A 57,003-nucleotide genomic window follows, 5' to 3' on the forward strand; every position below is an offset into this window, starting at 1 on the left:
CCGTCGGCTCGGTCTGGAGCCACGACCCGGCGCCCTCCAGGAGCTGGGCCTGGTGGTCGACACCCAGCGACGCGAGCCCGTGACGGCGTTCTGGGAGTCCGCGCTGGGATATGTGCGCGACGGCCAGGACGCTCTGGCCGACCCGCTGCGTCGCCACCCCGCACTGCGGCTCCAGCAGATGGACACCCCACGACCGCTGCGCAACCGGCTGCACCTGGACTCCGTCGCAGCCCAACCGGTCGCCGCCGGCACGGTGGACCGTCTCGCCTCGGCAGGTGCGGACGCGGCGCACCACGGCTACTACGCGACCGTCGCGGACGCCGAGGGCAACGAGGTCGACCTCCTGCCCCTGCCCGCCGACTCCGACCGCTGGGACGCGCCGGACACCGACGACTGGCGGCTCGTCTTCTCCGCCGTCGCCGTCTACCCCACCGACACGCTCGAGCAGGCGACCCGTCTGGTGACGATCGCCGCCGAGATCGCCGACCGGGCCGGGCTCCCGCTGCTGCTCGACGTGCGCGACCCCGGACCGGCGGGACACCGCGCCAGCGGTGCCACGGAGACGGTCGTGGTCCTCGACACGGGCAAGGACCGCTGGGAGATGGACGAGGGCTACGTCCCGCTCTGCCAGCGGGTCCAGCGCGAGGCGCGGTCGCTCGGGCTCACGGCCGCGCCCGATCGGGCGAGGTTCGTCCAGGTCGGCATCGATGCCGCCGACGTGCCGGCGACACGTGCCTTCTGGCAGGAGGTCCTGGGTTACGACGCCGACCCCCGCAGCGGCGTCACCGACATCATCGACCCGCGGCGCCTCGGCCCCGTCCTCTTCTTCCAGCCCCTGGATCCCGAGGAGACCGAGCGTCGCTCCCAGCGCAACCGTCTCCACCTCGACCTGGTCGTGCCTCACGACGTGGCCGACGCCACGGTGAGGACGGCCCGGCACGCCGGCGGCACCGTCCTGCGCGACGACAGCCCGACCCGGTGGACCCTGGCCGATCCCGAGGGCAACGAGATCGACATCCTGGCCGGCGCGGCGAGGGAGCAGGACCTGGTCTGAGCTGCGCACCGGCACAATGGACCGGTGCCCACCCCGCTCGACGCCTCCCGCAGTCCGCGCACCCTGCTCCCGGCAGCGGGGGTGTCCGTCTCGGCGCTGCTGCTCTTCGGGCTGCACCTCCCGTGGGCCGGCTACGCGCTGCTCGTCGCGAGCCTGGCCGCGGCCTTCGTCCTCCACCGCCCGCTCTTCCGTGACCTGCTGCTCATCGGCCTGGGCATCGGCATCGTCTCGACGACCTCGGTCGAGGCGGACATCAGCTGGGACCGCTTCTTCCTCCTGGGCGCGGTCCTGACCGCCGCGGTCGTCGCACCGGTCCTCGTCGACCGATTCGTCTATCGGCGGCAGGCGATCACCTTCCCGTGGATCACCCGACGCCGGTGGACGCGGTTGCAGTGGGCCTACGTCGTGGCCGTCCCCGTGCTCGGCTACCTCATCCTGCCGGCCTACTTCATCCACTCCGGCAGCTACCAGAACTGGCCGCCCATCCAGACCCCCAGCGAGTTCGGCCGGTTCTTCGTCGGGGTCAACGCCGTAGGTCTCTGGGACGAGCTCTTCTTCATGTGCATCTGCTTCGCCCTGCTACGTCGGCACTTCCCGCTGTGGACGGCCAACGTCCTGCAGGCGACGATCTTCGTGTCCTTCCTGTGGGAGCTCGGCTACCGCTCCTGGGGTCCCCTGCTGACGATCCCCTTCGCCCTGCTGCAGGGCTACATCTTCACCCGCACCAAGTCGCTGACGTATGTCGTCATCATCCACCTGCTCTTCGACGCGGTGGTGTTCCTCGCGATCGTGCACGCGCACGACCGCAGCATCTTCCCGTTCTTCATCTACTGAGCCGACCCCTCAGCCGTCGATCGCCAGCGCGAGCGGCAGCACCGCCTCGGCCCCCGCCCGGCGCAGCGCCCGCGCCGCCACCGTGATCGTCCAGCGCGAGTCCACCACGTCGTCGACGAGGAGCACCGGCCCGCGGGCACCCTGCAGTGCGGTGGCCAGCTCGGGGCCGACGACCACGCGGTCCCACACGTTGGCGAGGCGGAAGGCGCTGTTGCCCCCGGGCTCGCCCACCGGGCCCCCGTGGGCCAGGTCGAGGGCACCCAGCAGGGGGAGCCTCCCGATCTGGCTGATCTGCTCGGCCAGCGAGCCCACGACCGCCGGCCGGCGACGCGAGGGCATGGCCACGACCCCCACCGGTCTGCTGGTCCACCCCCAGCCCGCGAGCACCTGCACGACCGCTCGGACGACGTCGTCCGGCACCGGCTGCCCGGGTGCCATCTCCTGGTCCGGGTCGTCGGGGTCGGCGACCCTCGAGGTCCCCGCGTCGAGCACGGCTCGCAGCCGCTGGCCCCATCCCAGGTCCGAGAGCCGGGCCAGCGCCCGACCTGGGCCGGCCTGCTCCTCCGGGGCGATCTTGCCCTTGACGTCGACGCCGAGCCGCGGCATACCGGTCGGCCACTGACCTCGCGGCTCGACGAGCACCCCGACGGCTCCCAGTCGTTCGCGCGCAGCCCCGACGGCCTCCGTCGGTACCTCCTCGGGGAACCACGGCCCCGCGCACCGGTCGCAGCGCCCGCAGGGTTCGGCACTGCGGTCGTCGAGGCACTCCTGCAGGAACTCCATCCGGCACCGGTCGCCCTGCTGGTAGGCGACCATGAGCTCGGCCTCGCGCACCCGCGCCTCCGCGACCCTGGTGTACCGCTCACGGTCGTAGACCCAGGGCTCGCCGGTCGCCGACCATCCCCCACGGACCTTCTCCACCGCACCGTCGACGTCCAGCACCTTGAGCAGCAGCTCCAGACGGGTGCGCCGCACGTCGACGATCGTCTCCAGCGCGGGCGTCGACAAGGGACGGTCGCTGTCCCCCAACGCGGTGAGCACGGCGTCGGCCTGGTCCTGACGGGGCATCGACACGGTCGCGAAGTAGTTCCAGATGTCGCGGTCCTCCGACCCTGGGAGGAGCAGCACGTCGGCACGGTCCGTGGCGCGCCCGGCACGACCGACCTGCTGGTAGTAGGCCACCGGCGAGCTGGGCGCCCCGAGATGCACCACGAAGCCGAGGTCCGGCTTGTCGAACCCCATGCCCAGGGCGCTCGTCGCGACCAGGGCCTTGACCCGGTTCTCCCGCAGGGCCCCCTCCAGCCGTTCACGGTCCTCGGTGTCGGTGCGGCCGGTGTAGGCAGCCACCTCGTGCCCGGCGGCGGCGAGCGCCTCGGCGACGTCCTCGGCGGCGGACACGGTGAGGCAGTAGATGATGCCGCTGCCGGGCAGGCTCTCGAGATGGGCCAGCAACCACCCCAGCCGCTGCTCCGGGGTGAGCCTGGGCAGCACCCCCAGGCGCAGGGAGGACCGCGCGAGCGGCCCCCGGATGGTCCGCACCTCGCGACCACCCACCCCGAGCTGCTCGACCACGTCGCCGACCACCCGCTCGTTGGCCGTCGCCGTGGTCGCGAGGACGGGCGTGTCCGGGGCCAGCGCGTCGAGCAGCGTGCGGATCCGGCGGTAGTCGGGGCGGAAGTCGTGACCCCAGTCGCTGATGCAGTGGGCCTCGTCGACGACGAGCAGCCCGCAGCGGGCGGCGAGGTCGGGCAGCTGCTCCTCCCGGAAGCGCGGGTTGTTGAGCCGCTCCGGGCTCACCAGCAGCACGTCCACCTCGTCGGCGGCGAGCGCCGCCCGCACCTCGTCCCACTCGGTGGCGTTGGCCGAGTTCATCGTCACCGCGCGCACCCCGGCCCTCCCCGCGGCGGCGATCTGGTCACGCATCAGCGCCAGCAGCGGGGACACGATGACGGTCGGCCCGGCCCCCTCCGCCCGCCGCAGCGCGGTCGCCACGAAGTAGACCGCCGACTTGCCCCAGCCCGTCCGCTGCACCACGAGCACCCGCGCCCGCTCGCGCACCAGCGCCTCGACCGCCTCCAGCTGCCCGTCCCGGAACTGCGCGTCGTCCCGGCCCACGAGTCGCCGCAGAGCCTCCTGCGCCGCCGTCGCCAGCTCCTGCCCGCTCACCTGATGCATACCCCGACCGTAGCCGCGACCACCCACACCCCCACGCGCGCACCGGCGGGCCGGAGCGGGGCCCTCGACGACCTTCCCGAGCCAGCTCGTCCCGCACCCCCCGCCGGAGGCCCCTGGACCACTAAGGTGACGTGCGTGAACTGGGACCCGGTGACCGCTGTCCTCTTCGACCTCGACGGGGTGCTGACCCCGACCGCCGACGTGCACATGCGCGCGTGGGAGACGATGTTCACCCGCGTCCTGGACCAGCAGCCCACGCCCCAGGAGCCCTACACTGACCAGGACTACTACGCCTACATCGACGGCAAACCGCGCTACGACGGCGTGCAGTCCTTCCTCGACGCCCGCGGGATCGACCTCCCCTACGGCCAGCCCTCCGACCCACCCGAGCTGGCGAGCGTCTGCGGCCTGGGCAACCGCAAGAACGAGATCTTCAACGAGGTGCTCGCCGAGCGGGGCATCCGGGCCTACCCGGGGTCGCTGCGTCTGCTCGACGCCCTGGAGGAGCGCGGCATCGCGATGGCCGTCGTCTCCTCCTCCAAGAACGCCCCCTCGGTGCTCGCCGCGGCGGGCATCGCCGAGCGCTTCCCGGTCGTCGTCGACGGTTCGGTCGCCACCCGCGAGCGGTTGCCCGGCAAGCCGAACCCCGACACCTTCCTGTATGCCGCGTCCGAGCTCGGCCACGAACCCGCCACCTGCGTGGTGGTCGAGGACGCCGTGTCCGGGGTGCAGGCCGGCGCGGCCGGCGGGTTCGCCCGGGTCATCGGGGTCGACCGGGGTGCCGGTCGCTCGGTGCTGCGCGACGCCGGCGCCGACGAGGTCGTGTCCGACCTCGCCGACCTCGTCTGACCAGCCGCCCGCACGTCCGAGAGGAGACGCCCGATGGCGACCATGTCGCACCACCGTCCGCCGGCCCCCATCGACCCGCTCGACCGCACCCGCTTTCCCGCCGACCCGTGGCAGCTGCGGGAGACCGCCTACGAGGACGGGGACCTGGGGGTCACCGAGACCCTCTTCGCCACCTCCAACGGCTACCTCGGCCTGCGCGGCAACGTCGAGGAGGGTCGGGACACCCACGCGCACGGCACCTTCGTCAACGGCTTCCACGAGACCTGGCCGATCCGGCACGCCGAGGAGGCCTTCGGTCTGGCCCGGGTCGGGCAGACCATCGTCAACGTGCCGGACCCCAAGACGATCAAGCTCTACGTCGACGACGAGCCGCTGCTGCTGTCCACGGCCGACCTGGACCACTACGAGCGCACCCTCGACTTCCGCGCGGGCCTGCTGCGCCGCTCGGTCGTCTGGCGCACCAGCGCCGGCAAGCGGGTGAAGATCACCTCCACGCGCATGACCGGCGTGGTGGAGCGCCATCTCGCCGTCATGACCTTCGAGGTCGAGATGCTCGACGGGCACGCGGCGCTCGACATCTCCAGCCAGATCCTCAACCGCCAGGACGGCTCGGACGAGTACCACGTCACGAGCGCGGCCATGGGTGAGGGCGTGGACCCCCGCCAGGCGGAGGCCTTCGAGCACCGGGTGCTCGACCCGGTCCTGGCCGAGGTGCGTGACCGACGCCTCCTGCTGGGCTACCGCTGCCACAACTCGGGGATGACGATCGCCACCCTGGCGCAGCACGTCGTCGAGACCGACAACACCTGGACGGAGAAGCTCAGCGTCGGCGACGACCTCGCCAAGCACGTCGTCCGCGTGGAGGCCCGGGAGGGCCGGCCGGTGCGGATCGAGAAGCTGGTGAGCGTGCACACCTCCCGGGGGGTGCCGCCGGAGGAGCTCGCCGACCGGTGCTCGCGGACCCTCGACCGGGCCGCCGACCGGGGCGTGGCGGTGCTGCAGCAGGAGCAGGCGCAGGTGTGGGCCCGCTTCTGGGACGAGTCCGACGTCGAGCTGCCCGACCAGCCCGCGCTGCAGCAGGCCGTCCGGTGGAACCTCTTCCAGCTCGGCCAGGCCTCGATCCGCGCCGGGTCGCACGGCATCCCCGCCAAGGGCCTCACCGGCTCCGGCTACGGCGGGCACTACTTCTGGGACACCGAGTGCTACGTCCTGCCCTTCCTCGTCTACACCCACCCCCAGGCGGCGCGCAACGCCCTGCGCTTCCGGCACGGCATGCTCGAGGCCGCCCGGCGGCGGGCGGCGGAGATGGCCCAGTACGGCGCCCTCTTCCCCTGGCGCACCATCAACGGGGAGGAGGCATCCGCCTACTTCGCGGCCGGGACGGCGCAGTACCACATCAACGCCGACGTGGCCTACGCGCTGATGAAGTACGCGCGGGCCACCGGCGACGACCAGTTCCTCCTCGACCAGGGTGTCGACATGCTCGTCGAGACCGCGCGTCTGTGGGCGGACCTGGGGTTCTGGCAGACCAACGGCACCCGGCAGTTCCACATCCACGCGGTGACCGGCCCGGACGAGTACACGACGATCGTCAACGACAACCTGTTCACCAACGTCATGGCGCAGCTCAACCTGCGCGCGGCGGTGGAGGCGGTCCGCCGCCTGCGCGTCGCCGACCCGGCCCAGTTCGCCCGCGCCGTCGCCCGGCTGGACCTGGGCGAGCACGAGGTCGACTCGTGGCAGCGGGCGGCGGACGGCATGCACATCCCCTTCGACGAGGCGACCGGCGTCCACCCCCAGGACAGCCACTTCCTCGAGCGGGAGGTGTGGGACCTCGACGCGACCCCCGCGGACAAGCGGCCGCTGCTGCTGAACTACCACCCGCTGGTGATCTACCGCTACCAGGTGCTCAAGCAGGCCGACGTCGTCCTCGCGCTCTACCTCGCCGGGGACGCCTTCACCGCCGCGGAGAAGCTCACGGACTTCGCCTACTACGACCCGATCACCACGGGTGACTCGACGCTCTCCGCCGTCGTGCAGTCCATCGTCGCGGCCGAGGTCGGCTACCACGACCTCGCGCTGCGCTACTTCTACGCCGCCCTGTTCGTCGACCTGGACGACCGCCACGGCAACGCCAGCGACGGGGTCCACGTCGCCTCCACGGGAGGCGTCTGGAGCGCGCTGGTCGCCGGGTTCGGCGGGATGCGCGACCACGGCGGCCTCCTGTCGCTGGACCCGCGGCTGCCGACCTCCTGGTCCGGCCTGACATGGCGTATGCGGTGGCACGGCACGCGGCTGCGGATCACCGTCGAGCAGGAGCAGGTCCGCCTGGCGGTCGAGGTCGGCGGGCCGGTCAGGCTCGAGGTCCGCGGCAAGGAGGTGGAGGTCGGCGACCAGGAGCTCACGGTCGTGCTCGACGGCCACGGGTCGCGCCGGGACGGCGCGCCCACCTCGGAGGCGGCGTCCGGCGGCAGCATCCCGACCGACCGGCGCAGGGGTATGCCGGGACGCCCCAGCGGCGTGGTCCCGCACAGCTGGCCCGAGGAGCAGTGGGAGTCCACCGGCGCGGTGCCGCGCGCGGGAGCCGGGTCAGAAGCCGAGCCGCCTCGCCGCGGCGCGCAGTGAGTCGGCGCCGGCGCGCAGCCCGCCGAGCTCGTCCTCGGACAGGGTCGGCGCGAGCGGACGCCCCGCGCCGCCGGCGCCCACGACCGTCGGGATCGACAGGCAGACGTCGTCCAGCCCGAGCGTCCCGGACAGCAGGGTCGAGACCGGCAGGACCTGCCGCTCGTCGCGCAGCACCGACTCGATGATCCGGCTGGCGGAGGCGCCGATCGCGTAGTTGGTCGCCCCCTTGCCGGCGATGATCTCGTAGGCCGCGTGCACCACGTCGTGCGCCATCTGCTCGCGCTGCTCCTCGGTGGTCAGCTCGGTGACGGGCACCGCACCGACCGTCGCGCTGCTCCACAGCGGGATCTCGGAGTCCCCGTGCTCGCCGACGATGTAGGCGTGGACGCTCTGGACCGCGACCCCGCAGGCGTGCGCCACCAGACCCCGCAGCCGGGCGGAGTCCAGGACCGTGCCCGAGCCGAACAACCGCGCAGGAGGGAGGTCGGTGACCTTCTGCGCCACGTAGGTGATGACGTCCACGGGGTTGGTCACCATCAGGAAGGTCGCCTGCGGCGCCACCTGCACGAGCCGCGGCATGAGGTCGACCATGAGCCGGGTCGTGGACGCCGCGAGGTCCAGGCGGCTCTGACCCGCCTGCTGCTTGGCCCCTGCCGTGACGGCGACGACATCGGCATCGGCGCACACGGCGATGTCGTCGGAGCCGTCGACGTGCGCGGCCGGCATGAACTGCAGTCCCTGCCGCAGGTCGAGGGTCTCGGCCCTGACCTTCCCTGCGTCGATGTCGTGGAGGACGACGTGCCGGGCCACGCCCCGCAGGAGCAGTGCGTAGGCGAGCGTCGTGCCGACCGACCCCGCTCCGACGATGGCGACCTTGGGTCCCGAGATGGTGTCCGTCACCCGCTCATCATGGCAGCCCCCCGGCGCGGCCCTCACGACGAGGGATTGGCCCTCCCGCCCGGCGTGTGGTCGACTGGACGGCATGAGCGAGCCCACAGACCTCCCCTTCCAGGACGACGAGCACCGCCCGGAATCCATCTACGAGGGCGAGCGTCCGGGCGAGAACGGCGCGGGACGCGGTCACGGCGCCGAGGCGGGCGAGGCCGGTCGCAGCGGCCAGGACGTCGACCAGTCGCTGACCCCGGGCACCACGCGACTGGGCCGGCTCGGCGAGCCGGAGGAGACGGAGACGGACGTGCTCGCGGCCCGGGTGACCGGCCCGGAGGACCACGACGGGATGACCCAGCTGTGGCGCGCCACCATGGGCCTAGGCCACTGGTGGTTCGTCGCCGTCGGCGAGACGGGTGCCGAGTCCCCCGCGGCCGCCCAGATCGACGGGCAGATGATGCTGCTGACCTTCACCAGCGCCGAGCGCGCCCGGCACTTCGCGGTGCAGAACGAGATGGTCGGCCCGGACGAGGACCTGCGCGCGATCGCCCTCACTCCGCGCGAGCTCGTCGACTCCTCCTCGACCTATGCGGACGCCGGCATCGCCGGTCTGATGTTCGACCCCCACCTGTCGGGCTACTTCATCCCCACCGACCAGCTCCCCGTCGTGTGGGACGCCGTGAACACCACCACCGACGCCCCGGACGACCAGACCTCCTGACCGCTCCGCCCCCGTGGCCGCCGTGCGCTGACCGGGCCTCAGTGGCCGGGGATCACCAGCTCCTGGCCGGCGGCGATCGAGGTGGTGCTGAGGCTGTTGGCGCGCTGGATGGCCGTCACGGCCCGGCTCAGCGGCAGCTCGGGCAGCTGCTCGCTCGCGATCTGGCTCAGGGTCTCTCCCCGCTCGACGGTCACGGAGGTGCTGGCACCCGCCGGTCCCAGCAGACCGACCATCGACCAGATGACCGCCGCGAGGACGAGCCCGGTGGTGGCCGTGACGGCCAGCCGACCACGGCGGGTCAGGTGCAGCCGGCCCGCGCGCAGACGCCGCCGTGCCGCCCTGGACGGGCGTCGGTCGTCCTCACCGACCAGCCGCAGGTGGGTGGGCCGGCGGGGCGCCACGCCGGCGGGGCCGGACCCGGGCAGCGGGCTCAGGATGTCGTGTGCGATGGCGGTGCTCATGATGTTCACCTTCCTCGGGGCGGTGCCATGCGGACAGGTGTCCGATAGCACGTCTGTCCTATTGATAGCACACCTGTCGGGCGACGTCGACACGCCGACCGAACACATGTTTGTCTGCGCCTGTCGGCGGGCGTACGCTGATCTCATGTCAGGAACTCAAGCACCCACCACTGACATACCCTCTGACCAGCGATGATGCGCGCGGCAGGTGTGCCGCGACGGTCAGCAGGGTGGGCCCGGACGAGGGATGGAGACCATGGCCACGATTCACGAGATGCCGGACCGCGACGGCGGCGCCGAGCTGACGAACCGTCAGCGACGCGTCCTCGACGTCATCCGCGACGCGGTGGACCAGCGGGGGTATCCGCCAAGCCTGCGTGAGATCGGCGACGCCGTGGGCCTGACCTCACCGAGCTCCGTGGCCCACCAGCTCAAGACCCTGGAGCGCAAGGGGTTCCTGCGCCGCGACCCGCACCGCCCCCGCGCGATCGAGGTGGTCACCCCCGGCCAGGAGGGCACCGGCTACCGCCGCAGCGAGCAAGACGCCGCGCTCGGCCCGGTCTCCAGCGAGACGATCGACGAGACCGGGATCAACGACGCCCGCCCGCAGCCCTCCTACGTCCCCATGGTCGGGCGCATCGCGGCCGGTGGTCCGATCCTGGCCGAGGAGGCGGTCGAGGACGTCTTCCCGCTCCCCCGCCAGATCGTCGGGGACGGCGAGCTGTTCCTGCTCAAGGTGGTGGGTGACTCGATGATCGACGCCGCCATCTGCGACGGGGACTGGGTCGTCGTCCGTCGGCAGCCGACCGCGGTCAACGGCGAGATCGTCGCCGCCATGCTGGACAACGAGGCGACCGTCAAGACCTACCGCCACCGGGACGGCAAGACCTGGCTCATCCCCCACAACCCCGCCTACGAGCCGATCGACGGCGACCACGCCGTCGTCCTGGGCAAGGTGACGGCGGTGCTCCGCCGGGTCTGACCCGGCTCCCCCAGACCGCGGCACCGCCCCTCGTCCCCTCCATCCTCGTCGGGGGGTGGTGCCGCATCCTCACCCCGACGGGGCAGGGCCCTCGTCGATGGCGTAGTAGTCGTAGAGCTGCTCCTCCTCGTCCTCGGTCAGGTGCCCGTCGCAGGGGATGTCCGGGGCGTCCTTGATCATCTCGACGGGGTAGGGCACCTCGATGTGCCCGTCCCTGATGACGGCGTTCGACACGGGGCAGAGGATCTTGCGCCCCCCGAACCACCCGGTCCGCACCGACACCCACGCCGGCTCGCCGGTCCCGTTGTCCAGGTAGACCTGGTCGAGCCCACCCACCTTGTGGCCGTCCTGGTCGACGACCTCTGCGTCATACATCTCACCCAGCTGCTCGTAGGTGACCACTGGTGACCTCCTCGTCGCGGCCCGGTTGGCCGATGACCCCAGCCTAGCCACCGAGGTCGGCGACGAGCGCGGGCAGCACGTCCCCCACCAGCGCGTCGAGCCGGAGGGTGGTCTCGGCGTCGCCCCGCGTGGAGCCGCGGGTGACGACGGCGACGGGTATGCCGTCGCGCGCGGCCCGGCGCACGAACCGGTAGCCGCTCATCACCTGCAGCGAGGAGCCGAGCACGAGGAGCGCGCTCGCGCCCTCGACCAGGCTGAACGCCCGCTCGACGACGTCCTTGGCGACGGAGCCACCGAAGAAGACCACGTCCGGCTTGAGGCGGTCCCCTCCGCACACGAGGCATCGCGGCGTGCGGAAGCCGCTGACCAGCGCCTCGGGGAGGGCGACGTCGCCGTCCGGCCGCACCTGCGCGGGGCCGTCGAGACCGGTCAGGAGGTCGGGGTTGGCGTCGACCAGCCACTGCTGCACGAGGTCCCGCGAGGTCTGCTCGCCGCAGTCGAGGCAGGTGACCGCCGCCAGGGTGCCGTGCAGCTCCAGCACGCGTCGGCTGCCGGCCCGCTGGTGGAGTCCGTCGACGTTCTGGGTGATGACGTGGCGCAGCAGCCCCAGGCGCTCCAGGTCGGCGACCGCGCGGTGGGCGGCGTTCGGCTCCGCCGCCGCGAACCTCCCCCACCCGGCGAAGGCGCGCGCCCAGTACCGCTGCCGACCCTCGGCGGACGTGACGAACTCGCCGTGCTGCATGGGCTGCACCCGCCGTGTCCCGTCGGGACCGCGGTAGTCCGGGATGCCGCTGGCCGTCGACATCCCGGCGCCGGTGAGGACCACGACGTCCCCGTCCGCGAGCAGCTCCCGCAGCTCCCCGAACGCGAGCGGGTCGACCGGCGTGGGGGGTGGCAGCGTCCGGGCCAGGTCGAGCGGGCCCACCACGCTCACGACGACCCGACCCACGGTGCGGCCCGTCCGGACACGGGCACAGGGCGGCCGCGGGGGGCGGCTGGTGCGGGTGCGGGACGCGTCGACATGGTGGGTCCATCCTGCCAGCCGCACGTCCGCACGGCTCGCGGGAACCTACCGCCGGCCCAGGGCGGTGACCCGCCCCGAGCCCCGCAACGCGGTCACCACCTCGGAGGGGCCGGCGACCTGAGGATGCGGAGGACGCGACGGTGCGTCCAGGCGCACCGACCCCGGGCTGTGGCGCCGCAGGGAGGCGTCGGCGACGAGGTAGCCGTGCCGCTCGAGCACCATCTGCTCGCCGGCGCTGAAGGCGTCGAGGTCGGTCCGCACCTGGTGGATCGCGCCGAGCGCCTCGGGCGCGCGCCCCTGCGGCCACCTCGCCCCGAGGGCTCGCCCGGACGCCCCCACCAGGTCGCCGGGCGACTCCAGGGACCAGGTGGCCCCGGCCAGCGTGCCCCGCGCGAAGCCCGCGTGCAGCCACCGCAGGCGCGCGGTCTGCCCGCCGCTGGAGGCGATGGACAGCAGACGCCACAGGCGGGAGAGCAACGAGCCCGGGGGGCGGCCACGGAAGACCGCGCCGCCGTCGCTGACCAGCACGCTGTCGTGGTCGGACCAGACCGGCTCGAGGGCCAGGTTGTCGTAGACCCCGCCGTCCACCAGCTGGATCCGCCTCCGGATCGCCGCCCGGACGTCCTCGGGCTCGTCCGGGTCGGGCGCACCGCCCACGAGGCCGAGCTCGTCGCCGTCGAGCTCCAGCGGCGCGAAGAACGGGGGGTAGGCGCAGGAGGCCGCGACCGCGTCGACGATGCGCAACCCCGGCGGCGGGGCGCAGTGGCCGAGCCGGTGGTCCCCCATCCGTCCGCGTGGCCCGACCGAGAAGGGATCGGCGAAGACCCAGGACACGCCGTAGCCGATCTCGGTGGCGCCGGTGAGCACGACGGGACCACGGCTGCGCGCGTGCTCCCGCAGGTCCGTACCCCACCACGGGACGGCCTCCTCCAGCCCGTCGGCGAGCACCCCCACGCTCGCGTCCGGTCGACCCCAGCCCCGGGGCCGGACCCGCGACAGCAGCGCGGGGGTGCGCAGGTTGCGCCGGGTGAGGTCGAGCAGCGGCGCGACGACCAGCTCCTCCAGACCGCCGACCCGGCCGGGCCCTCGCCGGGGGTCGGGCCACTCCAGGTCCGGGTGCGTGAGCAGGTTGGCCAGCACAGCACCTCCGGACACCGCACTGATGGTGCGCAACGACCCCAGGACGCCGAGCTCGTCGAGGCGTCGGACGGCGCCGAGATGGAACAACGACGCCCGGAAGCCCCCACCGGAGAGACACAGGGCGCTCCCGTGCCGGGGTCGCAGGGCCGACGGCCCGTGGTGGGCGGTGGCCCGGGCGGCTTCGAGCTGGGCGAGGGTCGGGTCACCCGGTGGGGGCGACGGGGGCACGTGGTGGTGCGCGGCAGGCACGTGCCCAGCACACCGCCGGCGGATGACCGGAGCATGAACGTGGCCGGTGGTGTCGGCGTCGCTCTGGTGACGGGCCCCCGACGACTACGATGCAGGGCATGTTCGACGCCGCAGGGCTGCGTGTGATGCGCGCCATCGCCGAGGAGGGGTCCTTCACGGCGGCTGCGACGTCCCTCGGGTACACCCAGCCGGCCGTGTCGCAGATGGTCCGCCGGCTCGAGCAGCGGGCCGGCACCGCCCTGGTGGAGCGGATCGGACGCAGCGTGCGGCTCACCGAGGCCGGGCGCCTGCTGGCCCGCCGTGCCGTCGAGATCCTGGACCGGATCGACGAGGCCGAGGCCGAGGTCGTGGCCATCGCCGGCCTCAAGGCCGGGCGCGTCCGGCTCATGGCCTTTCCCTCCTCGTCCGCGACCCTCGTGCCGCGGGCGCTGGCCCGGCTGCGCACCAGCCACCCCGCGGTGACGGTGCAGTTCAGCGAGGCCGAGCCCCCCGAGTCCCTCGCCGCCGTCCGGGCCGGGGCGGTGGACCTCGCGGTGGCGTTCGCCTACGAGGGCACCGACGCCGGCCGCGGCGAGGACGACCTGACCGGGCTGGTGGTCATGGACGTCCTGGACGACCCGGTCATGCTGGTCCTCCCCCAGGACCACGAGCTCGCCGACCAGGACGAGGTAGACCTCGGCGACCTGTCCGCCGAGCGCTGGATCGCCGGGTGCCCGCGGTGCCGCGGCCACCTGCTCACCCTGGCCGACGGCGCCGGGTTCAGCCCGGACGTGACCTTCGAGACCGAGGACTACGTCGCGGTCCTGGGGCTGGTGGCCGCCGGGCTCGGGGTCGCGCTCGTGCCCCAGCTCATCCTCAGCACCGTCTCGCACCCCGACGTGGTCGTCCGGCCGGTGTCGCCGCCCTCGCGCCGCACCGTGCAGGTCGTGACGACCCCGGACCTGCAACGCGTGCCGGCCGTCGCGGCCACGCTCGAGGCGCTCTGCCACAGCGCCCGGGAGCTGGGCGGGTCCCCGTGCGCGCACGTGACCCCCACCCCCTGACCCCACTCGTCCGTCAGCGGGGACCAGGTCGCGATCGTCCGCGCCAGCCGCCCCTCGTCGGCTCCCGGCTCTCGGCTCTCGGCTCTCGGCTCTCGGCTCTCGGCTCTCGGCTCTCGGCTCACCCTCCCTCCCGGGCGTGCGGGACGAGCCGACCGCGCGCGTCGCGGACGACGGCGACGTCTCCGTGCAGGTCCGTCCTCAGCACCACGGCCCCGACCTCGGAGAGCAGGCTCAGCGCGCTGGGGGCCGGGTGCCCGAAGTCGTTGTCCTCCCCTACCCCGATGAGTGCGATCTCCGGACGCGCCTCGCGCACCAGCCCCTCGTCCTGCGCCGCCGAGCCGTGGTGGGCCACCTTGAGCACGTCGTAGTCCCGACCCTCGGTGACCCGAGCGACCAGCCGGGCACTCTCCGGCTCCAGGTCACCGGTCATGAGCACCCGCGCCCCGGACACCTCGACGTCGAGGACGATGCTGGCGTTGTTGGCCGCCGAGTCTCCCGCGGGCGGCCGTGGCGTGGGCCAGAGCACGGTGACGACGGTGTCGCCCCAGGTCCACCGGTCACCCGGCTGCGCCACCCTGAGGGGTATGCCCGCCGCGCTCACCTGATCCGCGACGGACGCCGCCGACTGGGCCGGCTCCTGGACCGGCGTGACCAGCACCTCATCCACGTCGGCCGCACCGAGCACCGCCGGGAGACCGCCGACATGGTCGCTGTGGAAGTGCGTCAGCACGAGCAGCTCGACCCGGCGCACGCCCAGCGACCGCAGGCAGTCCGCCATCGCCGACGGGTCGGGGCCGGTGTCGACCACGACGGCCCGGCCGGCACCACTGGGGACCACGAAGGCGTCGCCCTGCCCGACGTCGCAGCCCACCACGACCCAGCCGGGAGGTGGCCACTCCTGGAGACCGGGCAGCGGAGCCACCCACCCCAGCACCGCGCAGCCCGCGGCGACGGCCACCCAGGGACGACGGCTCAGCTGGTGCGACCACCAGCCCCAGCTGAGAAGGACAGCCAGGGTCACCGCGGCCAGCGCCCAGGCCCCGACCACGCCGTCCCACCACTCCAGCGTCCCGCCGGGCAGGCGCGAGCACACCCGGGCGATGCGGCCGATGGCCCAGGCGGGTGCCGCCGCGAGCCAGGCCACCGCTGTCGCCAGCCGTATGGAGAGCGGGGCCAGCAGCGCGGCGACGACGCCGAGGATCGTGGTCGGCGGGACCAGCGGCGCCGCCGCGAGGTTGGCCAGCACGGCGACCGTGGTGACGGTTCCCTGGAGCAGCACGATGACGGGGGCACAGATCACCTGGGCGGCGAGCGGCACCGCAGCCGCCCGCGCCGGCAGCGCCGCCCAGCGCGGCACCCTGGCGGCCATCGCGAGCCCCCACGGACGCGCCCACAGGACCAGGCCGAGCGTGGCGAGCGTGGACAGGGCGAAGCCGTAGGAGCGGGCCAGCCAGGGGTCGAGGTAGAGGAGGAAGATGACGGCCGCACCGAGGGTCGGCAGGCTCGCCCGTCGCCGACCCCCCGTGAGGGCCATCAGCCCGACCGCGCCCATGACCCCCGCCCGCAGGACCGAGGGCTCCGGGCGGCAGAGCAGGATGAACCCGAGCAGCGCGGCGAGCACCACCGGCAGCCGCCACCGGCGCGGCAGGCCCAGCCGGGCGGCGAGCAGGACGACCCCACCCGCCACGATCGCGACGTTGCTCCCGCTGACCGCAGACAGGTGGGTCATCCCGGTGTCGCGCATGGCCTGCGTGAGGTCCGGGGGCGTCAGCGAGGTGTCGCCGATCACCAGCCCCGGCACGAGACCCCGGGCGTCCGCCGGCAGCGGGTCCACGGACCGGCGGAACCGGTCCCGGACGTGGTCCACGCCGCGCAGCAGCGCGGTCGGCCGGTCCAGGGTCGTGGGCGGTCCGCGAGGGACGAGGACCGCGACGGCCCGGTCGCCGGGTTCCGCCGGGGACCATCGGCCGAACGCCTCCACCCTGCTGCGCCACGCGGCCTCCTCCCAACCCTGCCCGGCGGGGGCGAAGAGGAGCACCGGGGTCCGCGGCCGGGCCGTCTGGCCACGGGCCGAGGCCCGCACGACGCGGGCCTCGAGGACGACGAGGGGTTCTCGCTCGTCCGCGCGCGCCAGCACCCGGGGCTCGGTGGTCACCACCAGCTCGACGCTGGTCACGGCCCGCTCCTGCGCCCAGCCGGCGACCGGACCGGCACGGGCGACAGCGAGGTGCAGCGCGGCGGCCCCGCACACCAGGCCCACGGCCGCCGCCGCGAGCGCCAGCACCGGCAGCACCGGGCGGCCCCGCCGTCCGGACCGGGAGGCACCGCCAGCCCACCCCGCGGAGCGCCCACCGCGGTGGGCGTACGGCGGGCCATCGACAGCGCCGCGGAGGGGACCGCGGATGCGGGGCAGGACCAGGAGGGCCACCGCCACGGTCAGGGCGCCGCCGGCGACCACCGCCGACAGCGCACCGGGCCCGGGCAGCACGCCCACCAGCACCGCCCAGGCCGTCACGGCAGGCAGGAGGAGACGCGCGTCGTGGGGCACCTCCCTCTTCTCACCCGCTGTCCGATCCGGCCCTGCCGGTCCCGCCGCCGCTGCCGTCCCTGCCGGGCCCGCCGGCGGAGCCGACCGCGCCGCCGCCCGGGCCGGTGGGCCCACCACGTCCGCCGGGACGCCCCGGCGACTCACGGTCCGACCGTGACCAGCGGCGCCAGCTGCTCCAGGGTCCGGTCGCCGATGCCGCTCACCTCCAGCAGCTCCTCGACGGCGGTGAACCCGGCATGTTCCTCCCGCCAGGCCAGGATGCGGCCGGCGGTCACCGGGCCGATGCCGGGGAGCTCCTCGAGCTCGGCCTGGGTGGCCCGGTTGAGGTCGACCAGCGCCGGGACGGCCTCAGGGCCGGTGGCCCCGCCCCCGACGACCGCCCCCGTCGTCAGGCCCCCGGGCCCTCCACCGGCGAGCCATCCCGGAGGCGGTTCCTCGCCGGGCGCACCCACCCACACCTGCTCGCCGTCGACCACGACCCGGGCCATGTTGACCGACCCGGGGTCGGCGTCGGCGGTGAGGCCGCCCGCCGCGTCGACGGCGTCGACGACCCTGGCCCCCGGCAGCAGCTCGACGACCCCCGGCGCGGCGACGTGCCCGACCACGTGGACCAGGACGGGTCCCTCCGCGGTGGGTGCCGGGGTGCCCCCGGGCCCGGACACCTGCTCAGCGGCATCCGGATCACCCGCCCCCGGCTCACCACCCGCCTCACCTTCCGCCGCTTCACCGGCCCCCGCCCGCAGGCCGGGGACACCGCCTGCCCCGCCGGGTGCCGTCGTCGACGGTCCACCACCCCCGACGAAGCCCGGTGCCGCCGGCTCCACCTGTCCCTGTGCGGGGGCCTCCGGGAGCGCCGTGGCCTGCTGCGCGACCCACCACCACCGCCCCCCGAGCACCGCGAGCACGACCACGGCGACGAGGAGCAGACCACCCACGGACCGGGCACCCACCCCGATGCTGGCGCCGCGCCCCGCTCCCGGCACCGGCACGAGCCGCACCTCACCTCCGGGCGCGTCGGGGCCGGGCAGCCCGTCCTCCGCGTGCCCGCCGCTCACGGAAGCCTCGCCGACCTCGCCGCCCCCTCCGCGCTCCCACTCGTCCGCATGCCCGTCCGCATGCTCTTCCGCCTCCCCCGCGCCGCCGTGATCCACGTCGTCGCCGACGTCGACCGCCGCCCGCCTCCTGCGGTGCCTGCCCTGGTGCAGGGCCTCCATGTCCCCCGAGTCCATGGTCGGCACGCTAGGAGCGCCACGCCCCACGCGGGAGGGGGGTGGGGCGATCTGTGGACGGCCCGGCCCCGGCGGCGCAGGGTGTGGACGACGCCCGGTGCACGGGGCAGGCCCGGCCCGACCTGTCGCCCGAGGCCGGAGGGCATCCCGACCTGTCGCCCGAGGCCGGAGGGCGGCCCGGCCTGCACCGCGGCGACCGGAGGGGCTCAGCCGGCGTCGGCCACCACGACCCCGAGGGTGCCCGGGCCGGTGTGCACCCCCAGGCTGGGGTCCAGGGGCAGCACGAGCGGGTCGAGACTTAGCCGCTCCCCCAGCCGGCCCGCCAGCCCGGCAGCGGCCTCCTCCGCGTCCAGCTCGTGCACGGCCAGCCGCGGTCGCCCGCCCTCGGCGCGCACCCGCTCGACGGCGTCGGCCACCCACGCCTCCAGCCGGGCGAGCGCCTTGCCCCGGGTCCGCACCCGCTCCGCCAGCACCACCTCGCCGTCGGCCAGGGTCAGCAGCGGCTTGATGGCCAGCGCCGACCCGAGCACGGCCTGCGACCGGCCGAGCCGGCCACCGCGACGCAGGTGCTCGAGGGTGTCGACGTAGAACCAGGCGCGCGCCCCCGCCAGCCGCCGGTGCACCAGCGCCTCGACCTCCGCCAGGGTCCCGCCGTCCGCCGCCAGCGCCGCCGCGTCCTGCGCGGCCCAGCCCAGCGTCATACCCACCGTGCGGGAGTCGAGCACCCGCACGTCGACCTCGTCGGCGACCTCCGCCGCGGCCAGCCGGGCGGCCTCGACGGTCCCGCTGACCCCGCCCGACAGGTGCACGGACACGACGGCCCGGCAGCCGGTACGACCCACCAGCTCGCGGTAGGCCTCCACGAACTCCCCGGGCGACACCCGGCTGGTGGAGACGCTGACCCGGTGCGTGCTCGGGCGCAGGGCCTCGACCACCTCCGCGTGCCCGACCTCGCGCGTGTCACCGCGGCGCCCGGCCACCATGACGTGCAGCGGGACCACCGACAGCGCCCGCACGGCCCCGGGGGGCAGGCAGCTGGCGCTGTCGGTGACGAGGGCGACGTCCATGGCGGCCGGTCGGCTCAGACGACGATGTTGACCAGGCTCGGGGCCCGCACGACGACCTTGCGCACGGGCGCCCCGTCGAGGAAGCGCTGCACCTTCTCGCTACCCAGCGCCAACGCCTCGAGGTCGGCCGCGGAGATGTCCGCCGCGACGTCGATCCGGTCGCGCACCTTGCCCTTGACCTGCACCACCGCCGTCACCGAGTCCTCCACCAGCAGGGCCGGGTCGGCCTGGGGGAACGGCGCGTAGGTGAGGTCGTCGTGACCGAGCCGCTCCCACAGCTCGGCGGCCAGGTGCGGGGCGACCGGGGCCACCATCTGCACCAGCGGCTCCACGGCGGCCCGCGGCACGGTGTCCCGCTTGGTCAGCAGGTTGTTGAGCTCGATCATCCGGGCGATCGCCGTGTTGGTGCGCAGCGCCGCGTAGTCCGAGCCCACCGCGTCGATCGTCCGGTGCAGCGCCTTGGCGAGGTCCGGGCTCGGCGTCTCGTCGGTCACCGTCACCTCACCGGTGTCCTCGTCGACCACGTTGCGCCACAGGCGCTGCAGGAAGCGCTGGCTGCCGACGACGGCCCGGGTCTCCCAGGGACGGTACTGCTCCAGCGGCCCCATGCTCATCTCGTAGACCCGGAAGGTGTCGGCGCCGAACTGCTCGACCATCTCGTCCGGGGTGACGACGTTCTTCAGCGACTTGCCCATCTTGCCGTACTCCTGGGTGACCGGCTGGCCCTGCCAGGTGAACGTCGAGGGCCCGCCGTCGGAGGAGGTGTGCTCCTCGACCTCCGCCGCGGGCACCGGGAAGCCGCGGGCGTCGCGGTAGACGTAGGCCTCGATCATGCCCTGGTTGATGAGCCGCCGGAACGGCTCCTCGCTGCTCACGTGGCCCAGGTCGAAGAGCACCTTGTGCCAGAAGCGGGCGTAGAGCAGGTGCAGCACCGCGTGCTCCACCCCGCCGACGTAGAGGTCGACCCCGCCCGGGTCGACAGCGCCCTCGGGGGCCTCGGGGACGGTCTCCTCCCGGGGTCCGATCCAGTAGCCCTCCACCGCCGGGTCGACCGGCGCGGCGGCGTTCTCCGGGTCCAGGTAGCGCAGGTAGTACCAGCACGACCCGGCCCAGTTGGGCATGGTGTTGGTCTCGCGGCGCACCGGCACCGGCCCCCGCCCGTCGCCGAGGTCCATCGTCGTGTGCACCCAGTCGGTGGCACGCGCCAGCGGCGCCTCCGGCTCGGAGTCGGCGTCGTCGGCCTCGAAGGTGCGCGGGGCGTAGTCGGGGACGTCCGGCAGGGTCACCGGCAGCTGGTCGTCGGGCACCGCGTGGGCCACCCCGTCCTCGTCCCAGACCACCGGGAACGGCTCACCCCAGTAGCGCTGCCGGCTGAACAGCCAGTCCCGCAGCCGGTAGGTCACGGTCGCGCGACCGCGGCCGGTCTGCTCCAGCCAGGCGATGATGCGCTCCTTGGCGTCCTCCACCCCCAGCCCGTCGAGGCTGACCTCGTCGTTGGCCGAGTTGATCGCCGGGCCCTCCCCCGTGAAGGCCTGGTCCTCCGGGTGGTCCGGTGTCGGCTGCACGGTGCGCACCACCGGCAGGTCGTAGGCCAGCGCGAAGTCCCAGTCGCGCTCGTCCTGCCCCGGCACCGCCATGATCGCGCCGGTCCCGTAGCCCATGAGCACGTAGTCGGCGACGAAGACCGGCACCGGCGCGCCGGTGACGGGGTTCGTCGCCCAGGCGCCGCTGAAGACGCCGGACTTCGCCTTGCCCTCGGTCTGCCGCTCGACGTCGCTCTTGGCCGCGGCCTGGCGCTGGTATGCCGTGACCGCCTCGCGCGGGGTCGGCGCGCCACCGGTCCACGCGTCCTTGGTGGCGGCCGGCCACGCGTCGGGCACGATCCGCCCGACGAGCGGGTGCTCGGGCGCCACCACCATGAAGGTCGCCCCGAAGAGGGTGTCGGGCCGGGTGGTGAAGACCTCCAGGGACGCCTCCCCACCGGTCGTGGTCGGGACCGGGAAGGCCACCTGGGCACCGGTCGAGCGACCGATCCAGTGGCGCTGCATGAGCCGCACCCGCTCCGGCCAGTCCAACCGGTCCAGGTCGTCGGTGAGGCGGTCGGCGTAGGAGGTGATGCGCATCATCCACTGCGACAGGTTGCGCTTGAAGACGGGCAGGTCGCCGCGCTCGGACCGGCCGTCGGCGGTGACCTCCTCGTTGGCCAGCACCGTGCCCAGGCCGGGGCACCAGTTGACCGGCGCCGCCGAGACGTAGGCCAGCCGGTAGCCGTCCAGCACCCGGGCCTGCTCGGCCCTCGAGAGCTCCCCCCAGGGACGACCGCCCGGGACCTCGCGGCTCCCGTCGGCGAACTCCTCGACGAGCTCGCTGATCGGCCGGGCGCGACCCGGCGCCGACTGCCCCGACCCGGGGCGGGGGTCCGCCTGGGGGTCGTACCACGCGTCGTGGATCTGCTGGAAGATCCACTGCGTCCAGCGCACGTAGTCCGGGTCGATGGTGGCGAAGGTGCGCCGCGGCTCGTGCGAGAGCCCGATCATCCGCATCTGCCGCCGGTAGGTCGACATCGCCTCCTCGGTCGTCACCCGGGGGTGCTGACCGGTCTGGACGGCGTAGTGCTCCGCGGGCAGCCCGAAGGCGTCGAACCCCATGGCGTAGAGCACGTTGGCGCCGGTCGTGCGCAGGAAGCGGGCGTGGACGTCGGTCGCGACGTAGCCCAGCGGGTGACCGACGTGCATCCCGGCCCCCGAGGGGTAGGGGAACATGTCCATGACCACGCGGTGCTCACGCCCGTCGGCGAGCCTCGGGTCCTCCGGCGCCGCCCAGGGGCCGGCCGGGTTGGCCGAGGCGAAGGTGTCGTCCCGCTCCCACCGGTCCTGCCAGCGGCGTTCGATGCGGCCGGCCAGCTCGGCGGTGTAGCGGTGCTCGGGGGTGCGCTCGCTCATCGTCTGCTCTCGTCTCGTTCTCGCTGCGTGGTCGTCGTCGTGCCCGGTGCATACGAAAGCCCCTCACGCAGGAGGGGCTGGCCGCGCTCGCAGGTCGGTCGTCTGCTCAGCGCGGCCCGGTAAGGAGGAGCTCGCAGCGGGTCGCCATGGTGCCGTCATGGTAGCGCAGCGGGCGCCCGCCCCGTCGGGGTGGACGCCCGCTGCCGTGCTCGGGGCGAGCGTCGCTCAGCCCCCGAGCGCGTTGAAGCGCTTGGCCATGGCCGACTTCTTGTTGGCGGCCTGGTTCTGGTGGATGACGCCCTTGGTGACCGCCTTGTCCAGCTTGCGGGAGGCGGCGTGCAGGGCGTCCGAGGCCTTGCTCGTGTCACCGCTGTCGGCGGCCTCGCGGAACTTGCGCATGAAGGTGCGCAGCTCGGACTTGTGGGCGCGGTTGCGCTCCGTGCGGGCCGCGTTCGTCTTGACGCGCTTGATCTGGCTCTTGATGTTTGCCACTGAGAACTTCCTGGTCAGTCGTTGGTCAGATGTCGTGAGGGCGACGCCCGCGCGGGGCGAACTGGCGTGGGGATACCTGGCGATGCCCGGTGCGCGGGATGGTGCGGATGGTCCTGCGAGCGCGCACGACCGAGCGCGCACGCAACAGCCAAGGCTAGCAGCGCGACGGCTCCTGACCCAAGTCGCGCCGATCAGCCGTTGCGCTGCCGACAGACCTCCAGCACCGCGCGCTCCACGGCATACTCCGGGCTGCGGACGCTCGCCTCCGTCCGGATGCCGCCCTTGACGTCGACATCAGCCTGAGCGACGGCCTGGATGGCGCGGCCCAGACGCTCGCCGTCCCAGCCCTGGCTGACGCGTCGCGCGGCGTCCACCTGCCACGGGGCCATGCCCAGGTCGCGGGCGAGCTGGGCCGACCCGCCGCGACCGGCGGAGGCCACCTTGCCCACCTGCCGCAGCTGCATGGCCAGCACCGCCACGATGGGCACCGGGTCCAGGCCCCCGAGCATCACGTGCCGGAGCAGGGCCATCGCGGTCGCCTCGTCGCCCTGCAGGGCCGCCTCGGCGACCCGGAAACCGGTCGTCTCGACCTTCTCGCCGTAGTAGGTCGTCACGTCGTCGACCTCGACCAGGCCCTCGACGTCCCGGACGAGCTGCTCGCACGCCGAGGCGAGCTCGCGCAGGTCCTTGCCGACCGCGAGCACGAGGGCACCCACCGCCTCCGGCGCGATCTTGCGCCGGGCGTCCCGGAACTCGCCGGTGACGAAGTCGTGCTTGTCGCGGTCGGTCTTGACGGCCTTGGCCTCGATGACCCTGGCACCCCCCTTGCGCATCGTGTCCAGCACCCGCTTGCCGCGGTTGCCCGACTTGTGCCGCACCACGAGGGTCACCGCGTCGGAGGGCTGCTCGAGGTAGCTGGTCAGGTCCTCGACCAGCGCGTCGTCGGCCTCGTCCAGGTCGTGGACGACGATGACGCTCCAGCCGCCGAACAGGCTGGGGCTGGCATGGACCAGCAGCTCGCCGGCCTGGTAGCTCGAGGGGTGCACGCGGATGAGGTCCACCTCCGGCTCGGACGCCCGCACCGCGGCGAGGACCGAGTCGACCCCGCGCTCGGCCCGGAGGTCCTCCGGGCCGGTGATGAGCGCCAGGGACGGCGGCGCGCTCATCGCTGCCCCTCCGCGGCGACCGGCTCCCAGGGCCCGAGCTCCAGCCAACCCCGCTCCACGCGGGCGGGACGCACGCGCCGCACGGCGGCCACCGGCAGCGGACCGTAGAGGTGGGGGAAGTGCTCGGACCCGGGCTCGGCAGGATCCGCCGGCTCGACGCGGACCTCCACCTCGTGCCGGGCGAGCACCGCCGGGTCGATCTCGAGCACCAGCAGCGGCTCGCTCGCCCCGGAGTAGAGGGCACGGGCGACACCGGGCAGCTGATCGGGCCGGCTCGCGTGGATGAAGCCGACCTCCGCCAGCCCGGCGCCACGGGTGGACCGGTCATAGCTCCCGGTGCCCAGCGCCCGCTCCCACTCGGCCTCCTCGGCGAGGTGCCACAGCGCCCCGAGGGCCTCTCCCGGCTGCTCCTGCTCGCTCATGGGCGCCACTCTGCCACGCGGGTCGGACAGAGCCGGCACACGTCGGTCAGGCCTCGACCGGGGGCAGCGGGGCGCGGGCCCAGACCTGCCCGCCGGCCGTGACCACGAGCACCTCCGCGACGTCCTCGCGCAGGATCGCGGCGTTGAGCTCGCAGTCGAGCGGGTCGCGGGTGCCCAGGAAGCTGCCCGAGCCCGTCCGCCCACCGGACCGGTCGAGGAGCACGACGTCGTAGACCACCCCGGGATCGGCCCCGTCGACGACCCAGACCGTCTCGGTGCCCCAGGTGTGGGCGACGACCCCGAGGTCGACCTGGACGCCTGGTGCCACGTCCTCGACCTGGGCCCGCTCGAGCGCGCCCAGCGTGCCCGGGTCCCCCTCCGGGGTGCCGGGGCGCAGGCGGCGCACGACGTCCTGGCCCACGGCCCCGGTGGCCACGAGCCCGGCGGCCGCCAGCCCGAAGAGGGCACGGCGACCCGGCCTCGGCCCGCTGTCCCCGCCCCTGCGCGCCTCCGCCAGGTCCTGCCCGGCAGGCGGGACCTCCTCCGAGGCGATCTGCTCCTGCGCCCTGCGCAGCACCGCCGGGGACGGGGGCGGGACCATCGAGGCCTCGTCCCAGCCGTCCAGCTGCTGCAGGGCCTCCAGGGTCGACCGCAGCTGGGCGATCTCCGCGTCCACGGTGGGGTCCGCCGCGCGCAGGACCGCGAGCCGCTGCCGCTGGACGTCGTCCAGCGTCCCGTCGGCCGCGGCCAGCACCAGCTCCTCCCGGTCGCCCTCAGGCGTCGTCATGGTCGGCCTCCTCGGTGAGGATCCCGCGCAGGGCGCGCAGGGCGTAGTACATCCGGCTGCGCAGCGTCCCGACGCCGACCCCGGTGAGGTGGGAGAGCTCGTCGTAGGACAGCCCGCGCACCTGCACCTCCACGACGACCTGGCGGTGCTCGGGGCTGAGCCGGGCCAGCCCGGCCAGCAGGGTGACGCGGTCGGCCACCTGGGCGTCCACCCCCGGCTGCGGCGCCGGCTCGGGCGGCACCGCACGCACCTCCACGGGCCGCCGCGACCGGGCCCGGGCGCTGTCGATGATGACGCGTCGGGCGATGGCGACGAGCCAGGTGCGCTCCGACCCCCGCTCGGCGCGGAAGGTGTCCCGGGCGCGCCAGGCCCGCACCAGGGTCTCCTGCACGCAGTCCTCGGCCGCGTGCCGGTCACCGAGGGCGTTGACCGCGAGGCCGAGCAGCAGCGACCCGTGCTCGTCGAAGGCGCGAGCGACGTCGAAGTCCCGTCGGCTCAGCGGTCTCGCCTCCCGTGGCGCAGCGCGGTCCAGCACAGCGAGGCCGGCCGTGGTCATGGTCCACTCCCTCCTGCTGGTCGTCGGAGGGGTATACGTCGGCGGGGTCCGCGACGTTCGACCAGTCTCGCAGAACGATCTGGAGTCGCGATGAACGCGTGGAGGTGTGGCGACGTATACCCCTGCACACCGGCCCTGAAGCGGGGCCGACCACGATGGGAGTCAGCATGAGCACGACGAACACCGCCCGTCCGACCCGCCGCGGCCTGACCGCCACCGCGAGCGGCCTCGGGGCCCTCGCCCTCGTGGCCGCCGGCACCCTCCCGGCCGCCGCCGAGACCGAGGTCGAGATGCCCGACACGTTCACCTCCGCCTTCTCGGTGACCGCCACGCCGGAGAACGTGGTGGACGGCGACGGCAACCCCGCTCCGGGTGAGGAGGGCGCCATGGGGATGTTCACCTTCATGATCAACTCCGACGAGGAGATCATCTGCTACGACATCGAGCTCACCGGCGTCACCGGCGAGTACGACAGCCCCGCCAAGACGGCGACCCACGTCCACCGGGCCAACGCTGGCGAGGGCGGCCCCCCGCGCCTGGCCTTCCCCAACCCGACCGGTGACGGGGACGTGCGCACCAGCGCGGGCTGCCTGCAGGGCCCCTTCACCACCGGGCTGGAGGGCGATGACGGCAACGACACCGCCGAGGGCTTCTCGCTCGCCGAGATCGAGGCCAACCCGGCCGGCTTCTCCGCCGACACCCACACCTCCGAGTTCCTGCCGGGCGCCGTGCGCGGGCAGCTGCAGGAGATCCCGGTCGGCGGCGCGGAGACCGGCGGCGAGGCCCCCGGCACCGGCGACCCGCTGCTCATCGGTCTGGGTGCCGGCGTCATGGCGCTCGGTCTCGGTGGTGCGATGCTGGCGGCCCGCGGACGTCGCCAGCACTGAGCGACACCCCTGCGGCTAGGCCGACCTGGTCGCCTCCCCGGCCTCCTCCAGCTCCAGACCGAGCTGGGTGAGCCGGGCGGTGACCAGGTCGGGCGCCAGGCCGAGGTGGTCGGCCAGCTCGGTGAGGCCCACGCCCGACTCGACGCCGTCGCGCAGCTCCTCGTCCTGCTCGTCGGTCCAGGCGTGGCCACCGGTCACGGCGGTGCGGGGCGAGCGCGCCACCGGCACCGCCCCGGCTGCCTCCACGAGCGGGGCCCCGCCGAGGCCCCGCGCCCCGGGCTCGGCGACCGGCACCGGGTCGGGCGCGGTCTCGTCCAGCCGCCGCAGGGCCCCCAGCACGAGCGCGGTGTCGGTGGTGGGCCAGAAGGGGGGCAGGGAGCGCTGGAGGAAGCCGGCATACCTCGCGCTGATCATCCGCGAGTCGAGGAAGGCGACGACACCGCGGTCGTCCCCCCGGCGGATGAGCCGCCCCGCGCCCTGGGCGAGGCGCAGCGCGGCGTGCGTGGCCGAGACCGCCATGAAGCCGTTGCCGCCCATCCGGCCGATCGCCTCGGTGCGGGCCGAGGTCAGCGGGTCGTCGGGTCGCGGGAAGGGGATGCGGTCGACGAGGACGAGCTGGCAGGCCGAGCCGGGGACGTCCACCCCCTGCCACAGCGAGAGCGTGCCGAACAGGCACGCGGCGGGGTCGGAGGCGAACTCGCGCACCAGGGTCGGGAGCTGGTCGTCCCCCTGGCAGCGGATGGTGATGCCCGTGTCGGACAGCCGGCTGCGCATCTCCTCGGCCGCCGCCTCCGCGGCCCGCCTCGAGCTGAACAGCCCCAGCGTGCGCCCCCCGGCCGCCCGGACGAGCTGCTCCATCTCGTCGAAGACCGCCGGTCCGGCCCCGTCGCGCCCCGGCGGAGGCAGGTGCGCGGCGACGTAGGCGATGGCCTGGGCGGGGTAGTCGAAGGGCGAGCCGACGTCCAGGCCCTCCCAGGCCGGGGCGCCCGGGCCGCGCAGCCCGATGGTGCCCGCCACGGCGTCGAAGGTGCCGCCCAGCTCCAGCGTCGCCGAGGTGAGGACGACGGTGCGCTCCTGGAAGATCTTGTCGCGCACCATCATCGCCACGCTCATCGGGGCGACCCGCAGCACCCCGCCGCGCCGCTGGTCGTGGGTGATCCACACGACGTCCAGCTCGGCCTCGCCGAGGACCCGCTCGCTCGTGTCGAAGACGTCCTGGACCGCGGCCATCGCCACCTGCGTCGACCCGTCGGCCTCGGCGCCCTTCTCCGGCCGGATCTCGCTCAGGGTGGCGCGGGCGGCGTCCCGGACGAGCTGCAGCGCGGTCACCAGGCGGTCCGGCAGCGCCGCGAGCTTGCCCTCGGGCAGGTCGGCCAGCGCGGCCTCCAGCAGCTCGGTCGTCTCGGCCAGGCGCTCGGCGGCCTCGCCCTTGCCCGCCCGCCGCGCCGCCACCGAGACCGTCGAGGCCGTCAGCTCGTCGGTGATGGTGGAGGTGACCCGGTCGGTGAGCTCGTGGGCCTCGTCGACGACGAGCAGGTCGTGCTCGGGCAGCATGAACCGCCCCTCGAAGGCGTCGATCGCCATGAAGCTGTGGTTGGTGACGATGACGTCGACCTCACCCGCGGCCTCGCGGGAGCGCTCGACGAAGCAGTCGGCCACGACGGGGCACCGGCTCCCCAGGCACTCGTGCGAGGTGACCGAGACCTGCCGCCAGGCCCGGTTGCTCACACCGGGCACGAGCTCGTCACGGTCCCCGGACTCGGTGAGCTCGGCCCACTCCCTCAGCCGGCTCACCTCGTCACCGAGGCGGGAGCGCTCGCGGTCCACCTGGCCCATCGCCAGCAGGGCGTCCTCGTCGTCGTCCGGGAATCCACCGACGAGCTTGTGCTGGCACAAGTAGTTGGACCGGCCCTTGACCAGCGCGAACGTCGGCCGACGACCCAGCAGCGGCGCCAGGGCCTGCGAGATGCGCGGCAGGTCGCGGTCGACGATCTGGGCCTGCAGCGCGAGGGTGGCGGTGGCGACGACCGCGGGCTTGCCGGTCCGGACGGCGTGCGCGATCGCCGGCACGAGATAGGCCAGAGACTTGCCGGTGCCCGTCCCGGCCTGGACGAGCAGGTGCTCCTCGCGCTCGACGGCCCGCTCGACCGCCTGCGCCATCTGCAGCTGGCCGGGGCGCTCGGTGCCCCCGACCCCACCGACGGCTGCCGCGACGAGGGCGTCGAGCTCGGGGGTGGTGGGCATGGCCCCAGGGTATGCCGTGGCCCCGCCCCGTGCAGACGCCGTCCACAGCCGGCTGCACGCCCCGGTCGGTGCCCCCGCCCTGCTCAGGCCTCGACGACCAGGACGCGCTCGCCGCCGGTGTAGACGTTGAGGCTGCGGCCCCGGTTGAAGCCGACGAGCGTGAGGCCGACCTCCTCGGCCAGCTCCACCGCCAGGGAGGACGGTGCGGAGACCGCGGACAGGACCGGTATGCCGGCCAGCGCCGCCTTCTGCACGAGCTCGAAGGACGCGCGGCCGGAGACCTGCAGGACCGCGCCGGGCAGCGGCATACCCCGCTCCCGCAGCGCCCAGCCCACCACCTTGTCGACGGCGTTGTGCCGCCCGACGTCCTCGCGCAGGCACACCAGGTCGAGCCCCGGGCCCTCCGCGCCCGGCACGAAGAGCCCGGCCGCGTGGACCCCGCCGGTGCGGTCGAAGACGGCCTGGCTCTCGCGGAGCCGGTCGGGCAGGGCCAGCAGGTCGGCCAGCCGGAGGCGCGCCCGGTCCCTGCCCAGGTCGTGGTGGCCCGTGCGCCGCACGGACTCGATGGAGGCGGTGCCGCAGACCCCGCAGGAGGAGGAGGTGTAGACGTGCCGCTCCAGTGACGGGTCGGGCGGTGCGACACCCTCGGCGAGCCGCACGTCGACGATGTTGTAGTCCCGCAGCCCGTCCGACCCGATCCCGGAGCGGTAGTCGATCTGGTCCACGTCGTCCCACGAGGAGACGACGCCCTCCCCGTGCAGGAAGCCGACCGCCAGGTCGAAGTCGTCCCCCGGCGTCCGCATCGTCACCGAGAAGGACCGGCCGCCCACCCGGACCTCCAGCGGCTCCTCCCCCGCGAGGACGTCGGCCCGCTCGCGCACGGCGCCCTCGGCAGTGAGGCGACGCACGCGCCGTCGCTGGGTGACCCTCGCCATACCTGCACCGTATCCCCTAGGTTCGAGGCATGGACGAGGCCGTGGACACCCTGCTGCGCTACCTGCGGGCGGGCCGGGACGCGGTCGTGTGGAAGGTCGAGGGCCTGGGCGAGCACGACGCGCGCCGCCCCCTCACCCCGACGGGCACGAGCATGCTGGGCGTCGTGACCCACCTGACCTGGGTGGACTGCGGCTACCTCGGGGCGTGCTTCGGGCGCCCCTTCCCCGAGCCCGAGCCCTGGGACCTCGACGACCCCGCGACCGACCCGAACACCGACCTCGTGGCCGACCCGGACCAGAGCCTCGAGGAGATCCTCGACCTCTACCGTCGCGCGGCCGCCTGGTCGGACCGGACGGTGGCCGAGCTCGGCCCGGAGGCGACCGGGACGGTGCCCTGGTGGCCCGAGGACCGGCGCCACCCCTCGCTGCACACCGTGCTGGTCCACCTCACCACGGAGACGCACCGGCACGCGGGTCAGCTCGACATCCTCCGCGAGCGCCTCGACGGGCGGATCGGTGCGCGGGCCGACCTGCTCAACCTCGACGTCGACACCGACTGGGCCGCGCACGTCGCGCGGGTCCAGCAGGCCGCCGACCGCTTCCGCTGAGGAGCGCCCGTCCGCCCTACCGGTTCGGTATGCCGTCCGGCGCGCAGATGAAGTGCGCCACGAGGGCGGTCCAGCCGGTCTGGTGCGAGGCGCCGAGCCCGCGCCCGTCGTCGCCGTGGAAGTACTCGCTGAAGGTGGGGTGGCCGTCCCACAGCGGCCCGCGCGGGTGGTGCCGCGGGGTGCCCGGGCGGCGACCGTCGGGGCCCGGCCGGAAGAGCGAGACGAGCCGCTCCTCGATCTCGTGGGCGACCTGGGGCATCCCCGTCCTCCGGCCGGACCCGGTCGGGTACTCCACCTCCACCCCGGCGCCCGCGCCGCGGCCGTAGATCCGCAGCGCGTCCAGCAGCAGGGCGTTGACCGGCATCCAGACCGGCCCGCGCCAGTTGGAGTTGCCCCCGAACATCCCCGAGTCGGACTCCCCCGGCACGTAGCGCAGCGACAGGTCGGCGCCGTCGACGTGCGCACCCACGCCGTCGCGGTGCGCCGCCGACAGCGAGCGGATGCCGTGCGGGGAGAGGAACTCCGCCTCGTCGAGCAACGGCCGCAGCAGCGCGGACCACTGGTCGCGGGACACCAGCGAGAGGGTGCGCCGGGCGTCCCCGCGGTGGTTGGTGTGGATGAGCGCGTCCGCGAGCTCGGGGCGCCGCTCGGTCCACCCCTGGAAGAAGTCGGTGAGGTCGGGCAGCTCGGTCGCCACCCAGTCGGGCACGAGCGAGATGCCGGCGAGCGGCAGCAGCCCGACCATCGAGCGCACCGGCATGCGATGGGCGGTGCCGTCCTCGTCGACGAGGACGTCGTGGAAGAACTCGTCGTCGGCGTCCCACAGCGAGGTGTGGTGGGTGCCGAAGTCGTCCAGCGCCTGCGCGATCGACAGGAAGTGCACGAGGAACTTGGTCGACACCTCGTCCCAGGCCGGGTCGTGCCGGGCCAGCTCGGCCGACATCCGCAGCATCTTGAGGCAGAACATCCCCATCCACGCGGTCGCGTCCGCCTGCTCGAGGCGCTGCCCGCCCGGCAACGCCTCGCTGCGGTCGAAGAGCCCGACGTTGTCCATCCCGAGGAAGCCGCCCTCGAAGACGTCCGAGCCCTCGGAGTCCTTGCGGTTCACCCACCACGGGAAGTTGAGCAGCATCTTGAGGACGATGCGCTCGAGGAAGTCCCAGTCCCGCCCGCCGTCGATGCTGTAGACCTGCCAGGCGGCCCACGGGTGCACCGGCGGGTTGACGTCGGAGAAGTTCCACTCGTAGGCCGCGAGCTGGCCGTTGGGGTTCATCACCCACTCCCGGCACATGAGCAGCAGCTGCCACTTGGCGAAGAACGGGTCGACGTGCGCGAGCGCGACGCAGTGGAAGGCCAGGTCCCAGGTGGCGAACCACGGGTACTCCCACTCGTCCGGCATCGAGATGACCTCGGCGAGGTTGACGTGCCGCCAGCGGGTGTTGCGTCCGGTCTGCCGGGTATGCCGTCCCGGTGGCGGGGGCGGCTGGCCTGGGTCGCCCTCGATCCAGCGCGGGACGTCGTAGAGGTAGAGCTGCTTGCCCCACTGCAGCCCGGCGAAGGCCCGGCGCGCGATGAGCACGTCCTGCTCGCCGGTCCCTGCGGGGATGACCGCGGCGTAGAACTCCTCGCACTCCTGCGCACGGGCGGCGAGGACCTCGTCGAAGGCGGGCGCCCCCGACGGCCCGCTGCCGGCCTCGGCCTCGGCCAGGCGCAGCCGCACCGTGACGCTCGCGCCGGGACCGACCTCGCCCAGGTCCCACCACAGCCCGACCTTGGTGCCGGTGCCGGCCGGGTTGCCCGCGTCCACCTGCCCGTGGACGACGGCGCGGCCCACCGCGTCCTTGGGGTGGGCGCTGGCGCCGTCGGGCACGGCGTCCGGGCCGTAGAGCGTGGCCAGCTGGGTGTCGTTGTCGCAGAACACGAGGGCCGGCGCCATCCCCTCCGCACCGGCGCCGCCCTCCGCGGTGAGTCGCACCCGCCCGAGCGCGTGGTGCTCGGCCAGCACCTCGGCATACCCCTCGCCCTGCTCGCCGGCCCACAGCCGGGGGCGGCGGTCGTCCAGCCCCCACGACCACGTGTTGCGGAACCACAGCTGCGGCACCAGGTGCAGCGGCGCGGCGTCCGGCCCGTGGTTGGTGGCGGTGACCTCGACGCACAGGTCGCCCGGGCCGGCCTTGGCGTGGGTGACCTGCACGTCGAAGAAGCGGTCCTCGTCCAGCACCCCCGTGTCGGCGAGCTCGTACTCCTCCTCGCCCACCCCGCGCTCCCCGTTGACCCGCACGAGCTCCTCGTAGGGGAAGGCGGCCTGCGGGTAGCGGTAGAGCCACGAGGCGTAGCTGTGGGTCGGCGTCCCCTCCAGCGCCCACCAGTACTCCTTGACGTCCTCGCCGTGGTTGCCCTGCGGGTTGGTCAGCCCGAAGAGGCGCTCCTTGAGCCGGTCGTCCCGGCCGTTCCACAGCGCCAGGCCGAGGGTGAGGAAGCCGTCCACGTCGCACACCCCCGCCAGACCGTCCTCGCCCCAGCGGTAGGCGCGCAGGTGGCTGTGGTCGAAGGGGAACGAGCGCCACGCGTCCCCGTCGGCGCTGTAGTCCTCCCGCACCGTCCCCCACTGACGGGCCGACACGTAGGGCCCCCAGCGCCGCCACGCGGCGCGCGGGTCGTCGGACTCGGCGAGACGGTCGTGCTCCGCGGTGCTCACGCCCGCAGCCTGGCACACCGGCGCGCACCCGGACGACCGGCCGACGCGACGCCGGGGTCGCGCCCGTCTAGCGTTGGGGGTATGCCGCAGCGAGACCTCGCCGACCTGCGCGTCGCCGTCGTGGGTGCCAGTGGCGCCCTCGGGTCGCGCATCGCCCACCAGCTCGCCGACCAGGGCGCTCGCCTGCTGCTCGTGGGCCGCGACGAGCAGCGTCTGCGCGACGCCGGCCCGGAGGCGCCGGTCGTCGTGGCGGACCTCGTCGACGCCGGCACCGGCGACCTCGTCGCCGAGGCCGCGAGGGAGCACCTCGGCGGCCTGGACGGCGTCGTCAACGCCGCGGGCGTCGCCGCGTTCGGGTCCCTCGTGGACACCCCGGACGAGGTCATCGAGGAGGTCTTCGCGACCAACGTCATCGGCCCCGCCTTCCTGCTGCGCCGGCTGCTGCCGCTCCTGCAGGAGTCCCAGGGCTTCGTCGTCAACCTCAGCGCGGTCCTGGCCGAGCGCCCCATGGCGGGCATGGGCGCCTACTCGGCGAGCAAGGCCGCCCTCACGGCGCTGGACCGAGCGCTGGCGAGCGAGCTGCGCCGGGCCAGGGTGCGGGTGCTCGACGTGCGCCCGCCGCACACCGAGACCGGCCTGGTCGACCGGGCCATCCACGGGCAGCCCCCGCGGCTGCCCGACGGTCTCGCGCCGGACGCCGTCGCCGCCCGCGTGGTGCAGGCCGTCGCCGAGGACGCCTCGGACCTGGGCTCGGACGGCTTCGACGGCTGACCCCGCGAGGGGGCCGGCGGTGCTCAGACCGCGTAGCCGCTCAGCTGGCCGTGCAGGTCGGGGTCGACCTTGGCCTCCAGCCGGGTGCCCTCGGCGGTGTGCTCCTCGGTGAGGATCTCGCCTTCGTCGTGCAGCCGGGCGACGAGGTCGCCCCGGTCGTAGGGCAGCAGGACGTCCACGAGGATCTCCGGGCGGGGCAGCGCGGCCTCGACCGCCTCGATCAGCTCGGTGACGCCGTCGCCGGTCCTCGCCGACACGACGACCACCCGCGGGTAGGCCCGGCGCAACCGGTCCAGCACCTCGGGGTCGGCGAGGTCGGCCTTGTTGACCGCCACGACCTCGGGGATCTTCAGGGCCGAGCCCTCGTCGATCTCCGCGAGCACCGCGTGCACGGCGTCCACCTGGCCCTCCGGGTCCGGGTGCGAGCCGTCGACGACGTGCAGCAGCACGTCGGCGTCCGCGGCCTCCTCCAGCGTGGAGCGGAAGGCCTCGACCAGCTGGTGCGGCAGCCGCTTCACGAACCCGACGGTGTCGGAGAGGGTGTAGCCGCGTCCGTCCTCGCTCTCCGTGCGCCGGACCGTGGTGTCCAGGGTGGCGAAGAGCTGGTTCTGGACGAGGACGCCCGCGCCGGTCAGCCGGTTGAGCAACGAGGACTTGCCGGCGTTGGTGTACCCGACGATCGCCACGCTCGGGACCTTGTGGGTCCGTCGCGAGGAGCGCTTGGTGTCGCGGACCGTCTTCATCGCCGTGATCTCCCGGCGGAGCCGGGCGATGCGGGTGTTGATCCGGCGCCGGTCCAGCTCGATCTTGGTCTCACCGGGGCCGCGCGAGCCGATGCCCTCACCGCCGGCCACCCGGCCACCGGCCTGGCGGGACATCGACTCACCCCAGCCGCGCAGGCGCGGCAGGAGGTACTGCAGCTGCGCCAGCTCGACCTGGGCGCGGCCCTCCTTGCTCTTGGCGTGCTGGGCGAAGATGTCGAGGATGAGCGCGGTGCGGTCGATGACCTTGACCTTGACGACGTCCTCCAGCGCGCGCCGCTGGGACGGGCCGAGCTCGCCGTCGCACACGACGGTGTCGGCGCCCTCCGCGGCCACGATCTCCCGCAGCTGCGCGGCCTTGCCGCTGCCCAGGTAGGTCGCGGGGTCCGGCTTCTGCCGACGCTGGATGACCCCGTCGAGCACGGTCGACCCGGCGGTCTCGGCCAGCGCGGCGAGCTCGCGCAGCGAGTTCTCCGCGTCCTCGAGGGTGGTCTGGCCGTTGTCCTCCCACACGGAGGCCAGCACGACCCGCTCCAGGCGCAGCTGGCGGTACTCGACCTCGGTGACGTCCTCGAGCTCGGTGGACAGCCCGGCGACCCGGCGCAGCGCGGCGCGCTCCTCCCGGTCGAGCTGGTCGCCGTCCCGGTCCAGGTCACCGCGCGCGCCCGGGTCCGCGCCCTCGGGCGTCTGCCCCCAGCTGCCCCAGTCGCCCTCGTGCAGGTCGATCGCGTCGTCGTCGATGAGGGCCTCGGCGCGACGGTCGAGCAGGCGGGCGCCGTCGGTGCCGGTCGGGTCGGTGCGTGGTGCGGTCATAATCTCCTTCGGGTCGTGCAGACGGTATGCCTGCGGCCGGCTCCCCGCCAGCCTCTCACCAGGTCAACGCCGCGGGCCACCGATTTGTTGCCTCGGGCGGTGCTGCCGACGTGGGAGACTGGCCGCCGATGAGCACGGACGACGACACCCCCCAGCAGCCGGTCGACCACTACTTCTCCGCCCGGCCCGCCTCCGCGGACGCCCTGCGCCCCCTGACGGTGCGCCTGGCCGGCCGTGACCACGAGGTGGTCACGGCCGCCGGCATCTTCTCCCCCGACGGCATCGACAAGGGGACCCGCGTCCTGCTCGAGCACGCGCCGGCGCCCCCGGCGCAGGGACGGTTCCTCGACCTCGGGTGCGGCTGGGGGCCGCTCGCGCTCACGCTGGCCCTGGAGTCCCCCGACGCCCGGGTGCACGCGGTGGACGTCAACGAGCGGGCGCTCGACCTCACCCGCCGCAACGCCGCGCTCGTCGGAGACGCGGACGTCGTGGTGACCCGGCCGGAGGACGTCGACCCGGACGTCCGCTTCGACCTGGTGTGGTCCAACCCCCCGATCCGCGTCGGCAAGCGGGCGCTGCACGAGCTCCTGCTCACCTGGCTCCCCCGGCTGTCGGACCAGGAGGAGGCAGCGGCATACCTCGTCGTCCAGAAGAACCTCGGTGCCGACTCCCTGCAGGCGTGGCTGTCGTCGACCCTGCCGGGGTCCATGGGGCCGGTGCGGGTCACCCGGGAGGCCAGCAGCAAGGGGTTCCGGCTGCTACGCGTCGGCCGGGACTGAGCGGCTCCGCCCGGCGGGGCGGGCGAGGAACGGGAAGATGAGCACCGTGAAGGCACCGGCGGCGACGAGCACCGCGGCGACCTCGCCGGGGATGAGGTCGCGGGAGACGCCGAGCTCGGTGACCGCCACGATGATCGGCAGCCCGGTCGACGCGTAGAGGGCCAGTCGCCGCCGGTCGGCCGGGTCGGTCAGCCCGGAGCCGGTCCGGGTGAACCGCTCGCGCAGCCAGACGGGGCCACCGCGCAGCGCCAGGATCATGACGACCAGGGCCAGCAGCAGGAACGGCTGCTCGACGACCGCCGCGACGTCGACGTTCATGCCGGAGGTGACGAAGAACACCGGCACGAAGAAGCCGTAGGCAGCCCCCTCCAGACGCTCCTCGTAGCTCTCGAAGCCTCGGGGGCGGATCGCCCGGACGATGAAGCCGGCGGCGAAGGCCCCGAGCACGACGTCGAGCTCGAAGACGCTGGCCGCGGCCATGAGCGTGAGCAGCAGCCAGAACGTCACCCGGATCGCGGTCTGGGCGGTGGTGTCGGCGCCCTCCACCAGGGCCGCCCGGATGCCCGGGACCCGCATCACCAGGCGGTGCGGGACGACCGCCACGAGTGCGGCGACCGCGAAGAAGGCCAGCAGGACACCCGCCGAGACCCAGGTCGACCGGGTCGAGAGGAGCAGCGCCATGGCCACGACCGGCATGAGCTCACCCACGGCCCCGTGCGTGAGCACGGCCGTCCCGAGCGGGGAGTCCAGCTGGCCCCGGTCCTTGAGGATCGGCAGCAGGGTCCCCAGCGCGGTGGACGTGACCGCGATGGCCAGCACGGTCGCGGCGGCCAGGCTCTCCGCCGGGATGAGCGCCCAGGCCAGGCCCAGGGCCAGGGCGAGGCACAGCAGCCACGTGAGCGCCGCCTGCCGCCCCTGGCGGGCCCGCAGGGTCGCCGGGTCGATCTCGGTGCCGGCGAGCAGGAAGAGCAGCCCCAGGCCGATCTCGCGCACCAGCCCCACCCCGGGTCCGACCTCCGCGAGCGCCAGCACGCCCGGCCCGATGAGGCATCCGAGGGCCAGGAGCACCACGACGTCCGGCAGCAGCCCGCGCGAGGCCCGCACCAGGACCGGTGACACCACGAGGACGCAGCCGATCCAGAACATCGACAGCAAGGCGGTGTCCGAGGTGGGGGACGCCGAGGGGGCGGCGAGCGGGACGAGCTCCATGGCGCTCATCCTGCCGTGCCGGCGGCGCGCGCGACGACGTCGAGGGTTCGCGCGAGCAGGTCCGGGTCGTCGTGCTGCAACCAGACGACGCGGGGGTCGGGGCCGAACCACGACTGCTGACGCCGGGCCAGGCGACGGGTCGCGGCCGCCGTGTCCTCGACGGCCTCCTGCTCCCCGAGCTCCCCGTCGAGCTGGCGCAGCGCCTGCGCGTACCCCACCGCGCGCGAGGCGGTGCGGCCCTCGCGCAGGCCCGGCGCCTCCAGCCCGCGGACCTCCTCGAGCAGCCCGTCGGCCCACATCCGCGCCGCGCGGTCGCCGACCCGCCGGTCGAGGACCTCGCGGTCGGCGTGCAGCCCGAGCAGCACGGTGGGCTCGAGCAGCTCGCGGGTCGGCAGGGTCGCGCTGAAGGGCCGCCCGGTGAGCTCGACGACCTCGAGGGCCCGCACGACCCGTCGGCCGTTGCGGCGCTCGATCCGGGCCGCCGCGTCAGGGTCCTGCCGCGCCAGCTCCTCGTGCAGCGCCTCGACGCCGCGCTCCTCCAGCTCGCCCTGCCACCGGGCCCTGACCTCGGGGTCCGTGGGCGGGATGTCCAGCCGGTCGAGCAGCGCCCGGACGTAGAGCCCCGACCCGCCGACCACGACCGGGACCCGGCCCCGGGACCGGATCGCCGCGACGTCCGCGCGGGCCGCCTGCTGGTATGCCGCGAGGCTGGCCTCCTCGCGCACGTCCAGCACGTCGAGCTGGTGGTGGGGCACGCCGCGGCGCTCGGGGACCGTCAGCTTCGCGGTGCCGATGTCCATCCCCCGGTAGAGCTGCGAGGCGTCCGCCCCGACGACCTCCCCGCCGAGCTCCAGCGCCAGCCGTACCCCCAGGTCGGACTTCCCCGTCGCCGTCGGCCCCACCACCGCCACGACGGGGTGCTGGGACCCGGCGCCGACGACGGGCGGGGTGGTGGACGGCATACCCGGAAGTGTGACATCTGATGCGTGACGGGAGGGGCGGGATGGTACTACCGTGGCCTCCATGACTTCACAGAACCCCTCCGGTCCCCCTCAGCAGCCGCGTGGCGGCCTCGAGCCCGCCGGGCTCAAGGCGCTCTTCGACTACAACTTCGACACCTTCATCACCCCCAGCATCGTCAAGATCGTCTACGTCATCGCGACCGTGCTCGTCGCCCTCCTGACCATCGGCCTCGCGATCAGCGGCCTGGTCACGATGTTCGACGGTGGTGCCAGCATCTTCTTCGGCCTGTTCCTCATCGTCGCCTCGCCCGTCATCGGGCTGGTCTACCTCGCGTTCGTGCGCATGAGCCTGGAGCTCTACTACGCCGTCATCCGGCTGTCGGAGGACGTGCACCACCGCGGTCGGCTCTGAGGGCCGCCGCGGCGCCGGCGCCGACGTCAGGGCATACCCTCGACAGCATGTCGCGCACCCCGGTCGAGCTGCACATCATCGCCGACTCCACCGGTGACACCGCCGCCCGGGTCGCCCGGGCGGCCGCTGCGCAGTACGCCGACCACGACGTGCGCATCATCCGGCACCCGCGGCAGTCCTCCCTGGACGGCCTGCACGACTCCTTCGCCCGGATGCGGCCCGAGCAGGTCCGGACCGTCGTCTTCTCGACCGTGGTGGACGAGACCCTCCGGATGCGGGTCACCCAGCTGTGCGAGGAGCAGGGCCTGCCGCACGCCGACCTCCTCGAGCCGGCGGTGACCGCCCTGTCCGCGGTGACCGGCCAGGCTCCGGAACGGGTGGTGCGCCCCGTCGGGGTCGGGGAGGACTACTTCAAGCGGGTCGCGGCCATGGAGTTCGCCATCGCCAACGACGACGGCAACCTGTCCAACCACCTGCGCGAGGCCGACATCGTGCTCATCGGGGTGAGCCGTACCGGCAAGACCCCCCTGTCGATGTACCTCGGCTACCTCGGCTACCGCACCGCCAACATCCCGCTGGTCCCCGGCATCGCCCCACCGCCGCAGCTGCAGGAGGTGCAGCGGTGGAAGATCGTCGGCCTGACCATCGACCCCGAGCGGCTGCAGCAGATCCGCGGCCGGCGGGTGCGGGCCATGGGCAGCCCCCAGAGCCACCGCGACGGCTACACCGACCTGGTGAAGATCTTCGACGAGCTCGACGAGGTCGCCCAGCTGCAGCGCAGCCTCGGCTGCCCGGTCATCGAGACCACCGACCTGGCCCTCGAGGAGGCGGCCGGGAGGGTCATCGAGGTGGTGCAGCGGCGCCGTGAGGCGGCCTCCGGCGGCACCTCGTTCTCCCGGTAGGCTCCGTCCCACACAGGACGGCACGGGGCGACGGGGCCCCGCCCCTACCGCGAGGAGTGCAGAGATGGCCGGAGCGACGCAGACCTTCCTCTACGACATGTCCGAGGGCAACGCGCAGATGCGCGGCCTGCTGGGTGGCAAGGGGGCCAACCTGGCGGAGATGAAGCGCCTCGGCATCCCCGTCCCGGACGGGTTCACCGTGAGCACCGCGGCCTGCATCGCCACGACCGCGGCCGGCGGCGAGTGGCCGCAGGGCCTGTGGGAGGACGTGCTCGCCTCGCTCGAGCGCCTCGAGGAGCGCACCGGACGCACCCTGGGGGGCGAGCGGCCGCTGCTGCTCTCGGTCCGCTCCGGCGCCGTGGTCTCCATGCCCGGGATGATGGACACCATCCTCAACCTCGGGATCAGCGCCGACACCGTCGAGGCCCTGGGCGCGGAGGCGGACAACCCGCGCTTCGCCTGGGACTCCTACCGCCGCTTCCTGCAGATGTACGGCGAGGTCGTCGAGGGTGTGGCACCGCACGCCTACGAGGACGAGCTGACCGCGCTCAAGGCCCGCCGGGGCGTGGAGCAGGACACCGACCTCAGCACCGAGGACCTGCAGGAGCTGGTGCAGACCTACCTCGAGGTCTCGCGCCGCGAGCTGGGCCGCGACCTGCCGACCGACCCCCGGGAGCAGCTGCGCGGGGCGATCTCGGCCGTCTTCAACTCGTGGGACACCCCGCGTGCCCGCGTCTACCGCCGGGCCAACGGCATCCCCGACGACCTGGGCACCGCCGTCAACGTCATGCAGATGGTCTTCGGCAACCGGGGCGACACCTCCGCGACGGGGGTGTGCTTCACCCGCAACCCGTCCACCGGCGCCCAGGAGCTCTACGGCGAGTTCCTCGTCAACGCGCAGGGCGAGGACGTCGTCGCCGGAATCCGCACCCCCAAGCCGCTGGCCGAGATGGAGGAGGTGCTGCCGGAGGCCTACGCCCAGCTCGTGCAGACCATGCACGACCTCGAGGCGCACTACAAGGACATGCAGGACATCGAGTTCACCGTCGAGGAGGGCACCCTCTACCTGCTGCAGACCCGCAACGGCAAGCGCACCGCGGCGGCCGCGCTGCGGGTCGCCCGCGACCTCGTCGAGGAGGGGGTCCTCACGCAGGAGGAGGCGCTGCAGCGCGTCGAGCCCGGGCAGCTGGACCAGCTGCTGCACCCCGCCATCGACCCCGAGCACGGCCGCGCGCCGGTGACCAAGGGGCTTCCGGCCTCCCCCGGGGCGGCGGTCGGCGAGGTCGTCTTCGACGCCGACACCGCCGCCGCCCGCGGCGGGGCCGGTGAGCCGGTCGTCCTCGTCCGCTACGAGACGACCCCCGACGACATCCACGGCGTCATCGTCGCCCAGGGCGTGCTCACCGCCCACGGAGGTATGACGTCGCACGCGGCGGTCGTCGCGCGCGGCATGGGCAAGCCCTGCGTCGCCGGGGCGAGCGGCATCCGCATCAACACCGCCGACCGCACCCTCACCATCGGTGAGCACACCTTCTCCGAGGGCGACCTCATCACCCTCGACGGGTCGACCGGAGAGGTCTACGGCGAGGCCCTCGAGCTGGTGCCCCCGCAGATCAACGAGGACTTCGAGGCCATCGTCACCTGGGCCGACGAGGTGCGCCGGCTCGGGGTGCGGGCCAACGCCGACACCGGCGAGGACGCCGCGAAGGCCCGCGAGCTGGGCGCCGAGGGGATCGGCCTGTGCCGCACCGAGCACATGTTCATGGCGTCCGACCGGCTGCCCGCCGTCCGCCGGATGATCCTGGCCGAGACCGAGGAGGACCGCGCCGCGGCCCTGGAGACCATCCTGCCCATGCAGCAGGAGGACTTCGAGGCCATCTTCACCGCGATGCGGGGGCTGCCGGTCACCGTCCGGCTCCTGGACCCGCCGCTGCACGAGTTCCTCCCCGACCTCGTGGAGCAGTCGCTGCTGGTGCAGCGCCTGGAGCTGACCGACGGCGACCCCGGGGAGCTGACCACGGCCCGGGCCCTGCTCGGCCAGGTCAAGCGCCTGCACGAGCAGAACCCCATGCTCGGCACCCGCGGCTGCCGGCTGGCCATGCTCTACCCGGAGATCCCCGAGATGCAGACCCGGGCCATCATCCGCGCCGCCCTGGCGGTCCGCGAGCGCGAGGGCCAGACGGCCGGGGTGGAGATCATGGTCCCGCTGGTGGCCTACGCCTCCGAGCTGCAGGCGCAGCGCGCCGTCGTCGAGCGCGCGGTCGCCGAGGAGCTGGAAAGCGCCGGTGCCGAGCTCGACGTCACGGTCGGCACGATGATCGAGCTGCCCCGCGCCGCGGTGGTGGCCGACCAGATCGCGCAGCACGCCGACTTCTTCTCCTTCGGCACCAACGACCTGACGCAGACCGGCATCGGCATCTCCCGGGACGACGCCGAGGGCGGCTTTCTCTCCGCCTACGTCTCCGAGGAGGTCATCCCGCACAACCCGTTCGAGTCGATCGACCGGGACGGGGTCGGGGGCCTGGTCCGGCTCGGCGCCGAGGGCGGACGGTCGACCAAGCCCGACCTCAAGCTGGGCGTGTGCGGGGAGCACGGGGGCGACCCCGCCTCCATCGGGCTGTTCGAGGAGCTCGGGCTGAGCTACGTCTCCTGCTCCCCCTACCGCGTCCCCATCGCCCGGTTCGCCGCGGCCCGGGCGGTGCTGGCGCAGCGGGACCCGTCCTGACCCGCACAGCGGGCCGGACCGGCGCAGGGGGACCCGGCCGGGGCAGGTCACCGGGTGAGGTCCGCCGGGCGCGGCCCGCCCGGCGCGGGCGCACGGACGGGGGCCGCGCGTGAACGCACCGCAGGACGTCATGGACGACCTGTCGGCGCTCGGCGGCTTCTTCACGCTGACCGACGCGACGGGCTCCGACGCGGTGCCCTGGCACGATCTGCTGGCGGACGAGCCGCTGGCCACGCGCCTCGACCAGGTGCGGCGGGCGCTGGCCGAGGGCACCGGCCAGGACCCCGCCGACGTCGAGGTGAGGGTGGCGATGTCGGCCCTGCAGGTCGGGCTCGCCTCGCGCCTGTGGTCCGTGGGCCTGGGCGCCGCGGTGCTGCACGGGGCGGTGCCGGACCTGCGCTCCCGCCACCTGCTCGGCTCCCCCGGCCACGGCGGGGTCGCGCCGCTGGCCCTGGCGGAGGGGACGCCGTGGTGCCCCGTGCCCGGGCCGCGCGAGGCCGCAGCCGAGCTCGTCCGCAGCGTCGTGGACGGCAGCCTGACGGACCTGGACGCGGCCTGCTCCCGGGTGGGGCGCGTCCCGCCCCGGGTGCTGCTGAGCAACGCGGCCTCCAGCCTGGTCGGGGCGGCGCGGGTGCTGGGCACAGCCAGGCCCGGGGCCGCGGCCACCGCCTGGGCCGTGGCACGCCTGGTGCTGACCGCGCCCGGGCTGGCGGCCGGCGGTGCCACCCGGTCGCGCGCGGACCTGCCGTCCGGCGTCGGCGGCCCCATGGAGCGGGCGGACGAGGCCTTCCTGCGCGGCGGCTGCTGCCTGTTCGACCGCATGCCCGGTCATGGGCTGTGCCCCGACTGCGTCCGCGCCCCCACCCACGCCCACCTCGTCACGCCCGGCCACTGACGCCCGCCGCGCACCGCCTGTGCACGCCCACGAAGCCTGTGCATGCCAACCGCACCCTGTGCATGCGGTAGACGGCATGCACAGGGTGCCGATGACGTGTTCAGGCCGCGATCCCGTGCACAGACTTCCCACCGAGGCGAACGGGGTGCGAGGATCGGGGACGGGGGCATCGACGCACGATGCTCCCGAGAGGTGCTGGGAGCGAGGCCCGGCCCAGATGCTGCGCTACCGCCGCCACCTGCAGCCCGGTCGCGCGGCGGCGCCCGCGTGTCAGCGGGGGCGGACGGTGCCGGTCCCGCTCTCCTGGTCGTAGGCGTAGACCTCGACCCCGTCGATCCACGTGCGCAGCACCCGGGACTGCAGGTCCAGCCAGTCCCCGGACCACAGGGCCAGGTCGGCGTCCTTGCCCACGACGAGGGAGCCGACCCGGTCCTCGACGCCCAGGACCCGGGCCGGGTTCACGGTCACGGCCCGCAGCGCGGCGTCCCGGTCCATGCCCTCGCGCACCGCGAGCGCGACCTGCGTGATGAGGTGGTCGATGGGCACCACCGGGTGGTCGGTGATGATCGACACCTGGACGCCGGCCCGGTCGAGGATCCCGGGCGCCTTGGGGCTCCGGTGGCGCACCTCGACCTTGGAGCGGCTGACGATCATCGGGCCGTAGAGCACCGGGATGTCCCGCTCGGCGACGAGGTCCGCGACGAGGTATGCCTCGGTCCCGTGGTCCAGCACGAGACGGTAGCCGAACTCCTCGGCGAGCCGGATCGCGGTGGCGATGTCGTCCGCCCGGTGGCAGTGCTGCCGCCACGGGATCTCGCGCTCGAGGACCTTGACGAGGGCCTCGCTGACGAGGTCCGTCTCGACCGGGGTGTCCCCGGCCGCCGCTACCTTCGCCTGGTAGGACCGGGCGGCGGCGAAGGCCTTGCGCAGCACGAGGGCGACGCCGAGCCGGGTGGCGGGGGTCTTCTTCTGCTCGCCGTAGACCCGCTTGGGGTTCTCCCCGAGCGCGGCCTTGATGCCGCTGGGGTTGCGCAGCACCATCTCATCGACGTAGCGGCCGTAGGTCTTGAGGGCCACCGCCTGCCCCCCGATCGGGTTCGCCGACCCGGGGTTGACGTTGACCGTCGTCACCCCCGCCCCGAGGGCGTCGTCGAAGCCCTGCTCGCGCGGGTTGATGGCGTCGATGGCCCGGGCTGCGGCCATGACCGGGTCGGTGGTCTCGTTGCCGTCCAGCCCGGCCCAGCCCTCGCCCTCCTCCCACACCCCGAGGTGCACGTGGGCGTCGACGAGACCGGGGAGCAGCCAGGAGCCCGCCGCCTCCACGACCTCCACGTCCTCCGGCACGTCGACCTGGTCGCGTGGTCCCAGCGCGGCGATGCGCCCCTCGCGCACCACCACCGTGCCGTCCTCGATCACCTCGCCCTCGACCGGGACGACACGGGCACCGACGATGGCCAGGGACGGTCGGGGACTGGGCACAGGAACTCCTTCAGAGCGACGGATCCGGGTGCTTCCACCCTACGCAGCGGCCGCGGCGGCCCCCGCCGCACCCCCGCTGCGGCCCCCTCGTCGCGGTGCTGGTGTGACTCATCACTCACCGGGTCGCGCGGCCCGGACGGCGGTTCACCCTTGTGCTACGGCGTGTCGCGATGGGAGGATCGGGAACACTGTCCTGGGGCCTGGCGTTGGCCCCAACAGAGGACGCGGCGCCATACCCTGATCCGGCACCGCTCACGCAGACGGAACAACGAGGTGTCGTCGCCCGCCGGACACCCCCTGTTTCCCGGACGTGGGCGACGACGAGAGGACGCCCCTGAACGGGCGCAGACCAAGGAGCAGACACTGATGGACTGGCGCAACCGCGCGGCGTGCCTGGAAGAGGACCCCGAGCTCTTCTTCCCGATCGGCAACACCGGCCCGGCGCTGCAGCAGATCGAGGAGGCCAAGGCCGTCTGCCGCACCTGCCCGGTGATCGACACCTGCCTCAAGTGGGCGCTGGAGACCGGGCAGGACGCCGGTGTGTGGGGCGGGCTGTCCGAGGACGAGCGCCGGGCGCTCAAGCGGCGCAAGGCGCGCGCACGACGGGCGAGCTGACCCCCGACCACCCCTGAGCACTCCGCCACCGGAGGAGGCCGTGACCCTCAGCCGGTGGCGGAGCCCCGCAGCCGCACGGTAAACCGCACGACGGTCCCGTGCGGCTCCGTCGTCTCCCAGCCGATCTGCCCGCGCAGGTCGCTGATGAGGGCCTCGACGATCTGCGTGCCGAGGCCTGCGGCCGGCTGGGCGGCGGCCTCGGGCGCGTAGCCCCGACCGTTGTCCGCCACACTCACCTCCAGCACCTCGGTGCCCCCCTCGTCCCGCGTGCGCGTGGCGCTCACCACGACCCGGGACGCCCCGGCGGGGCGCTCCCCCTCCTCGAAGCCGTGCTCGACCGCGTTGTGGACGAGCTCGGCCAGGACCATGGCCAGGTGCGTGGCGTCGTCCGGGGGCAGCTGGCCGAAGGAGCCGTCCAGCTCGGTCTCCACCACCGCCTGCGTCGAGGCGACCTCGACGGTGGCCCGCAGGATGCGCGTGGCGACGTCGTCGAAGTCGACCCGCTCGGAGAAGGCCTGGCTGAGCGTGTCGTGCACCAGCGCGACGGTGGACAGGCGCCGTCCCGCCTCGGCCAGCGCCTCCTGCGCCTTGGGGTCGTCGAGCCGCCGGGACTGCAGCCTCAGGAGGGCGGCCACGGTCTGCAGGTTGTTCTTGACCCGGTGGTGGATCTCCCGGATCGTGGCCTCCTTGCTCAGCAGCTCGCGCTCGCGCCGACGGATCTCGCTGACGTCGCGCATGAGCAGCAGCGCACCGACCCGCCGCCCTCCGTGGGTGAGCGGCACCGAGCGCAGGGTGAGGTTGACCGAGGAGGTCTCGATCTCGGTCCCCCACGGCGCGCGGCCGGTGAGGACCAGGGGCACCGTCTCGTCCACCGTCGCCCCAGGGGTCAGCCGCGTCGAGACGATCTGGGCCAGGTCGGCGCCGCCCACGTGGTCGGTGTGCCCGAGGCGGCGCAGCGCCGACACGGCGTTGGGGCTGGCGTAGTCGATGAGCCCGTCGGCCGTGAGCCGCAGCACACCGTCCCCGACCCGGGGGGTGCCCCGGCCCACCCCGGTCGCCACGTGGTCCATGGGGAAGGCGCCCTCGGCGATCATCGAGAACAGCTGCTGGCTGATCTGGAGGTAGTTGACCTCCAGGCCGCCCTGCTGGCGCATGTTCTGCAGGTCGGTGTGCCGGATGAGCACCGCGATCGGACGGCCGGTGCGCACGACGGGGACGTACTGCTCCCGGACGTAGCCCACCTCGTCGGGGGTCAACGGGCGGCCGGTCTCCATGACCTGCGTCAGCAGACGCTCCCGCGCCGCTCCCGGGGCCTCGCCGATGACGTCGTCGTGGTAGAAGTTCGGCCCGGTGGAGGGCCGCGCGTGCGCGGCCAGGAACCACGGCGACAGGTGCGGGTCGGCGACGTCGTCGCGCTGCACCGGGAGCCACAGCGTCAGGTCGGCGAACGCCAGGTCCGCCAGCATCTGCCAGTCACCGACGAGGCGGTGCACCCAGTCGATGTCGGCACCCGACATGGACGAGCGCGACAGGGTCTCCCGCAGAACAGCCACGAGGTGATTGTCGCAAAGGTCAGTCGGCGGATCCCTGCCGGACCAGTCCGCGCAGGGTGCGCAGCGCCACGGAGAGCGGCGCCAGGTCCGGCTGGCTCATGCCGCTGACCGTGCGCAGCACCTGGCTGGTGCGCACGAGGGCCTCCCGGTTCTCCGCCATCCACTCCCGCACCCGCTCGAGGGAGTCCTCGGCCTCCTCGGTCCCGGTGCGCTCCACCACCGTCCGGGTCAGCCCGCGCATGACGCCGTACAGGTCGTCCCGCAGCGCACCACGCGCCAGGGAGGACCACCGGTCCTCCCGCGGTAGGTGGGAGACGTGGGTGAGCAGGTCGTCGATGCGGAAGGCCTCGGACACCCCGAAGTAGATCTCGGCGACCTCGGTGACGTCGCGGTCGATCTCGCCGGCGAGCTCGGCGACGTCCAGCAGCGAGTAGCTGTCCAGCAGCGAGGCGTAGAGCTGCGCGAGGTCCTCCGGTATGCCGTTGGTCCTCGCCCACTCCGCCCGCGCCGCCCAGCGCTCGCGCTCGTGGCCCTGCAGGAGCTCGCCCAGTCGCGGGACCAGCTCCTGGACCGGCTGGGCGAAGCGCTCGATCTCCTCGTCCATGCCGGTCGACAGCGAACGGTTGTTGAGGAACCACCGGGTGGCCCGGTCCAGGAGCCGCCGGACCTCGAGGTAGAGCTCGGTCTGGATCTCGGTCGGCACCCGGTTGTCCAGCGCCTCCACGGCGGCCGTGTAGTCCGCCAGCCCGAAGACCGAGCGCACCACGTGGAAGGCCCGGGTGATCTGCGCCACGGTGGCGCCGGTCTCCTCCTGCGCCCGGAAGGCGAAGGAGACACCGCCCCGGTTGACCATGGCGTTGGCGATCTCGTTGACGACGATCTCCCGCCGCAGGGGGTGCTCCAGGATCTGCTCGCGGGCCCGCTCGCGCAGCGGCCCCGGGAAGTAGTGCAGCAGGGAGTCGAGCAGCGCCGGGTCGTCGGGCAGCTCGGTCTGGCTCAGCTCGGTCTTCAGGCCGAGCTTGGCGTAGGCCACGAGCACCGAGAACTCGGGGGCCGTCAGCCCCGTCCCCGCCTTCTCGCGGCGCGCCCACTCCTTGTCGTCGGGCAGGAACTCCAGCTCGGGGTCCAGGCCGGCGTGCTCACCGAGGTAGCGGATCAGACGCTGGTGGACCGGGGCCATGACCCCCTTCTGCAGACGCCCGTTGCCGATGAGCACGTTCTGCTCGTAGTTGTGCCGCAGGACCTTGCGGGCCACGTCGTCGGTCATCGAGGCGAGCAGCTCGTCCCGGTCTTCGAGGGACAGCTCGCCCTCCTGCACCAGCGGGGTCAGCGCGATCTTGATGTTGACCTCGTGGTCGGAGGTGTCGACGCCGGCCGAGTTGTCGATCGCGTCGGTGTTGACGTGGACGCCGGACAGGGCCGCCTCGACGCGGCCGCGCTGGGACAGACCGAGGTTGCCGCCCTCGCCGACCACGCGGACCCGCAGCGCCCGCCCGTCCACCCGGATGGGGTCGTTGGCCCGGTCGCCGATCTGCAGGTCGGTCTCCGTGGAGGCTTTGACGTAGGTGCCGATCCCGCCGTTCCACAGCAGGTCCACGGGCGCGAGCAGGATGGCCCGCAGGAGCTCGTGCGGCGTCATCGTGGTGACGTCCTCGTCCAGGCCCAGCCGCTCGCGGACCTGCGCGCTGACCGGGATGGACTTCTGCGAGCGGGGGTAGACCCCGCCGCCCTCGCTGATGAGGGAGGTGTCGTAGTCCGCCCAGCTGGACCGCGGCAGCTCGAACAGGCGCTGCCGCTCGGCGAAGGAGGCCGCGACGTCCGGGGCCGGGTCCAGGAAGATGTGGCGGTGGTCGAAGGCCGCGACCAGGCGGATGTGCTCGGAGAGCAGCATGCCGTTGCCGAAGACGTCGCCGCTCATGTCGCCGACCCCGACGACGGTGAACTCCGTGCTCTGGGTGTCCAACCCCAGCTCCCGGAAGTGGCGCTTCACCGACTCCCACGCACCACGCGCGGTGATGCCCATGCCCTTGTGGTCGTAGCCGGCCGACCCTCCGGAGGCGAACGCGTCGTCGAGCCAGAAGCCGTAGTCGCGCGCCACCCCGTTGGCGATGTCGGAGAACGTCGCCGTGCCCTTGTCCGCGGCCACCACCAGGTAGGGGTCGTCCCCGTCGTGGCGCACCACCCGCTCCGGCGGCTGCACGTCGGTGCCGACGCGGTTGTCGGTGACGTCCAGCATGCCGCTGATGAAGGTGCGGTATGCCGCCTTCCCCTCCTCCAGCCAGGCGCCGCGGTCGACGGCCGGGTCCGGGAGGTCCTTGGGGAAGAAGGCACCCTTGGACCCGGTGGGGACGATGACGGCGTTCTTGACCATCTGCGCCTTGACCAGCCCGAGCACCTCGGTGCGGAAGTCCTCGCGCCGGTCGCTCCAGCGCAGGCCGCCGCGGGCCACCGCGCCGAACCGGAGGTGGCTGCCCTCGACCCGGGGGGCGTAGACCCAGATCTCGAACGCCGGCCGTGGCTCGGGCAGCAGGTCGAGCTCACGCGGGAGCAGCTTGAGGCTCACCCAGGCCTTGGGGCGGCCGTCGGCGTCCTGCTGGTAGAAGTTGGTGCGCAGGGCGGCCTGCACGACGGACGCCAGCGAGCGCAGGATGCGGTCCTGGTCGAGGCTGGCGACCTCGTCCAGCGCCCGCGCGATGGCCTCGGCCACGTCCTGGGTGCGGGCCGTGCGCGCCTCGTCGTCGGCGTGGGCGTCGGGGTCGAACCGCGCCTCGAAGAGCTCGATGAGCAGCCGGGCGATGTCGGGGTTCGCGACCAGCGCCTCCTCGAGGTAGTCGAGGCTGAAGGTTCCGACCTGGCGCAGGTAGCGGACCAGGGTGCGCAGGATGACCACCCGCCGCCAGTCGAGTCCGGCCGTGAGGACCAGGGAGTTGAGCGTGTCGGACTCGGCCGACCCGCCCCATACCGCGGTGAAGGCGTCCTCGAAGGCCGCCGCCACCTCGTCCTCCGTGCGGTGCTCGCCTCCCGTCCACACCGACTCCGACGGGGCCCGCAGCCCGAAGTCGTAGATGTAGTCGGGCGAGCCGTCGTCGTTGGTGCCGTCCAGCTCGTAGGGCCGCTGGACGGTGACCTCCAGGCCGAGGTCGGCGAAGACCGGCAGGACGTGGGTGAGCGACATCTCCTCGGAGCGGTAGACCTTGAGCCGCCGCTCGGTCGGGGCCTCCCCCGGGTCCCGGTAGACGTGCGGGCGGGCCGAGGCGTCGCTGCCGTGCAGCTCCCCCAGCCGCTGCAGGTCCAGATAGGCGGCCTCGCCGTCGAAGTCTTCCTTGTAGGCCTCGGGAAAGGCGTCGGCGAACCGCGCCACGAGGTCGCCGGTGGCGCCCTCGTCCTCGACGTGGGCGGCGACGGCGTCCGCGAGACCCTCGACCCAGGTCCGGGTCACGGCGGTCAGGCGGGCCTGGAGCTGCCGCTGGTCGACGTCGGGCAGGTCCTTGTCCCGCGGGACCGTGATGACGAAGTGCAGCTGCGCCAGCGGCCCGTCCCCGACCCGGGTGGCGTAGTCGGCCAGCTCCCCGTCGTAGGTCTCCTCCAGCAGGCGCTGCACGCGGAGCCGGTTGGCGGTGTTGTAGCGGTCGCGGGGGAGGTAGACGAGCGCGCTGACGAACCGGCCGAACTCGTCCGCCCGGACGTAGGCCTTGGCCGCCGGCCGCTCGAGGAGACGGACCACGTCGCCGGCGGTCGCGGCGAGGTGCTCCACCGGAGCCTGGAACAGCTCGTCGCGGGGGTAGGCCTCCAGGACGCTGAGGAGGTCCTTGCCGGAGTGGCTGTCCGGGGCGAAGCCGGACTCGGCGAGCACCTGCTTGACCTTCGCGCCGACGATCGGCAGGCGCTGGCTCGACTCGGCGTAGGCGCTCTGGGTGAACAGGCCCAGGAAGCGGTGCTCCCCGACGACCTCTCCCCGCTCGCCGAACCGGCGGACCCCGATGTAGTCCAGGGGCACCGACCGGTGGACGGTGGCCCGCGTGTTGGCCTTGGTGACGGTGAGTAGCCGGGGGTCCCGGGCCGTGCGGGCGGCCTCCGGCCGCAGCACGGTGGGCGCGGGGTCGTCGGCCTCGTCACGCAGGATCCCCAGACCGCTGCCGGCGACGGCCTGCAGCGCCAGACCCTCGTCGGTCTCGACGAGGTCGTAGCTGCGGTAGCCGAGGTAGGTGAAGTGGTGGTCGTCGACCCAGGTGAGGAAGTCGACGGTCGAGCCGACCTCGTCGCGGTCCACGGACCGCGGGGGTCCGTTCTCGAGCTCGTCGACGATGGCCCGGGCGCGCTGGCGCATGGTCCCCCAGTCGCGGCAGGCGCGGCGGACGTCGGTGAGCACCCGGCCCAGGTCGTCCTCGAGGGAGGCCCGGTCCTCCGGCTCCGGCACGCGGTCGACCTCGACGTGGATCCAGGACTCGACCCGCTGCCCCTCACCGACGTCCTGCGGGTCGAGGTCCAGCACGTCGCCGGTGGACTCGTCCACGACGACCTGCGGGTGCAGGAGCTGGTGCACCGCCAGCCGGTGCCGGCTGACCTCGCCGAGCACCGAGTCGACGAGGAAGGGCATGTCGTCGGTGACGACCTGCACCACCGTCTGGCGGCTCGTCCAGCCACCCGCGTCGAGGGTGGGGTTGAGGACACGGATGGCCGCGCTGCCCGCCGCCCGCCCCTCGGACAGCTCGGCCATCGAGCCCGCCATCGCCTCGCGCTGCTCCTGCTGGCGACCGGCCAGCTCGGTGGCGGCCAGGTGGTGGAAGAACCGGTCGGTGAGCGTGTCGGTCGACGTCATCGTGCGCAAGCACTCCTCGGGTCGCGGGCGTCCGGCGCACCCCGACGTGCGCCTGCGGCCACCCTACTCGGCTCGCTGCCTGCGCATCCCCTGGGGACAACCCCCCGAGCGGCCCCCGCGCGCGCCCTAGGGTGGGCCCATGACCGGGATCGACCGGCCCCCCGGGCCCACGGCCGCCCGGCAGCGGTCGGGGGCGGGACCTGCTCCCGCCACGCTGCTGCGCGCCGCCGAGGAGGTGAGCGCCCTGGCGCCGGACCTGGGGTGGTCCGAGGCCAGCGGTCTCGTGGAGGCGCTGCTCGACGGCGTCGCCCACGTCCTGGCCGACGCCGCGACCGACCGCGACCGCCCCCGGCCGCAACCCCTGGTCGTCGGGGCCATCGGCGGGACCGACCGGCTGCCCGACCATGCCGGGTGCCGGGCCGCCGCGGGGCGCCTGCGGGCCCTGTCCGGGGAGCTGCTCCCCCACCCGGCCCCCTGGGTCGCGGAGGCCGCCACCGTGATGACCGAGCTGGGGGACCTGCTCGACCGGGTCGCCGACCGCACCCGCAGCGGTGCCCTCACCCGGGCCGACAAGGGGGTGGTCCTGCGGCGGCTGCACGGCCTGCACCGACGGTGGCGCGCTGCGCTCCCCGAGCCGGGCGCCCAGGACGTACGGTGAGGCCATGAGGATCACCGAGACGATCCGCCACCCGGCGGACCCGCAGCGCACCTTCGAGATGCTGACCGACCACGCCTACCAGGTCCGGCGCTGCGAGCGCTCGGGGTCGCTGGACCAGACCGTGCAGGTCGAGACCGCACCGGACGGCACCACGACCGTGACGACGCAGCGGCACCTGCCGAGCGACGGCATACCCGACATGGCCAAGGGGCTCATCGGTCCCCGGCTGCTCGTGGTCGAGACGGTGCGGTGGGGGTCGCCGGACGCCGACGGCGAGCGCGAGGGCGCGATGAGCCTGGAGATGCCGGGGCTGCCGATCACCTTCACCGGCGGCATCCACCTGCGTCGCGGCTCCGAGCCGCAGGTGACCGACCACGTCGTCGACGGGGACCTGGAGGCGCGGGTGCCGCTCCTCGGCCGCCGCGTGGAGGCGATGGTCGCCGAGCGGATGCGCGAGATCGTGCAGCTGGAGGAGCAGGTCGCGCGGGAGTGGCTGGCCGGGGGCTGAGCCCTCGGGCCGCCCGCTCAGCTCACCCGCTACCCGCTCACCCCATGTGCGGGTAGCGGTACTCCGTCGGGGGGACGAAGGTCTCCTTGATGACCCGGGTGTTGACCCACCGCTGCAGGTTGGCCGCGGAACCCGCCTTGTCGTTGGTCCCGGAGGCACGCGCGCCACCGAACGGCTGCTGCCCGACGACGGCACCGGTGGGCTTGTCGTTGATGTAGAAGTTGCCTGCGGCGAAGCGCAGCCGCTCCACGGCCTGGCCCACGGCGGCCCGGTCCTGCGCGATGACGCCACCGGTCAGGGCGTAGGGCGCCACGGACTCCATCTGGTCCAGCATCGAGGACCACTGACGGTCCGGGTAGACGTGGACGGTGAGGATGGGGCCGAAGTACTCGGTGGTGAGCATCTCGTGCGTGGGGTCCTCGACCACCGCGACGGTGGGCCGCACGAACCACCCGACGGAGTCGTCGACGGTGCCGCCCGCCACGACCTCCACGCCGGAGTCCGCGTGGGCCCGCTCGATGACGCCGCGGTGCTTGGCAAAGGCCTTGGCGTCGATGACGGCGCCCATGAAGTTGGACAGGTCGCGCACGTCACCGACCTGTATGCCCTCGGTCGTCTGCGCGAGGTCGTCGCGCAGCGTCCGCCACAGCGACGCCGGGACGTAGGCGCGCGAGGCTGCCGAGCACTTCTGGCCCTGGAACTCGAAGGCCCCCCGCACGAGGGCGGTCCGCAGCACGTCGGGGTCGGCGCTGGGATGGGCGACGACGAAGTCCTTGCCCCCGGTCTCGCCCACGATGCGGGGGTAGGACCGGTAGGTCCCCAGGTTGGAGGCCACCCCCTGCCAGAGCCCGTTGAAGACGGCGGTGGAGCCGGTGAAGTGGATGCCGGCCAGGTCGGGGCTCTCGAGGACCACCTCGGAGACGGCCGGCCCGGTGCCGGTCAGCATGTTGATGACGCCGTCGGGCAGGCCGGCGGCGCCGAGCAGGTCCATCATCACGCTCGCCGCCCGCTGCTGCGTCGGCGCCGGCTTCCAGACCACGACGTTGCCCATGAGGGCCGGGGCGGTGGGGAGGTTGCCGCCGATCGCGGTGAAGTTGAAGGGCGTCACCGCGTAGACGAAGCCCTCCAGCGGGCGCTGGTCGATGCGGTTCCAGGTGCCGGGCGAGTTGCGGATCGGCTGCTCGGTGAGCAGCTGCCGCGCGTAGTGGACGTTGAAGCGCCAGAAGTCGGCCAGCTCGCAGGCCGAGTCGATCTCGGCCTGGGTGGCGGTCTTGCTCTGGCCGAGCATGGTGGCGGCGTTCATGCGGGCGCGCCACGGCCCGGCCAGCAGCTCGGCCGCCTTGAGGAAGATCGAGGCCCGCTCCTCGAAGGACATGGCCCGCCAGGCCGGCGCCGCCTCCCGGGACGCCTCGATGGCCGCGCGGGCGTCCTTCTTGGTGGCGTCCCGCATCGTCCCGAGCACCTCGGCGTGGGCGTGCGGCTGCACGACGTCGATCGCGGCGCCGCCCCCGGTGACGGGCGCGCCGCCGATGACGTGCGGCAGGTCCACCGGGCTGGCCGCCAGCTCGGCGAGGGCCGCCTCGAGTGCGCCCCGTTCGGCACTCCCCGGCGCGTAGCCGAGGACGGGCTCGTTGAGCGGGCTGGGGACGTCGACGATGCCATCCATGGCGTGATCTCCTCGCGGTCGGTCAGTCGGTCGGTCGGTCGGTCGCTCGGTCGGGCGGCGCCGTCCCTCGTCCGGCGAGCTCGGTCCGGCGGACCAGCTCCAGCACGTGGTCCAGCTCGGTGGTGTCGAACCAGGACAGCTCGATGTCCTCGGCGTCGTGGTCCGCCAGCACCGAGGGGTCGCCGGTGACGACGTCGTCGCCCAGGTGCAGGGCCGCGACCCGGGGCAGGTCCACGGACGCCACCTCGATCCACCCGTCGTCCACGGCAGGCGTGGTCACCAGCCCGGAGTCGGCGTCGACGGCGGCCAGCACGACCGGGACCCCGGCCCGCGCCAGCTCCTCGGCGGCCACCTGCGTGGCGGCGTACTCGAGCTCGTCGTCGTCCGCGCTCGGCTCCTGGGCCCGCAGCACCTCGGTCACCGCCGTCGCGCGCACCGGACCCGCCAGGCGACGGTCCTGCGCGAGGGCGGTCAGCTGGTCGCCGGTCAACGGGACGTAGCACCGCACGGTCGTCATCGCCGACCTCCTCGTCAGGGTCACCGGGCCGGGCCGCCGGGCGGCGGCCTCACCGTCATGGTGTCAGACGTGGGGCCGGTCCCGAAGGGTGGGGCGACGGGCCGCAGGTCAGGTGCGGGCCCGGCGGGTCGGCCACCAGCGAGAGCGCGAGGCGTCCGCGGAGCCGCGACGCCCGCTGACCAGATGGGCCAGGGTCCGGATCGACTCCCGAGCCGGGCTGGCGGGGCGTGACTCGGCGAGGGTATGCCCGTGCAACAGGGCCGCGTCCAGGGCGTCACGGTCCTCGGGGACCAGGTGCACCTGGCCGACACCGGCGAAGCGCCGCAGGGTCTCGGTGATCCGCCGGCCGGGCTCCGGACCGACCGGCCCGGGACGCACCCGGGTCACCACCACCTGGGCCTTCGCCCGGGTGAGCCCCGGCAGCTGGTCGACGCTGCGCACGAGGCGCTGCAGGCCCACCGGGTCTCCGGTGCCGACCACCAGCACCCGGTCGGCCTCCTCCAGGGCGCACAACGCGGCCCCGTTGCGCCGCGGCGCGCTGGTGTCGAACGACAGCTCCTCGTCCTGCTCCACCGTCGGCGCGACGTCGACCACCACCCACCGGGCGACGGACCGGGCCTGCTGGAGGATGTCGGCGAGGGCGCTCTCCCGCAGCTCGGTCCACCGGTCGGCGCGGGGCAGCCCGGTGAGGACGAGCAGCCCGGGGCGTACCCGCGGGGCGAGGCGCACGAGGTGGTCCGCGTCCAGGGTGCCCTGGTCGGCGGCACGGGCGGCCGCCGCGACCCCGGGCGACTCGTCGAGCACCGCCAGCGCCTGCGCCACGCCCGCCCCGTAGGTGTCGGCGTCCACGAGCAGGACCTGCGTCGTCGCGGACGCCAGCTCGGCGGCGAGGTTGACGGCCACGGTGGTGCGCCCGGTGCTCCCGTGCGGCCCCCACACCACCACGACCTCGCCCTCGGGCGAGCCGTCCTGCCCGGAGATGTCCTGCTGGTCCGTCCCCGCGGCCGGCCCCGGCCCGGCGTCGTCCTGCCCCGCACCCTCGGGCCCCGCCTCGACCAGCAGGGCGGCCGGGTCGGTCCGCCGTCCGGAGTCAGCACCGTGCTCAGCGTGGCCGGGCCCACCCTGCCCGGCCGGCGTGCCGGTCGGTCCGCGGTCGTCCCCGGAGGAGTCCGCCCGCCCCAGCGAGGCGAGCACCGCGTCGAGCTCGGGCGTGGTGCTCTCCACCGCCAGCAGCGTGGTGACGCCACGCCGTTGCAGCGCGCGCGCCGCGTCCGGGTCGTCGCGCGGGTGCACCCCCACGACCTGCACGCCGTCGGCGCCGAGGCCCAGCACCGCGTCCCGGTCCAGCCCGCGCAGGTCGTGCGAGAGGAGGACGACCTCCGCCAGGCCCGCCCGGGTGACGCCGAGCAGCTCGGGCAGGTCGGCGCACCGGCGCACCAGCCGCGCCTGGGTGGACCCGTCCAGCAGGGCCGCGACCTGGCTCTCCCACCGGGGGGCCACGGCGGTGACCAGCGGACGGCTCACCCGCCCTGCTCCTGCTCCCCCTGGGTGCGGGGCGCCGGGACCAGGGTCAGCCGCGCGTCCTGGTCCACGGCCGCGATGACGTCGCCCACCCGGTCCGCCGGGACGACGAGGGCCACCGGGGTCCGCCCCAGGGACCCGCCCAGCCCGCCGGCCTGGTCGGCGACGCGGTCGACGACGGCCCCCGGCAGCAGCAGCTCGGGGTCGCGGTAGACCTCGCCCGCGGCCTCCGGGTCGCGCCGGCTCACCCACACGTCGACCGCCGTCCCGACCTGCAGGCCGGCGACGGTCGAGGCGTCCACCGGGACGTTGACCGTCTTGTCCAGCGCCTGCCGCTGCGTGCCGACCGCGGCCGCGGGCACGATCTCCCCGGCCGCGACGCGGCGCAGGAGGTAGGTGCCGCCCGCCAC

The 57,003-nt window shown here is 74.0% G+C and carries 46 protein-coding genes (2 of these 46 only partly in view); 18 read left to right on the forward strand and 28 right to left on the reverse strand.

Annotated elements, in window-relative coordinates:
* A protein-coding gene (locus tag Q0967_RS00450; protein WP_298747935.1) for a VOC family protein crosses the window boundary here: on the forward strand, nucleotides 1–1,054 show its 3' portion. Its footprint begins 281 nt before the window's first position; only the last 1,054 of its 1,335 coding nucleotides appear in the window; the start codon falls outside the window, past its left edge; the stop codon is at nucleotides 1,052–1,054.
* Between the two features lie 24 nt (nucleotides 1,055–1,078).
* A complete protein-coding gene (locus tag Q0967_RS00455; protein WP_298747932.1) occupies nucleotides 1,079–1,888 on the forward strand; it encodes a CPBP family intramembrane glutamic endopeptidase in 810 nt (269 codons plus the stop codon).
* Nucleotides 1,889–1,897: 9 nt separating this feature from the next.
* Here Q0967_RS00455 and Q0967_RS00460 read toward each other — a convergent pair whose 3' ends face one another.
* Nucleotides 1,898–4,063: an ATP-dependent DNA helicase RecQ gene (locus tag Q0967_RS00460; protein ID WP_298747929.1), complete on the reverse strand. Its 2,166-nt coding sequence runs from the start codon at nucleotides 4,061–4,063 to the stop codon at nucleotides 1,898–1,900.
* Nucleotides 4,064–4,198: 135 nt separating this feature from the next.
* On the opposite strand from Q0967_RS00460, the gene Q0967_RS00465 reads away from it, so the two are divergent.
* Together Q0967_RS00465 and Q0967_RS00470 are read left to right on the forward strand one after the other, a co-directional pair.
* Nucleotides 4,199–4,912 carry an HAD family phosphatase gene (locus Q0967_RS00465; protein WP_298747926.1) on the forward strand — a complete coding sequence of 238 codons (714 nt, stop codon included), beginning with the start codon at nucleotides 4,199–4,201 and terminating at the stop codon, nucleotides 4,910–4,912.
* 33 nt (nucleotides 4,913–4,945) lie between these two features.
* Nucleotides 4,946–7,537 (forward strand): glycoside hydrolase family 65 protein, encoded by a 2,592-nt coding sequence (locus Q0967_RS00470; protein ID WP_299448793.1) that lies wholly within the window; start codon nucleotides 4,946–4,948, stop codon nucleotides 7,535–7,537.
* On the opposite strand, the gene Q0967_RS00475 is transcribed toward Q0967_RS00470, so the two are convergent.
* On the reverse strand, nucleotides 7,502–8,437 hold the full coding sequence (locus tag Q0967_RS00475; RefSeq protein ID WP_298747920.1) for an L-lactate dehydrogenase: 936 nt from the start codon (nucleotides 8,435–8,437) through the stop codon (nucleotides 7,502–7,504). The two genes, Q0967_RS00470 and Q0967_RS00475, sit on opposite strands and share 36 nt — an antisense overlap.
* A gap of 82 nt (nucleotides 8,438–8,519) precedes the next feature.
* Here Q0967_RS00475 and Q0967_RS00480 point away from each other — a divergent pair, with 82 nt between their 5' ends.
* The gene (locus Q0967_RS00480) at nucleotides 8,520–9,146 is read left to right on the forward strand and encodes a hypothetical protein (protein WP_298747918.1); all 627 of its coding nucleotides are present in this window, start codon (nucleotides 8,520–8,522) and stop codon (nucleotides 9,144–9,146) included.
* 38 nt (nucleotides 9,147–9,184) lie between these two features.
* Here Q0967_RS00480 and Q0967_RS00485 read toward each other — a convergent pair whose 3' ends face one another.
* Entirely contained in the window at nucleotides 9,185–9,607 is a 423-nt protein-coding gene (locus Q0967_RS00485; RefSeq protein WP_298747916.1) for a LysM peptidoglycan-binding domain-containing protein, read from the reverse strand.
* Between the two features lie 256 nt (nucleotides 9,608–9,863).
* Here Q0967_RS00485 and lexA point away from each other — a divergent pair, with 256 nt between their 5' ends.
* Nucleotides 9,864–10,589 (forward strand): transcriptional repressor LexA, encoded by a 726-nt coding sequence (lexA, locus tag Q0967_RS00490; protein ID WP_298747913.1) that lies wholly within the window; start codon nucleotides 9,864–9,866, stop codon nucleotides 10,587–10,589.
* Nucleotides 10,590–10,658: 69 nt separating this feature from the next.
* Here the strand turns inward: lexA and Q0967_RS00495 are convergent, their stop codons facing one another.
* The 3 genes from Q0967_RS00495 to Q0967_RS00505 all read right to left on the reverse strand — a co-directional run bounded on the left by Q0967_RS00495 (nucleotide 10,659) and on the right by Q0967_RS00505 (nucleotide 13,404).
* The gene (locus tag Q0967_RS00495; RefSeq protein ID WP_298747910.1) at nucleotides 10,659–10,991 is read right to left on the reverse strand and encodes a PRC-barrel domain-containing protein; all 333 of its coding nucleotides are present in this window, start codon (nucleotides 10,989–10,991) and stop codon (nucleotides 10,659–10,661) included.
* 43 nt (nucleotides 10,992–11,034) lie between these two features.
* Nucleotides 11,035–11,940, reverse strand: a complete 906-nt coding sequence (locus Q0967_RS00500) for an NAD-dependent protein deacetylase (protein WP_298747907.1) — start codon at nucleotides 11,938–11,940, stop codon at nucleotides 11,035–11,037.
* 120 nt (nucleotides 11,941–12,060) lie between these two features.
* A complete protein-coding gene (locus tag Q0967_RS00505) occupies nucleotides 12,061–13,404 on the reverse strand; it encodes a patatin-like phospholipase family protein (protein WP_298747904.1) in 1,344 nt (447 codons plus the stop codon).
* 98 nt (nucleotides 13,405–13,502) lie between these two features.
* On the opposite strand from Q0967_RS00505, the gene Q0967_RS00510 reads away from it, so the two are divergent.
* Entirely contained in the window at nucleotides 13,503–14,447 is a 945-nt protein-coding gene (locus Q0967_RS00510) for a LysR family transcriptional regulator (RefSeq protein ID WP_298747899.1), read from the forward strand.
* A gap of 118 nt (nucleotides 14,448–14,565) precedes the next feature.
* Here Q0967_RS00510 and Q0967_RS00515 read toward each other — a convergent pair whose 3' ends face one another.
* The 9 genes from Q0967_RS00515 to Q0967_RS00555 all read right to left on the reverse strand — a co-directional run bounded on the left by Q0967_RS00515 (nucleotide 14,566) and on the right by Q0967_RS00555 (nucleotide 25,656).
* A complete protein-coding gene (locus tag Q0967_RS00515; protein WP_298747895.1) occupies nucleotides 14,566–16,995 on the reverse strand; it encodes a DNA internalization-related competence protein ComEC/Rec2 in 2,430 nt (809 codons plus the stop codon).
* 140 nt (nucleotides 16,996–17,135) lie between these two features.
* The gene (locus Q0967_RS00520) at nucleotides 17,136–18,224 is read right to left on the reverse strand and encodes a helix-hairpin-helix domain-containing protein (RefSeq protein ID WP_298747892.1); all 1,089 of its coding nucleotides are present in this window, start codon (nucleotides 18,222–18,224) and stop codon (nucleotides 17,136–17,138) included.
* A gap of 206 nt (nucleotides 18,225–18,430) precedes the next feature.
* Complete coding sequence (locus Q0967_RS00525; protein WP_298747889.1) at nucleotides 18,431–19,291, reverse strand: DegV family protein; 861 nt, start codon at nucleotides 19,289–19,291, stop codon at nucleotides 18,431–18,433.
* A gap of 14 nt (nucleotides 19,292–19,305) precedes the next feature.
* Nucleotides 19,306–22,233, reverse strand: a complete 2,928-nt coding sequence (gene leuS, locus Q0967_RS00530; RefSeq protein ID WP_298747886.1) for a leucine--tRNA ligase — start codon at nucleotides 22,231–22,233, stop codon at nucleotides 19,306–19,308.
* Nucleotides 22,234–22,458: 225 nt separating this feature from the next.
* Nucleotides 22,459–22,725 carry a 30S ribosomal protein S20 gene (rpsT, locus tag Q0967_RS00535; RefSeq protein WP_058891647.1) on the reverse strand — a complete coding sequence of 89 codons (267 nt, stop codon included), beginning with the start codon at nucleotides 22,723–22,725 and terminating at the stop codon, nucleotides 22,459–22,461.
* A gap of 191 nt (nucleotides 22,726–22,916) precedes the next feature.
* A complete protein-coding gene (gene holA / locus Q0967_RS00540) occupies nucleotides 22,917–23,891 on the reverse strand; it encodes a DNA polymerase III subunit delta (protein ID WP_298747880.1) in 975 nt (324 codons plus the stop codon).
* The gene (locus Q0967_RS00545; RefSeq protein WP_298747877.1) at nucleotides 23,888–24,313 is read right to left on the reverse strand and encodes a DUF952 domain-containing protein; all 426 of its coding nucleotides are present in this window, start codon (nucleotides 24,311–24,313) and stop codon (nucleotides 23,888–23,890) included. Before Q0967_RS00545 ends, holA begins: the two co-directional genes overlap by 4 nt.
* A 46-nt stretch (nucleotides 24,314–24,359) precedes the next feature.
* The gene (locus tag Q0967_RS00550) at nucleotides 24,360–25,100 is read right to left on the reverse strand and encodes a hypothetical protein (RefSeq protein ID WP_298747874.1); all 741 of its coding nucleotides are present in this window, start codon (nucleotides 25,098–25,100) and stop codon (nucleotides 24,360–24,362) included.
* Entirely contained in the window at nucleotides 25,087–25,656 is a 570-nt protein-coding gene (locus Q0967_RS00555; RefSeq protein ID WP_298747871.1) for a sigma-70 family RNA polymerase sigma factor, read from the reverse strand. The genes Q0967_RS00550 and Q0967_RS00555 overlap by 14 nt, the downstream gene beginning before the upstream one ends.
* A gap of 167 nt (nucleotides 25,657–25,823) precedes the next feature.
* Here Q0967_RS00555 and Q0967_RS00560 point away from each other — a divergent pair, with 167 nt between their 5' ends.
* Nucleotides 25,824–26,543, forward strand: coding sequence for a CHRD domain-containing protein (locus tag Q0967_RS00560; RefSeq protein WP_298747869.1), 720 nt, complete (start codon nucleotides 25,824–25,826; stop codon nucleotides 26,541–26,543).
* Nucleotides 26,544–26,558: 15 nt separating this feature from the next.
* On the opposite strand, the gene Q0967_RS00565 is transcribed toward Q0967_RS00560, so the two are convergent.
* Together Q0967_RS00565 and fdhD are read right to left on the reverse strand one after the other, a co-directional pair.
* Nucleotides 26,559–28,787 (reverse strand): ATP-dependent DNA helicase, encoded by a 2,229-nt coding sequence (locus Q0967_RS00565; protein WP_298747866.1) that lies wholly within the window; start codon nucleotides 28,785–28,787, stop codon nucleotides 26,559–26,561.
* Between the two features lie 83 nt (nucleotides 28,788–28,870).
* A complete protein-coding gene (gene fdhD, locus Q0967_RS00570; RefSeq protein ID WP_298747862.1) occupies nucleotides 28,871–29,722 on the reverse strand; it encodes a formate dehydrogenase accessory sulfurtransferase FdhD in 852 nt (283 codons plus the stop codon).
* 29 nt (nucleotides 29,723–29,751) lie between these two features.
* Between fdhD and Q0967_RS00575 the strand changes: the two genes are divergently transcribed.
* Nucleotides 29,752–30,330 (forward strand): DinB family protein, encoded by a 579-nt coding sequence (locus Q0967_RS00575; protein WP_298747860.1) that lies wholly within the window; start codon nucleotides 29,752–29,754, stop codon nucleotides 30,328–30,330.
* 16 nt (nucleotides 30,331–30,346) lie between these two features.
* On the opposite strand, the gene Q0967_RS00580 is transcribed toward Q0967_RS00575, so the two are convergent.
* Entirely contained in the window at nucleotides 30,347–33,028 is a 2,682-nt protein-coding gene (locus tag Q0967_RS00580) for an MGH1-like glycoside hydrolase domain-containing protein (protein ID WP_298747857.1), read from the reverse strand.
* 81 nt (nucleotides 33,029–33,109) lie between these two features.
* Here Q0967_RS00580 and Q0967_RS00585 point away from each other — a divergent pair, with 81 nt between their 5' ends.
* The gene (locus Q0967_RS00585) at nucleotides 33,110–33,799 is read left to right on the forward strand and encodes an SDR family oxidoreductase (protein ID WP_298747854.1); all 690 of its coding nucleotides are present in this window, start codon (nucleotides 33,110–33,112) and stop codon (nucleotides 33,797–33,799) included.
* Nucleotides 33,800–33,822: 23 nt separating this feature from the next.
* On the opposite strand, the gene hflX is transcribed toward Q0967_RS00585, so the two are convergent.
* Nucleotides 33,823–35,373 (reverse strand): GTPase HflX, encoded by a 1,551-nt coding sequence (gene hflX, locus Q0967_RS00590; protein WP_298747851.1) that lies wholly within the window; start codon nucleotides 35,371–35,373, stop codon nucleotides 33,823–33,825.
* A 128-nt stretch (nucleotides 35,374–35,501) separates the two neighbouring features.
* Between hflX and Q0967_RS00595 the strand changes: the two genes are divergently transcribed.
* Nucleotides 35,502–36,152, forward strand: coding sequence for a class I SAM-dependent methyltransferase (locus Q0967_RS00595; RefSeq protein ID WP_298747845.1), 651 nt, complete (start codon nucleotides 35,502–35,504; stop codon nucleotides 36,150–36,152).
* Here the strand turns inward: Q0967_RS00595 and Q0967_RS00600 are convergent.
* Nucleotides 36,132–37,361: a cation:proton antiporter gene (locus Q0967_RS00600; protein WP_298747842.1), complete on the reverse strand. Its 1,230-nt coding sequence runs from the start codon at nucleotides 37,359–37,361 to the stop codon at nucleotides 36,132–36,134. The two genes, Q0967_RS00595 and Q0967_RS00600, sit on opposite strands and share 21 nt — an antisense overlap.
* Before the next feature lie 5 nt (nucleotides 37,362–37,366).
* Entirely contained in the window at nucleotides 37,367–38,323 is a 957-nt protein-coding gene (miaA, locus tag Q0967_RS00605) for a tRNA (adenosine(37)-N6)-dimethylallyltransferase MiaA (RefSeq protein ID WP_298747839.1), read from the reverse strand.
* A 61-nt stretch (nucleotides 38,324–38,384) separates the two neighbouring features.
* On the opposite strand from miaA, the gene Q0967_RS00610 reads away from it, so the two are divergent.
* From Q0967_RS00610 to Q0967_RS00625, 4 genes are all read left to right on the forward strand, one after another.
* Nucleotides 38,385–38,735, forward strand: coding sequence for a DUF4282 domain-containing protein (locus Q0967_RS00610; protein ID WP_298747836.1), 351 nt, complete (start codon nucleotides 38,385–38,387; stop codon nucleotides 38,733–38,735).
* A 47-nt stretch (nucleotides 38,736–38,782) separates the two neighbouring features.
* A complete protein-coding gene (locus Q0967_RS00615) occupies nucleotides 38,783–39,637 on the forward strand; it encodes a pyruvate, water dikinase regulatory protein (RefSeq protein ID WP_298747824.1) in 855 nt (284 codons plus the stop codon).
* A 64-nt stretch (nucleotides 39,638–39,701) separates the two neighbouring features.
* Complete coding sequence (gene ppdK, locus Q0967_RS00620) at nucleotides 39,702–42,362, forward strand: pyruvate, phosphate dikinase (RefSeq protein WP_298747821.1); 2,661 nt, start codon at nucleotides 39,702–39,704, stop codon at nucleotides 42,360–42,362.
* A gap of 109 nt (nucleotides 42,363–42,471) precedes the next feature.
* Entirely contained in the window at nucleotides 42,472–43,257 is a 786-nt protein-coding gene (locus Q0967_RS00625; RefSeq protein WP_298747818.1) for a (2Fe-2S)-binding protein, read from the forward strand.
* Nucleotides 43,258–43,527: 270 nt separating this feature from the next.
* Here the strand turns inward: Q0967_RS00625 and Q0967_RS00630 are convergent, their stop codons facing one another.
* Nucleotides 43,528–44,736 (reverse strand): amidohydrolase, encoded by a 1,209-nt coding sequence (locus Q0967_RS00630; RefSeq protein WP_298747815.1) that lies wholly within the window; start codon nucleotides 44,734–44,736, stop codon nucleotides 43,528–43,530.
* A gap of 366 nt (nucleotides 44,737–45,102) precedes the next feature.
* Here Q0967_RS00630 and Q0967_RS00635 point away from each other — a divergent pair, with 366 nt between their 5' ends.
* Entirely contained in the window at nucleotides 45,103–45,351 is a 249-nt protein-coding gene (locus Q0967_RS00635) for a WhiB family transcriptional regulator (protein ID WP_010148753.1), read from the forward strand.
* Between the two features lie 47 nt (nucleotides 45,352–45,398).
* Here the strand turns inward: Q0967_RS00635 and Q0967_RS00640 are convergent, their stop codons facing one another.
* Both Q0967_RS00640 and Q0967_RS00645 read right to left on the reverse strand, forming a co-directional pair.
* Nucleotides 45,399–46,904, reverse strand: coding sequence for a sensor histidine kinase (locus Q0967_RS00640; protein ID WP_298747808.1), 1,506 nt, complete (start codon nucleotides 46,902–46,904; stop codon nucleotides 45,399–45,401).
* Nucleotides 46,905–46,923: 19 nt separating this feature from the next.
* A complete protein-coding gene (locus Q0967_RS00645) occupies nucleotides 46,924–51,723 on the reverse strand; it encodes an NAD-glutamate dehydrogenase (RefSeq protein WP_298747805.1) in 4,800 nt (1,599 codons plus the stop codon).
* A 139-nt stretch (nucleotides 51,724–51,862) separates the two neighbouring features.
* Here Q0967_RS00645 and Q0967_RS00650 point away from each other — a divergent pair, with 139 nt between their 5' ends.
* Nucleotides 51,863–52,381, forward strand: a complete 519-nt coding sequence (locus tag Q0967_RS00650; protein ID WP_298747802.1) for a hypothetical protein — start codon at nucleotides 51,863–51,865, stop codon at nucleotides 52,379–52,381.
* A gap of 4 nt (nucleotides 52,382–52,385) precedes the next feature.
* On the forward strand, nucleotides 52,386–52,889 hold the full coding sequence (locus Q0967_RS00655; RefSeq protein ID WP_298747800.1) for a DUF2505 domain-containing protein: 504 nt from the start codon (nucleotides 52,386–52,388) through the stop codon (nucleotides 52,887–52,889).
* A gap of 37 nt (nucleotides 52,890–52,926) precedes the next feature.
* On the opposite strand, the gene pruA is transcribed toward Q0967_RS00655, so the two are convergent.
* The 4 genes from pruA to Q0967_RS00675 form a co-directional block, all read right to left on the reverse strand.
* Nucleotides 52,927–54,555 (reverse strand): L-glutamate gamma-semialdehyde dehydrogenase, encoded by a 1,629-nt coding sequence (gene pruA / locus Q0967_RS00660; RefSeq protein ID WP_298747797.1) that lies wholly within the window; start codon nucleotides 54,553–54,555, stop codon nucleotides 52,927–52,929.
* A gap of 22 nt (nucleotides 54,556–54,577) precedes the next feature.
* Nucleotides 54,578–55,072, reverse strand: coding sequence for a DUF6912 family protein (locus Q0967_RS00665; RefSeq protein ID WP_298747795.1), 495 nt, complete (start codon nucleotides 55,070–55,072; stop codon nucleotides 54,578–54,580).
* Between the two features lie 108 nt (nucleotides 55,073–55,180).
* Nucleotides 55,181–56,596: an AAA family ATPase gene (locus tag Q0967_RS00670; RefSeq protein WP_298747792.1), complete on the reverse strand. Its 1,416-nt coding sequence runs from the start codon at nucleotides 56,594–56,596 to the stop codon at nucleotides 55,181–55,183.
* Nucleotides 56,593–57,003, reverse strand: the 3' portion of a protein-coding gene (locus Q0967_RS00675) for an SAF domain-containing protein (protein WP_298747789.1). It continues 279 nt past the right edge of the window; only the last 411 of its 690 coding nucleotides appear in the window; its start codon lies beyond the right edge, outside the window; its stop codon occupies nucleotides 56,593–56,595. Before Q0967_RS00675 ends, Q0967_RS00670 begins: the two co-directional genes overlap by 4 nt.

Source organism: uncultured Serinicoccus sp., assembly GCF_947500995.1.
Classification (GTDB): domain Bacteria; phylum Actinomycetota; class Actinomycetes; order Actinomycetales; family Dermatophilaceae; genus Ornithinicoccus.

What these genes read in the sequence shown, in the direction of transcription:
- Q0967_RS00460 (WP_298747929.1), bottom strand. Translation starts at nt 4,063, where the DNA reads ATGCATCAGGTGAGCGGGCAGGAGCTGGCGACGGCGGCGCAGGAGGCT.
- Q0967_RS00470 (WP_299448793.1), top strand. Translation starts at nt 4,946, where the DNA reads ATGGCGACCATGTCGCACCACCGTCCGCCGGCCCCCATCGACCCGCTC.
- Q0967_RS00480 (WP_298747918.1), top strand. Translation starts at nt 8,520, where the DNA reads ATGAGCGAGCCCACAGACCTCCCCTTCCAGGACGACGAGCACCGCCCG.
- Q0967_RS00485 (WP_298747916.1), bottom strand. Translation starts at nt 9,607, where the DNA reads ATGAGCACCGCCATCGCACACGACATCCTGAGCCCGCTGCCCGGGTCC.
- lexA (WP_298747913.1), top strand. Translation starts at nt 9,864, where the DNA reads ATGGCCACGATTCACGAGATGCCGGACCGCGACGGCGGCGCCGAGCTG.
- Q0967_RS00510 (WP_298747899.1), top strand. Translation starts at nt 13,503, where the DNA reads ATGTTCGACGCCGCAGGGCTGCGTGTGATGCGCGCCATCGCCGAGGAG.
- Q0967_RS00520 (WP_298747892.1), bottom strand. Translation starts at nt 18,224, where the DNA reads ATGGACTCGGGGGACATGGAGGCCCTGCACCAGGGCAGGCACCGCAGG.
- Q0967_RS00525 (WP_298747889.1), bottom strand. Translation starts at nt 19,291, where the DNA reads ATGGACGTCGCCCTCGTCACCGACAGCGCCAGCTGCCTGCCCCCCGGG.
- leuS (WP_298747886.1), bottom strand. Translation starts at nt 22,233, where the DNA reads ATGAGCGAGCGCACCCCCGAGCACCGCTACACCGCCGAGCTGGCCGGC.
- holA (WP_298747880.1), bottom strand. Translation starts at nt 23,891, where the DNA reads ATGAGCGCGCCGCCGTCCCTGGCGCTCATCACCGGCCCGGAGGACCTC.
- Q0967_RS00545 (WP_298747877.1), bottom strand. Translation starts at nt 24,313, where the DNA reads ATGAGCGAGCAGGAGCAGCCGGGAGAGGCCCTCGGGGCGCTGTGGCAC.
- Q0967_RS00550 (WP_298747874.1), bottom strand. Translation starts at nt 25,100, where the DNA reads ATGACGACGCCTGAGGGCGACCGGGAGGAGCTGGTGCTGGCCGCGGCC.
- Q0967_RS00555 (WP_298747871.1), bottom strand. Translation starts at nt 25,656, where the DNA reads ATGACCACGGCCGGCCTCGCTGTGCTGGACCGCGCTGCGCCACGGGAG.
- Q0967_RS00560 (WP_298747869.1), top strand. Translation starts at nt 25,824, where the DNA reads ATGAGCACGACGAACACCGCCCGTCCGACCCGCCGCGGCCTGACCGCC.
- Q0967_RS00565 (WP_298747866.1), bottom strand. Translation starts at nt 28,787, where the DNA reads ATGCCCACCACCCCCGAGCTCGACGCCCTCGTCGCGGCAGCCGTCGGT.
- fdhD (WP_298747862.1), bottom strand. Translation starts at nt 29,722, where the DNA reads ATGGCGAGGGTCACCCAGCGACGGCGCGTGCGTCGCCTCACTGCCGAG.
- Q0967_RS00575 (WP_298747860.1), top strand. Translation starts at nt 29,752, where the DNA reads ATGGACGAGGCCGTGGACACCCTGCTGCGCTACCTGCGGGCGGGCCGG.
- Q0967_RS00585 (WP_298747854.1), top strand. Translation starts at nt 33,110, where the DNA reads ATGCCGCAGCGAGACCTCGCCGACCTGCGCGTCGCCGTCGTGGGTGCC.
- hflX (WP_298747851.1), bottom strand. Translation starts at nt 35,373, where the DNA reads ATGACCGCACCACGCACCGACCCGACCGGCACCGACGGCGCCCGCCTG.
- Q0967_RS00595 (WP_298747845.1), top strand. Translation starts at nt 35,502, where the DNA reads ATGAGCACGGACGACGACACCCCCCAGCAGCCGGTCGACCACTACTTC.
- Q0967_RS00600 (WP_298747842.1), bottom strand. Translation starts at nt 37,361, where the DNA reads ATGGAGCTCGTCCCGCTCGCCGCCCCCTCGGCGTCCCCCACCTCGGAC.
- miaA (WP_298747839.1), bottom strand. Translation starts at nt 38,323, where the DNA reads ATGCCGTCCACCACCCCGCCCGTCGTCGGCGCCGGGTCCCAGCACCCC.
- Q0967_RS00610 (WP_298747836.1), top strand. Translation starts at nt 38,385, where the DNA reads ATGACTTCACAGAACCCCTCCGGTCCCCCTCAGCAGCCGCGTGGCGGC.
- Q0967_RS00615 (WP_298747824.1), top strand. Translation starts at nt 38,783, where the DNA reads ATGTCGCGCACCCCGGTCGAGCTGCACATCATCGCCGACTCCACCGGT.
- ppdK (WP_298747821.1), top strand. Translation starts at nt 39,702, where the DNA reads ATGGCCGGAGCGACGCAGACCTTCCTCTACGACATGTCCGAGGGCAAC.
- Q0967_RS00635 (WP_010148753.1), top strand. Translation starts at nt 45,103, where the DNA reads ATGGACTGGCGCAACCGCGCGGCGTGCCTGGAAGAGGACCCCGAGCTC.
- Q0967_RS00645 (WP_298747805.1), bottom strand. Translation starts at nt 51,723, where the DNA reads ATGACGTCGACCGACACGCTCACCGACCGGTTCTTCCACCACCTGGCC.
- Q0967_RS00650 (WP_298747802.1), top strand. Translation starts at nt 51,863, where the DNA reads ATGACCGGGATCGACCGGCCCCCCGGGCCCACGGCCGCCCGGCAGCGG.
- Q0967_RS00655 (WP_298747800.1), top strand. Translation starts at nt 52,386, where the DNA reads ATGAGGATCACCGAGACGATCCGCCACCCGGCGGACCCGCAGCGCACC.
- pruA (WP_298747797.1), bottom strand. Translation starts at nt 54,555, where the DNA reads ATGGATGGCATCGTCGACGTCCCCAGCCCGCTCAACGAGCCCGTCCTC.
- Q0967_RS00665 (WP_298747795.1), bottom strand. Translation starts at nt 55,072, where the DNA reads ATGACGACCGTGCGGTGCTACGTCCCGTTGACCGGCGACCAGCTGACC.